At 72.7% G+C, this 57,671-nt stretch carries 43 protein-coding genes and 1 pseudogene (2 of these 44 cut by a window edge); 16 read left to right on the forward strand and 28 right to left on the reverse strand.

Features of this window, described 5'->3' with window-relative positions; translation table 11 throughout:
* Both HHX40_RS00785 and HHX40_RS00790 read right to left on the reverse strand, forming a co-directional pair.
* Nucleotides 1-939, reverse strand: partial view of an ArsR/SmtB family transcription factor gene (locus tag HHX40_RS00785; protein ID WP_182879047.1) — the 5' portion only. It extends 30 nt beyond the left edge of the window; 939 of the gene's 969 nt are visible here — the first part of the coding sequence; it begins with the start codon at nucleotides 937-939; its stop codon lies off the left edge, out of view.
* Between the two features lie 307 nt (nucleotides 940-1,246).
* Nucleotides 1,247-1,735, reverse strand: coding sequence for a hypothetical protein (locus HHX40_RS00790; RefSeq protein ID WP_182879048.1), 489 nt, complete (start codon nucleotides 1,733-1,735; stop codon nucleotides 1,247-1,249).
* 98 nt (nucleotides 1,736-1,833) lie between these two features.
* On the opposite strand from HHX40_RS00790, the gene murA reads away from it, so the two are divergent.
* The 4 genes from murA (at nucleotide 1,834) to HHX40_RS37500 (ending at nucleotide 8,981) form a co-directional block, all read left to right on the forward strand.
* Nucleotides 1,834-3,138: a UDP-N-acetylglucosamine 1-carboxyvinyltransferase gene (gene murA / locus HHX40_RS00795; RefSeq protein WP_111697408.1), complete on the forward strand. Its 1,305-nt coding sequence runs from the start codon at nucleotides 1,834-1,836 to the stop codon at nucleotides 3,136-3,138.
* 52 nt (nucleotides 3,139-3,190) lie between these two features.
* The gene (locus tag HHX40_RS00800) at nucleotides 3,191-5,860 is read left to right on the forward strand and encodes a transglycosylase domain-containing protein (RefSeq protein WP_310737885.1); all 2,670 of its coding nucleotides are present in this window, start codon (nucleotides 3,191-3,193) and stop codon (nucleotides 5,858-5,860) included.
* Between the two features lie 141 nt (nucleotides 5,861-6,001).
* Entirely contained in the window at nucleotides 6,002-6,442 is a 441-nt protein-coding gene (locus HHX40_RS00805; RefSeq protein WP_182879049.1) for a hypothetical protein, read from the forward strand.
* A gap of 4 nt (nucleotides 6,443-6,446) precedes the next feature.
* Nucleotides 6,447-8,981: a tetratricopeptide repeat protein gene (locus tag HHX40_RS37500; protein WP_182879050.1), complete on the forward strand. Its 2,535-nt coding sequence runs from the start codon at nucleotides 6,447-6,449 to the stop codon at nucleotides 8,979-8,981.
* A 278-nt stretch (nucleotides 8,982-9,259) separates the two neighbouring features.
* Here the strand turns inward: HHX40_RS37500 and HHX40_RS37505 are convergent, their stop codons facing one another.
* Nucleotides 9,260-10,465, reverse strand: coding sequence for a chorismate mutase (locus HHX40_RS37505; protein ID WP_310737886.1), 1,206 nt, complete (start codon nucleotides 10,463-10,465; stop codon nucleotides 9,260-9,262).
* A 309-nt stretch (nucleotides 10,466-10,774) separates the two neighbouring features.
* On the opposite strand from HHX40_RS37505, the gene HHX40_RS00820 reads away from it, so the two are divergent.
* Nucleotides 10,775-13,357 carry a serine/threonine-protein kinase gene (locus HHX40_RS00820; RefSeq protein ID WP_182879051.1) on the forward strand — a complete coding sequence of 861 codons (2,583 nt, stop codon included), beginning with the start codon at nucleotides 10,775-10,777 and terminating at the stop codon, nucleotides 13,355-13,357.
* A gap of 260 nt (nucleotides 13,358-13,617) precedes the next feature.
* Here the strand turns inward: HHX40_RS00820 and HHX40_RS00825 are convergent, their stop codons facing one another.
* The 3 genes from HHX40_RS00825 to HHX40_RS00835 form a co-directional block, all read right to left on the reverse strand.
* Nucleotides 13,618-14,109, reverse strand: a complete 492-nt coding sequence (locus tag HHX40_RS00825) for a hypothetical protein (RefSeq protein ID WP_182879052.1) — start codon at nucleotides 14,107-14,109, stop codon at nucleotides 13,618-13,620.
* A gap of 198 nt (nucleotides 14,110-14,307) precedes the next feature.
* Entirely contained in the window at nucleotides 14,308-15,081 is a 774-nt protein-coding gene (locus HHX40_RS00830) for a MerR family transcriptional regulator (RefSeq protein WP_220498522.1), read from the reverse strand.
* 181 nt (nucleotides 15,082-15,262) lie between these two features.
* Nucleotides 15,263-15,823 (reverse strand): RICIN domain-containing protein, encoded by a 561-nt coding sequence (locus HHX40_RS00835; protein WP_182879054.1) that lies wholly within the window; start codon nucleotides 15,821-15,823, stop codon nucleotides 15,263-15,265.
* A gap of 321 nt (nucleotides 15,824-16,144) precedes the next feature.
* Between HHX40_RS00835 and HHX40_RS00840 the strand changes: the two genes are divergently transcribed.
* The 4 genes from HHX40_RS00840 (at nucleotide 16,145) to HHX40_RS00855 (ending at nucleotide 19,827) form a co-directional block, all read left to right on the forward strand.
* Nucleotides 16,145-16,636 (forward strand): hypothetical protein, encoded by a 492-nt coding sequence (locus HHX40_RS00840; protein ID WP_182879055.1) that lies wholly within the window; start codon nucleotides 16,145-16,147, stop codon nucleotides 16,634-16,636.
* Between the two features lie 5 nt (nucleotides 16,637-16,641).
* Nucleotides 16,642-17,562, forward strand: coding sequence for a hypothetical protein (locus HHX40_RS00845; protein ID WP_182879056.1), 921 nt, complete (start codon nucleotides 16,642-16,644; stop codon nucleotides 17,560-17,562).
* A gap of 33 nt (nucleotides 17,563-17,595) precedes the next feature.
* Nucleotides 17,596-18,942 (forward strand): hypothetical protein, encoded by a 1,347-nt coding sequence (locus HHX40_RS00850; RefSeq protein ID WP_182879057.1) that lies wholly within the window; start codon nucleotides 17,596-17,598, stop codon nucleotides 18,940-18,942.
* Between the two features lie 153 nt (nucleotides 18,943-19,095).
* Nucleotides 19,096-19,827, forward strand: a complete 732-nt coding sequence (locus HHX40_RS00855) for a GNAT family N-acetyltransferase (protein ID WP_182879058.1) — start codon at nucleotides 19,096-19,098, stop codon at nucleotides 19,825-19,827.
* A 29-nt stretch (nucleotides 19,828-19,856) separates the two neighbouring features.
* On the opposite strand, the gene rpsD is transcribed toward HHX40_RS00855, so the two are convergent.
* Nucleotides 19,857-20,471 (reverse strand): 30S ribosomal protein S4, encoded by a 615-nt coding sequence (rpsD, locus tag HHX40_RS00860; protein WP_182879059.1) that lies wholly within the window; start codon nucleotides 20,469-20,471, stop codon nucleotides 19,857-19,859.
* Nucleotides 20,472-20,538: 67 nt separating this feature from the next.
* Here rpsD and HHX40_RS00865 point away from each other — a divergent pair, with 67 nt between their 5' ends.
* A complete protein-coding gene (locus HHX40_RS00865; protein ID WP_182879060.1) occupies nucleotides 20,539-21,258 on the forward strand; it encodes a DUF2470 domain-containing protein in 720 nt (239 codons plus the stop codon).
* A 1,464-nt stretch (nucleotides 21,259-22,722) separates the two neighbouring features.
* Here the strand turns inward: HHX40_RS00865 and HHX40_RS38075 are convergent.
* Entirely contained in the window at nucleotides 22,723-23,067 is a 345-nt protein-coding gene (locus HHX40_RS38075) for a hypothetical protein (RefSeq protein ID WP_396787656.1), read from the reverse strand.
* Between HHX40_RS38075 and HHX40_RS38080 the strand changes: the two are divergent.
* The 3 genes and pseudogenes from HHX40_RS38080 to HHX40_RS00880 form a co-directional block, all read left to right on the forward strand.
* Nucleotides 23,000-23,287: pseudogene (locus HHX40_RS38080) on the forward strand (cellulose binding domain-containing protein); the annotation flags it as partial. The gene HHX40_RS38075 and the pseudogene HHX40_RS38080 sit on opposite strands and share 68 nt — an antisense overlap.
* 135 nt (nucleotides 23,288-23,422) lie before the next feature.
* Nucleotides 23,423-24,574, forward strand: a complete 1,152-nt coding sequence (locus HHX40_RS00875; RefSeq protein ID WP_182879062.1) for a sensor histidine kinase — start codon at nucleotides 23,423-23,425, stop codon at nucleotides 24,572-24,574.
* Nucleotides 24,571-25,209 carry a response regulator gene (locus tag HHX40_RS00880; protein WP_138462318.1) on the forward strand — a complete coding sequence of 213 codons (639 nt, stop codon included), beginning with the start codon at nucleotides 24,571-24,573 and terminating at the stop codon, nucleotides 25,207-25,209. Before HHX40_RS00875 ends, HHX40_RS00880 begins: the two co-directional genes overlap by 4 nt.
* Before the next feature lie 27 nt (nucleotides 25,210-25,236).
* On the opposite strand, the gene HHX40_RS00885 is transcribed toward HHX40_RS00880, so the two are convergent.
* Together HHX40_RS00885 and HHX40_RS00890 are read right to left on the reverse strand one after the other, a co-directional pair.
* Entirely contained in the window at nucleotides 25,237-26,667 is a 1,431-nt protein-coding gene (locus tag HHX40_RS00885; protein ID WP_182879063.1) for a M1 family metallopeptidase, read from the reverse strand.
* Between the two features lie 114 nt (nucleotides 26,668-26,781).
* A complete protein-coding gene (locus tag HHX40_RS00890; RefSeq protein ID WP_220498523.1) occupies nucleotides 26,782-29,634 on the reverse strand; it encodes a M14 family zinc carboxypeptidase in 2,853 nt (950 codons plus the stop codon).
* A 385-nt stretch (nucleotides 29,635-30,019) separates the two neighbouring features.
* On the opposite strand from HHX40_RS00890, the gene HHX40_RS00895 reads away from it, so the two are divergent.
* Together HHX40_RS00895 and HHX40_RS35550 are read left to right on the forward strand one after the other, a co-directional pair.
* Nucleotides 30,020-31,957, forward strand: a complete 1,938-nt coding sequence (locus tag HHX40_RS00895) for a serine/threonine-protein kinase (RefSeq protein ID WP_182879064.1) — start codon at nucleotides 30,020-30,022, stop codon at nucleotides 31,955-31,957.
* A 91-nt stretch (nucleotides 31,958-32,048) separates the two neighbouring features.
* Nucleotides 32,049-33,722 carry a serine/threonine-protein kinase gene (locus HHX40_RS35550; RefSeq protein ID WP_220498524.1) on the forward strand — a complete coding sequence of 558 codons (1,674 nt, stop codon included), beginning with the start codon at nucleotides 32,049-32,051 and terminating at the stop codon, nucleotides 33,720-33,722.
* Nucleotides 33,723-33,736: 14 nt separating this feature from the next.
* Here HHX40_RS35550 and HHX40_RS00905 read toward each other — a convergent pair whose 3' ends face one another.
* Genes HHX40_RS00905 through HHX40_RS00915 form a run of 3 tightly spaced genes read right to left on the reverse strand, consistent with a single transcriptional unit; the run spans nucleotide 33,737 to nucleotide 35,737 of the window.
* Complete coding sequence (locus tag HHX40_RS00905) at nucleotides 33,737-34,666, reverse strand: RluA family pseudouridine synthase (protein ID WP_117410369.1); 930 nt, start codon at nucleotides 34,664-34,666, stop codon at nucleotides 33,737-33,739.
* On the reverse strand, nucleotides 34,659-35,369 hold the full coding sequence (lspA, locus tag HHX40_RS00910; protein ID WP_310737887.1) for a signal peptidase II: 711 nt from the start codon (nucleotides 35,367-35,369) through the stop codon (nucleotides 34,659-34,661). The genes HHX40_RS00905 and lspA overlap by 8 nt, the downstream gene beginning before the upstream one ends.
* A complete protein-coding gene (locus HHX40_RS00915) occupies nucleotides 35,342-35,737 on the reverse strand; it encodes a TraR/DksA family transcriptional regulator (RefSeq protein ID WP_117410371.1) in 396 nt (131 codons plus the stop codon). The genes lspA and HHX40_RS00915 overlap by 28 nt, the downstream gene beginning before the upstream one ends.
* Nucleotides 35,738-36,274: 537 nt before the next feature.
* Here HHX40_RS00915 and ileS point away from each other — a divergent pair.
* Complete coding sequence (gene ileS / locus HHX40_RS00920) at nucleotides 36,275-39,448, forward strand: isoleucine--tRNA ligase (RefSeq protein ID WP_182879066.1); 3,174 nt, start codon at nucleotides 36,275-36,277, stop codon at nucleotides 39,446-39,448.
* Between the two features lie 72 nt (nucleotides 39,449-39,520).
* Here ileS and HHX40_RS00925 read toward each other — a convergent pair whose 3' ends face one another.
* The 15 genes from HHX40_RS00925 to HHX40_RS00995 form a co-directional block, all read right to left on the reverse strand.
* Nucleotides 39,521-42,046: a hypothetical protein gene (locus HHX40_RS00925; RefSeq protein ID WP_182879067.1), complete on the reverse strand. Its 2,526-nt coding sequence runs from the start codon at nucleotides 42,044-42,046 to the stop codon at nucleotides 39,521-39,523.
* A 45-nt stretch (nucleotides 42,047-42,091) separates the two neighbouring features.
* A complete protein-coding gene (locus HHX40_RS00930) occupies nucleotides 42,092-42,955 on the reverse strand; it encodes a DivIVA domain-containing protein (protein ID WP_117410375.1) in 864 nt (287 codons plus the stop codon).
* Nucleotides 42,956-43,004: 49 nt separating this feature from the next.
* Nucleotides 43,005-43,295, reverse strand: coding sequence for a YggT family protein (locus HHX40_RS00935; protein WP_117410376.1), 291 nt, complete (start codon nucleotides 43,293-43,295; stop codon nucleotides 43,005-43,007).
* A gap of 83 nt (nucleotides 43,296-43,378) precedes the next feature.
* The gene (locus HHX40_RS00940) at nucleotides 43,379-43,906 is read right to left on the reverse strand and encodes a cell division protein SepF (RefSeq protein WP_117410377.1); all 528 of its coding nucleotides are present in this window, start codon (nucleotides 43,904-43,906) and stop codon (nucleotides 43,379-43,381) included.
* Between the two features lie 135 nt (nucleotides 43,907-44,041).
* The gene (locus HHX40_RS00945) at nucleotides 44,042-44,719 is read right to left on the reverse strand and encodes a YggS family pyridoxal phosphate-dependent enzyme (protein ID WP_220498602.1); all 678 of its coding nucleotides are present in this window, start codon (nucleotides 44,717-44,719) and stop codon (nucleotides 44,042-44,044) included.
* 189 nt (nucleotides 44,720-44,908) lie between these two features.
* On the reverse strand, nucleotides 44,909-46,369 hold the full coding sequence (gene ftsZ, locus HHX40_RS00950; protein ID WP_182879069.1) for a cell division protein FtsZ: 1,461 nt from the start codon (nucleotides 46,367-46,369) through the stop codon (nucleotides 44,909-44,911).
* Nucleotides 46,370-46,619: 250 nt separating this feature from the next.
* Nucleotides 46,620-47,291 (reverse strand): cell division protein FtsQ/DivIB, encoded by a 672-nt coding sequence (locus HHX40_RS00955; RefSeq protein ID WP_111701212.1) that lies wholly within the window; start codon nucleotides 47,289-47,291, stop codon nucleotides 46,620-46,622.
* Nucleotides 47,288-48,712 (reverse strand): UDP-N-acetylmuramate--L-alanine ligase, encoded by a 1,425-nt coding sequence (murC, locus tag HHX40_RS00960; protein WP_111701211.1) that lies wholly within the window; start codon nucleotides 48,710-48,712, stop codon nucleotides 47,288-47,290. The genes HHX40_RS00955 and murC overlap by 4 nt, the downstream gene beginning before the upstream one ends.
* On the reverse strand, nucleotides 48,709-49,788 hold the full coding sequence (gene murG / locus HHX40_RS00965) for an undecaprenyldiphospho-muramoylpentapeptide beta-N-acetylglucosaminyltransferase (RefSeq protein WP_111701210.1): 1,080 nt from the start codon (nucleotides 49,786-49,788) through the stop codon (nucleotides 48,709-48,711). Before murG ends, murC begins: the two co-directional genes overlap by 4 nt.
* A 1-nt stretch (nucleotide 49,789) precedes the next feature.
* Complete coding sequence (gene ftsW / locus HHX40_RS00970; protein WP_182879462.1) at nucleotides 49,790-51,109, reverse strand: putative lipid II flippase FtsW; 1,320 nt, start codon at nucleotides 51,107-51,109, stop codon at nucleotides 49,790-49,792.
* 185 nt (nucleotides 51,110-51,294) lie between these two features.
* A complete protein-coding gene (murD, locus tag HHX40_RS00975) occupies nucleotides 51,295-52,671 on the reverse strand; it encodes a UDP-N-acetylmuramoyl-L-alanine--D-glutamate ligase (protein WP_182879070.1) in 1,377 nt (458 codons plus the stop codon).
* Nucleotides 52,653-53,729, reverse strand: a complete 1,077-nt coding sequence (gene mraY, locus HHX40_RS00980) for a phospho-N-acetylmuramoyl-pentapeptide-transferase (RefSeq protein WP_111701208.1) — start codon at nucleotides 53,727-53,729, stop codon at nucleotides 52,653-52,655. Before mraY ends, murD begins: the two co-directional genes overlap by 19 nt.
* Nucleotides 53,726-55,093, reverse strand: a complete 1,368-nt coding sequence (murF, locus tag HHX40_RS00985) for a UDP-N-acetylmuramoyl-tripeptide--D-alanyl-D-alanine ligase (protein ID WP_182879071.1) — start codon at nucleotides 55,091-55,093, stop codon at nucleotides 53,726-53,728. Before murF ends, mraY begins: the two co-directional genes overlap by 4 nt.
* Nucleotides 55,094-55,234: 141 nt before the next feature.
* A complete protein-coding gene (locus HHX40_RS00990) occupies nucleotides 55,235-56,857 on the reverse strand; it encodes a UDP-N-acetylmuramoyl-L-alanyl-D-glutamate--2,6-diaminopimelate ligase (protein WP_182879463.1) in 1,623 nt (540 codons plus the stop codon).
* Between the two features lie 113 nt (nucleotides 56,858-56,970).
* Nucleotides 56,971-57,671 carry the 3' portion of a penicillin-binding protein 2 gene (locus HHX40_RS00995; protein ID WP_310737888.1) on the reverse strand. 1,030 nt of this gene lie beyond the right edge of the window, so 701 of the gene's 1,731 nt are visible here — the last part of the coding sequence; the start codon falls outside the window, past its right edge; it ends in the stop codon at nucleotides 56,971-56,973.

A 57,671-nucleotide genomic window follows, 5' to 3' on the forward strand; every position in this document is an offset into this window, starting at 1 on the left:
GGCCGCTCCCAACGGGGTCAGCGCGTGCAGGACGGCTCCGCCGGACCGGGTCGTGGCGACCAGCCCGGCGTTGCGCAGGACCGTGGCGTGCTGGCTGGCGGAGGCGAGCGACACCCCCACCCGCTCCGCCAGGGCGGTCGTCGTCGCCGGATCGCGCAGCGCGGCCAGAACCGCCGCCCGGGTACGCCCGAGCAGCGGGCCGAGAGCATCGGCGAAGCCGGCCCTGTAGTCCTGGCACAGCGGGTAGACCAGCACGGTGGGCTGGTCGGGACGCCAGGTCAGCAGGACCTTCGGAGCGAAGTACGAGGGGACCAGCAGCAGCCCGCGGCCGCACAGCGGGACGTGATAGTCGAGCGACGAGGGAATCTCCAGCACGGGAGGCCGCCAGTGCCACCCGGGGCTGATCGTGGCGAGCAGCGCGTCGATGCCGCCGCGAAGCAGGGTCTCGGCGCGCAGGGAGCGGTCCGCGGTGACACCGGCCTGGACCAGCGGCCACATGGGAGCCAGCGACGAGCCGAAGTAGTTGTGCAGGTCGGCGGCGAGCGTCCGCCGCGCCGCGGCGTCCCCGGAGGCCAGCTCCCGCAGCCAGCGGCTCGGCCGCGGAGACGCGGGCAGCTCGCTGATGTCGGCGGCGAGCAGGTTCGCCGGCACCTGGCCGACGAGTTCGACGCCGGTGGCGAAGTCACGCGCCTCCGGCTGGAGCAGGAAATCCGGGAGGAAGCCGTCGGGCGGGACCACCTCCAGGAGCACCCCCGCCCGCGCCGCCAGGCTGCCGTTCACCACGTGGCGCAGCCGCCGCAGACCGGGGCTCGACCGTGTCCCGGCGCCCGGCCCGGTACGCAACCGGCGCACGCTGAGGGCCGTTTCCAGCACCGCGTCAGGAGCGGCGGCCACGGTGATCTGGCGCAGGTCGGCGTCGGTGAACTCCAGTTTCAGCATGACACTGATCACGATACTGCCGTTGAATCCGCCGGTTGCGAGCCTCTGCGGCCCGGCCCCTTTCAGGCAGGCCTGAAACCGGTTGTGGTGCAGGTCCGGCGCACGACAGGCTTGTGCCGGAGGGCGGTCGCGACCCCCTGACTCCGGTCCGGCACGGGTAACGGAGGCACCCGTGCCGGACCGGCTCCTCACCGCACGAAAGACCGAAGCGAAAGAGCAGGGCGAGAGAGCAGGGCGAGAGAGCAGGGCGAGAGAGCAGGGCGAGAGAGCGGGTCCGCCGGTGTGAAGCCGTCCGGTGCCGGTGGCGTCAGGCTTCGCGCTGACGGTAGCTCACGGCGAACTCGACGACCCAGAAGACCGCGGTGGACAGCAGGGGCCAGGCGAACAGCACGCCGTACGCCGTGACTCCCAGGGACGTCGTGGTGGTGAAGCCGCCGGGTCCCGCCGCCTGGACGGTTCCCTTCGCGGACGTGCCGACCATCAGGGCGACGTACCCGGCGAGCAGGCCGCCGGCGGCGAGCCCGACGAGCACCTCGACCGGCGGGTGGCGGCGCGACAGCACGTACCCCACGATGCCGGAGGCCAGGCCGAACGCGCCGGTGACCACGGCGAACCAGCCGTCGGCCTCGATGAGCGACTGCGTCTCCGGGTCGAGGGGCTGCCGTGTCCCCTCGATGAGCACGTAACGCGTGCCGGGGGCGAGCACCGACCACACGTACCCCGCGACGACACCCAGGAGGGCCAGCACCAGGACGGTCACCACGACTGTCGCCAGATTGCCCCTCACATGCCGCACCGTCCCGATAGTACTCACATAGCGATCGAATTCGGTCCCGTACTCTTGCAGCACCGAGTGCGGGGGACGCACGGCACGGTCTGGGCGAAGGAGGCCGAGTGAGCGAAGAGGTATGGCAGATCGACCCGTCGGGCCCGCTGCGGGGCGACGTGGAGGTCCGGGGATCGAAGAACGCGGTCTCCAAGCACATGGTGGCGGCGATGCTCGGGACCGGTCCGAGCACCCTGCAGAACGCGCCGGAGGTCGGCGAGGTGGGGCTGACCGCCGCCATGCTCGAAGCCCTCGGCATCCATGTGGACATCACCCCCGGTGAGATCACCATCGAGCGGGGCAGCGACATACGGCCGCGGGTCCCGGAGGAGTACACCGGCCTCAACCGCATCCCGATCCTGATGCTCGGCCCGCTGCTGCACCTGGCGGGCGAGGCGTTCGTGCCGCTTGTCGGCGGCGATCCGATCGGCAGGCGGCCGGTGAACTTCCACGTCGAGGCGCTGCGGTCGATGGGTGCGGAGATCGAGGTCGGCGACAACGGCATCTCGGCCAAGGCGGCGCGGCTGCGCGGCAGCCGCATCTCGCTCCCCTATCCCAGCGTGGGCGCGACCGAGACGATCCTCATGACCGCCGTCCTCGCCGAGGGCAAGACCGTCATCAAGGGCGCCGCCATGGAGCCCGAGGTGGTCGAACTCGCGCTGTTCCTCCAGCGCATGGGCGCGATGATCGAGCTCAGCCCCGACCGGCGCATCGTCATCGAGGGCGTCGAGCGCCTGCACGGCGCCTCCACCTGGCTGGCCGGCGACCGCATCGAGGCGTTCTCGTACCTCGTGGCGGGGCTGGTGACGGGCGGCGAGGTGCGGGTGCACGGCTGTCACCAGGACCGGCTGGTCACGGCCATCACGACGCTCGCCCGGATGGGCGCGCGGTTCGAGATAACCGACGACTGGCTGTGCGCGTCCGCCCCGGACGGCCTGCGCGCGGCGGCGGTGCAGACCGACACCCATCCCGGTTTCATGACGGACTGGCAGACCCCGCTCATGGTGCTGTTCACCCGCGCCGAGGGCATGTCGGTGCTGCACGAGACGGTCTTCGAGAACCGGCTGGTGTACGTGCCCGCGCTGCAGAAGATGGGGTGCGAGATCGAGGTGTTCGCCCAGTGCCTCGGCGGACCGGCCTGCCGTTACCACGACACCAACGCCAAGCACTCGGCGGTCGTGCGGGGCATCTCCAGCCTGCGCGGGGCCGACGTCACGCTCCCCGACATCCGCGCCGGGTTCTCCGCGGTGCTGGCCGCCGCCGTCGCCGAGGGCACCTCGACCCTGCGCGGCGTCAACCACATCGAACGCGGATACCACAGGCCGTTCGAACAGTTCACCTCCCTCGGGTTGAAGATCAACAGGCTGACGTAAAGCTTTCCGCCTCCCGGGTTTGGGGAAACGCCGGAGGTCGCACTGATATCCCGTGACCTCTCGTCTCCTCGGCCACGTCAGTCTCGGCCGCGCCGTCCTCTCGCTGAGCCTGTGCGGCGCGGCCGGGGGCGGACTGGTCGCCGGGCTGGTCATGCCCTTCGTGGGCGGGGCCGGTCTGGCGGCCAAGCGTGCCGCGTCCGCGTTCATCGAGCTGCCCGCGCCGCTGCGTGAGGAGCCGCTGCCCGAGATGACGCGGCTGCTCGACCGCGACGGCCGGCAGATCGCGCAGTTCTACTACCAGAACCGGCAGTCGGTGCCGCTGAGCATGGTCGCCCCGGTCATGCGGCAGGCCATCGTGGCCATCGAGGACTCCCGGTTCTACGAGCACGGCGGCCTGGACCTCAAGGGCACGCTGCGGGCTCTCGTCACCAACACCCAGGCGGGCGGCATCCGGCAGGGCGGCTCGTCCATCAGCCAGCAGCTCGTCAAGAACATCATGCTCAACCAGGCCGAGACGGAGCAGGAGCGGGCGCAGGCCCTCGTACGCACCTTCCGCCGCAAACTGGACGAGCTGCGGTACGCGCTGGCGCTGGAACGCAAGTACACCAAGGACCAGATCCTGGAGCGCTACCTCAACATCGCGTACTTCGGCGCGGGCGCCTTCGGGGTCCAGGCGGCGGCCCGGCGGTTCTTCGGGGTCGACGCCGCCGACCTCACGCTGACGCAGGCGGCGACGCTGGCCGGCGCCGTGCGCACGCCGTACGACACTGACCCCTCCCTGGGCGACGACCACAGAGACCGGCTGCGCGCCCGGCGCGACCTCGTCCTGAGCCGGATGGCCGAGCTCGGGCTGGTCGGCCGGGACCGGGCCCGCGACGCGGCGGCCACGCCGCTGGCGCTGCACCTGCGTCCCGAGCCCGGCGGCTGCGCGGGCAGCGCCTACCCCTTCTTCTGCGTGTACGTCGAGCGGGAGGTGCTGACGAACCCGGCGTTCGGCTACACCAGGGCCGACCGGGAACGACGCCTCCAGCGGGGCGGCCTCACGATCTGGACGACCATCGACCCGGCCGCGCAGCGGGCCGCGGACCGGGCCGTCACCGCGCGGGTCAGCCCACGCGACAACCAGGTGGCGTCGGAGACGATGATCGAGCCGGGCACCGGGCGCATCCGCGCCATGGCGGTGAGCAAGCGGTACGGGCGCAACCCGCACGACCGCGACCTCGGGCGCAACACCACCTACAACCTCGCGGCCGACGTCGCGCACGGCGGCGGGCTCGGCCTCCAGGCGGGTTCGACGTTCAAGGTGTTCACGCTGGCCACCGCGCTGAAGCAGGGGATGCGGTTCGGTGACGGCTTCACCATCCCCGGCTCGTACGTCCCCTCGTACGGCTACCGCGACTGCTCGGGCAGGGCGGTGAACGACCCCCGCACGGTCATCCACAACGCCGGTGGCGAGGGCGGCGGCGGGCCGTACAGCCTGGAGATGGGCACCTGGCAGTCGGTCAACATCTTCTACATGCGACTGGAGCGCGAGGTGGGGCTGTGCGACGTGGTCACGACGGCCCGATCGCTCGGCATCCGGCGGGCGGACGGCACGCCGCTCCGCGAGGTGCCGACCTTCACGCTGGGCGCCAACGAGATGGACCCCACGACCGTGGCGGCGGCGTACGCGGCGCTGGCCGCCCGTGGCCTCTACTGCAGGCCGATGGCCATCGCGGCGGTCGTGGAGCACGACGGCACCCGGACCGAGGTGCCGCCCGCCTGCGTGACCGCGCTGGAGCCGGCCGTCGCCGACGCGGTGAGCCATGTGCTCACGGGGGTGTTCAGCAAGGGCACGATGCGCGGCCAGTCCATCGGCCGCCCGGCCGCGGGCAAGACGGGCACGAACAACGGCTACACCTCGGCCTGGTTCGCGGGCTACACGCCCGGCCTGGCCGCCGCCGTCAGCGTCGGCGACATCCGCGGCTCCTACCGCTACCCGCTCACCGGCGTCACCATCGGCGGCCGGTACTACGGCGCCGTGCAGGGCGCCTCGCTGCCCGGCCCGATCTGGGTGGACTCCATGCGCGCCGCCCTGCGGGGCACCCCGGCGTACGACTTCACCCCGCCGGACATGTCCCGGTTCGGCGGCGGCTTCACGCCGGGTCTGAAGGAGGCGCTGGAGAAGCAACGCAAGAAGCAGAAGGAGAAAAAGAAGCGGGAGGCCGAACACCGGCGGCACGACGACGACGCGGCGTCCCAAGCGGGCGGTACGGCCTCCGGCGGCGCGGGGAGCCGGGCGACCCCCGCGCCCGTAAACGGCGGCCACCCTCTCGCCGCCGGACCCGGAAGGCTCCCCTTCGCCGCCGGAGGCGGCCGGATTCCCTTGGCCGCGGGAGGAGGCCGGGCCGTCCCCGCCGTCACCACGATGCGCTTCCCGACGGCCGGCCACGATTTCTCCCACACCTTCGCCTGGGTCTTCGGCCCTGACGTCGCCCGGACCTTCGCCCGCGTTCTGGGCCACAACCCGCCGGTCGCCTCCGTGGCCCGTACGCCCGGCCGCACGGGTTCGCGCGGCGCACCGGCGGCCACCGGCAGGACGAGTGGCAGTGCGGAAGCCAGGACGGGAGCCAGGCGGGACGGCAGGAGGGACGGCAGAGCGCGGGGCAGGACGAGTGGCAGGGCGAGTGGCGCCCGCCTCCACGCCGCGTCTCCGCGAAGCGTCCGGCGAAGCAGGCACTGAACGCTCAGTGGCACCCATGAAGCACGCACGAAGCAGCCACGAAGCAACCACCACGGCAGCCACCACAGCAACCACCACAGCAGGCGGCGGAAAGCCGACGAGCCATCGACCCGAACGCTCCGGCCCGACGATGATGGAAGCATGCGCGGACGTGTTCTCACATGGGCCGGCGGGATCGCCGCGCTCGTCGCCGGTGCGGCGCTCGCCGTGTACCTCTCCTCGGTCGGCCTGGACGACGCCGACAAACTCGCGAGCGTGATCGGGCTCTTCGTCGGTCTCGTCAGCCTGGCCGTCGGAGTCTGGGGGCTGCTGCTGACCCGCCGGGAGCATGCGCGCACCCCGGCGAGCGGCAAGGGGGCTCCGGGGAACGACGCCGCGAACAGAGCTGCCGCCGCAACCGGGACCCGCACTGGGACCGGCACCGAGACAGGCACCGAGACAGGCACAGTGAGCAGCGGAGTTCACAACGAGATCAGTGGCGGCACGTTCCACGGCCCGGTCGTCCAAGGGCACACGATCACCGGACCGGCCGTCTCCGGTCCAGGCCCGGCCGCTCCCCGCGAGCGCGAGCGAAAGGACTGAACGCGTGGCGGCCACCCGCAACACGATCAGTGGCGGCCTATTCCTCAACACGGTGATCCAGGGCCACACCATCACGGTTCAGCTTCCGCCAGAGGTGACCCCGGCGCTGTCCGGCGCGCCCTTGCCGACACAGGGGTTCACGGGCAGGGACACCGAGCTGGCCGCGCTACTCGACGTGCTCGGCCCGCCCGAGAGCCCCAACTCCGCAGAGGCCAGTACCGGGGACACCAGTACCGGGGACGCCAGTACCGGGGACGCGAGTTCCGGAGAGGGCGCTGCAGGTACGGGTGACGAGCAGCTCCGTCCGCGCATCGCCCTCGTCACGGGCCTCGGCGGCGCCGGCAAGACGGAGCTCGCCCTGCAGGCCGCGCACCTCGCGCGAGAGCGCGGCTGGTTTCCCGGCGGCGTGCTGTTCACCGACCTCCACGGCTACAGCGACCCCTACGACCACGACCACAACGCCGACCACGACCAGAGCGCCGACCACGGCCGCGACCACGGCGACCAGTGTGGGGCGCGGCCGGGCCGGGTGCTTGGAGGGCTGCTGCGGGCGCTGGGCCTGGATCCCGGACGCATCCCTCCGGACATCCAGGACCGGGCCCGGCTGTTCGCGACGGTGCTGGACGCGTACGCCGGGGAGGGCCGCCCGATCCTGCTGGTCCTCGACAACGCCTCCTCGGCCGAGCAGGTGCGGCCGCTGCTGCCCGGCACCGGGAAGGTGTTGGTCACCTCCCGGCACACGCTGGACGTGGGGGCGCGGGTCCTCGACCTCGGCATGCTCGCGCCCGGCGCGGCCGTGGATCTCCTGGCCCGGCGGCTCCGCCTGGCCCGGGGCGACGCCGACACCCGGGTCGCCCGCGAGCCCGCCGAGGCGGCGGACGTCGCCCGTCTGTGCGCCGGGCTTCCGCTGGCTCTGCGCATCGTCGCCGCGTTGCTCACCGCCGACCCGGCCCGTCCTCTGCACGCGATGGCGGAGGACCTGAAGGAGGAGGCCACCCGGCTCGACGAGCTCACGTACGAGGACCGTGCGGTGCGCGCCGCCTTCGAGCTGTCCTACCGCCGGCTCGGCGCACAGGAGGCCAAGGTGTTCCGGCTGATGACCGCCTGCCCCGGCCCCGACTTGTCCACCGAGACAGCCGCCGTCGCCGCCGGCCTCGACGAGAGACCGGCCCGCCGCCTGCTGGAGTCCCTGCACCGCGCGCATCTCGTCGAGCGCGGCGACGCGTACGGCCGGTGGCGCATGCACGACCTCGTCCGCCTGTACGCCGGGGAGCGGGCACGCGACCGGGCCGGGCCCGACCGGCGGGACGAGGCGTTCGACCGGCTCCTGGGCCATTACTGCGCGCGGGCACCCGCCGCCGTGGCGTGGCTGACCCAGCCGGAGGAGCGTGCCCGGCAGAATTCGTCGTTCGTCTCGCGGGAGGAGGCGGTGGCGTGGCTGGACGCCGAGGCGCGGGTTCTCGTCGCGGCCGTCACCGCCGCCGCCGGGCACGGCGACTGGAAGCGGTCGCACGCGCTCGCGGTGAGCCTTCCCGCCTACTTCGAGTTCCGCCGGCTCACGGACGAGTGGCTCGCCATGGCGCCGGTCGCCCTGGACGCGGCCAGACGGCTGGGGCCACGCGCCGTGCTCGCGGTCGAGGCGGACCTGGGCAACGCCTATCGCCTCGCGGGGCGCTACGAGGACTCGGTCGCCCACCTGAAGACGGCCCTCGACCTGGCCGTCGACGAGCGGGCCAAAGGTCGGATCCTGCACAACCTCGGGCTGACGTACCTGCGGATGGGGTTACTGGTGAAGGCAGAGGACTGCCATCGCCGCGACCTGCGTATCTGCACCCTCGCGGGCGACCTGCGCGGCAGGGCGCACGCGGCCGTCGCACTGGGCGACACGCTGCGCGCGAGGCGGCGTCACGCGGAGGCGGCGAAGGTGCTGACCGAGGCCGTCACGCTGCTCCAGATTCTCGGCACCCGCGGACTGGGCCATCCCGCCGTCCTCATGCACGCGCGGACCAACCTCGCGCTCACCTACCTCGCGGGCCGTCCGAAGAGCACGCCGACGTACATCCTGTGGCAGTTGTGCGCCGCCCTGGCCACCGCCCGCGACCTCGACGACCGTCCCGCGCAGGCCATCATCTTCCTGAACCTCAGCACGGCGTACGCGAACAGGTGCGTGGTCTGCCACGGGCCGTCGGCCGTCGAGTGGGGCCGGCGGGCGGTCGCGCTCGCCGGAGAACTTAGCGACACCGAAACGCGGGCCAGGGCACTGTCGGCGCTCGGCCGTGCCGCCGGGGGCGAGGAGGGCAGGCACAGCATGGCCGAGGCGCTGGCCCTCTTCGAGAAGCTCGGCGCCAAGCGGGAGCTCCAGGCCGCACGGCGTGTGCTCTCCGACGCCGCACTTCCGCCGCCGGGCGACCATGCCTGCACGGAGGGCGAGGCCGACGTCCTGGTGCGCGACTGGCTGGACGACCTCCCCCACGCCGTGCTGCGCGGCGACGACGGACGGCTCGGCGAGTTTCTCATCCCCGGCTGCAACGTCGGCTGAACCCTCGCCGACTCGCGAGCCGGTTCCCTGGCATGTTCCCTGCCTGGTTCTCTGCCGGTTCCCTGGCCGCGTCCTCGGCTGAGGCGGCTGCGGGGCGAGGCAGACCGGGCCGGGCACGTGCGGGGCGTACATGTAGTGAGGGCTGCGGCACGAGGCGCTGTGCACGCCTCGCTGCCGAGGATCGGCTTCACCGCCTGGGACGGGGCCGCCGTCACCGACCGCGTAGCGGACCCGGGCGCGAGCAGCCTGACCCGGGCGCAGCAGCGGGGCCCGGGCGCTCAGCCACGGTCCCGGTCCCGGCCCCGCTCCTCTTCGGCGGCGTGCAGGCCCGCCTCGATCACCGCGTTCATGATCGGTGCGAGCCGCCGTACGCCGAGGCGGGGGGCGCGCCGCGCCATGCCCGCGACCAGGCGGCGCTCGCGCTCCATGTCCCGTCCCCGGAAGCCGCCGACGGGCTTGAGCCGCTGGATCCGCGCGGCCAGCAGGGCCCGTCGTTCGAGGAGGACGGCGAGAGCCGCGTCCACCCGGTCGATCTCTCCCCGGGCCTCGGTCAGGGTCCGCGGGGACTGCGGCCGGACGAGGGCCGCCAGGAGGGTCGCCGCCTCGCCGGCCGCCGCGCGTGCTTCGGGCGGCGCGGCGGGGTCGAGCAGCAGGCCGTCCGCCCCCGCCGCGACGGCCGCGCCCGCGAGGCCGCCGTCACGGCCCAGCGCCGCGAGCACCGGCCGTCCCGTCCGCTCCCGCGCGGCGCGCATGAGCGCGAGGTCGGGCGCTGAGTGAAGGGCTGAATCAGGAGCCGCGTGGGCGACTGAGTCGGGAGCGAGGCCGAGTGCGAGGGCGGCGCCGGAGTTGGAATCGGAGGCAGAATCAGAGGCAGGGCCGGAGTCGGGGGCGGGTGCGAGATCGGACGGCGAAAGCTGGAACGGTGGCAGGTGAGACACGGTGCCGGCCGGTTCCGTCCCGCCCCCGCTCTCGCAGAGCACGATCGCCTCGTTGCCCTCGGCCGCGCAGTGGTCGGCGGCGGCCAGCCACTCCTCCAGCGTCACCGCACGCCCCCGCTGATCGTTCCCCCGCTGGATGATCACGGGCAGCCCGAGCCGGGCCGCGGCGCGGACGAGGCCGGGTTCGCGTACCCAGGCCGGTCCGAGCACCACCGCGTCGGCGTGCCGGGCCACGGCGGGCAGGTCGGCGGCCGAGGAGGGCTCCACCAGCAGCGGCCCGGCCCAGCGCGCCCTCGCCTCACCAACCGCCCTCTCAGCCATCTCCGCAGCCGTCCCCCCGGCCATCTCCGCATCCGCCTCCGTTGCCGCCTCCGCGACCGCCTTGCCGGCGGGCCGGACAGACCGGGCCTCCGGTGAGTCACCGGCGGCGGGCAGACGCAGCCACCGGGCGTCCTCCCCGCCGATCACCACCACGGGGAGCCCGGGACCGATCACCAGGTCGCCGATCCGTACGGCGTCGCGGTCGAGCTGGGCTGCCTTCGACATGCGGGCTCCTCGCAGGCCGGGAAATTCTGATCAGAAAAAGCTCTGGCCAGGTGGTTCTGACAACGAAAAAGGCAGAGACGCTGGCGTCCCTGCCTCAAGCCGGCTCCGGATGGTCGCTAGCTCACGAGCGCGACCGGCCCTCCCGGAACCGGCCTCGTAAACGAGCTGTACCTACCCATATCTAGGACCTTAGCAGCGAGGAACCACGACTCGAACCGATTTGTCTCGGATCTCGGGATGGCGAGTGCTAGGGGCGGTTGATCCCTTTGCCATCCGTGGGACGATTCATGGGTCCAGGAAGGGGTTCGGGTGGCGCGTGCGGAGAGCCGGCTCGTCGGAGGCCGGTACCAGTTGATGGAGCCGATCGGCCGGGGTGGCATGGGAGTGGTCTGGCGGGCCCACGACCAGTTGCTCGACCGCCCTGTCGCGGTCAAGGAGGTCCGCTACGACAGCGCCATGGGCGACGAGCTCAGCGACCTCAACCGCCGCACCATGCGCGAGGCGCGCGCCGCGGGGCGTCTGACCCACCCCAACGTGGTGGTCGTCCACGACGTGATCGAGGAGGACGACCGGCCCTGGATCATCATGCAGCTCGTGCAGTCCCGCTCGCTGGGGCAGGTGATCAGGGAGGACGGCCCGCTGTCCCCCGAGCGCACCGTCGAGTTCGGGCTGCAGATCCTCGACGCGCTGCGCGCCGCCCACCGCCAGGGCGTTCTGCACCGTGACGTGAAGCCGGAGAACGTGCTGCTCACCGATGACGGCCGGGTCGTCCTGACCGACTTCGGCATCGCCCGGCTCGAAGCCGACAACACGATGACCCGCACCGGCCTCGTCGGCACCCCCGCCTTCATCGCGCCCGAACGGCTCCGCGGCGAGGCCGCGCAGCGCGAGTCGGACCTGTGGTCGCTCGGCGCCACGCTCTACACCGCGGTGGAGGGCAGGCCCCCGCACGACCGGGGCATGGCGATGGCCACCATGCACGCCGTGCTGAACGAGGACCCCGCCCCGGCCCGCCGGGCGGGCGCGCTGGGCCCGGTGCTGATGCGCATGCTCGCCAAGGAGCCCGCCGACCGGCCCGGTTACGACGAACTCGCCCGCCAGCTCAAGCGGGCGGCGCGGGACCTCGCTCCGCCGCCGGCCCGGCCCGACGCGCCCGCCGAGCCCGTCTCCCCCGCCGCGCCGGTCTCCGCCCCCGGTTCCGCCTCCGAGCCCGGTTCCTCCTCGGCGCCCGGTTCCTCCTCCGCCCCCGCGGACGCCGCCTCTCCTGCCGCGCCGGGCTCCTCCGCCGCGCCTGCTTCGCCGCGGCCTGCGACGCCGGAGGCCTCCGAGCCCGCGAAGCCCCGGACGTCCGCGGCCGGGTCCGAGCCGGGCAGAGCGTCCCGGGGTGTGACGCCGTACCCTCCGGCCGCGTCCGCGCGGCGCGACGACCATTCCCCGGCGCCCAGCCGGAACGGCGACGGGCCGGAGGCCGGGCCCGGCCGGAGCGACGACGGCGCGGGACGTTCCGCGGCCGGCGACGCCGCGCGCCCGGGCGAGACCACCTCGCCCATCCCGGTCGTCCAGGACGACGGCTCCCCCGGCTCGGCCGAGCCCGCCGGGGGCAAGGAAGGTTCGGGCGAAGGAGCCTCGGACGAGCCGGGGCAGGCCGACGTGATGCCGGAGACCGGCGTGCAGGCCGCCCCGCCCACCCGTACGAAGCCCTCGGCGAGCCCGGCGACCGGCGGCCGAGACGAGGCCGGAAAGGGCGGCGGGGCCGCCGCGGGCCGGGGACGGCCCGAAGCGGAGGCCCGCGACGGCAGCACCAGGATCTCCCCCGCCGTCGGCGGGACCTCCAACCGGCGGCCCACCGGAAAGCCCGGCGGGGACGCCACGACCGACGCCTCGAAGAGGACCGCGTCCGGCGCGGCCGCGGCCACCGCAGGGAACGGCGCGAGCGACCGGCTTCGTACGGGCCCCATGGCGGGCACCGCAGCGGGCAACATGTCGGGCAACATGTCGGGGAACACGGCGGACACCACGGCGGCCTCCAGGCGCGCGGGCGCCACGGCCGGCGGCGGCGCGGCCGGCGGCGCCTTCGGCGGGGCGCAGGAGTCACCCGCGGTGTTCGCCCAGGAAGAGCCCGTCTGGCACGACACCACCACGACGTCCGGGACGTTGCGCGCACCCGGCGGCCTGCTGAAGGCCGCGCTGATGCTCGTCGGCCTGGTGGTCATCGTGGGTGTCGCGGGCTACCTCGGCGTACGGGCGGGCAGGAGCGACTCGGAGGGCGACCGCTCCTCCGGGTCGGCCGCCGCCCCCGCCGAAACGGGGAAGGGTACCAAGGAGCCCTCCGCCTCGGCGCCCCCCTCGGCCGCGCCGTCCTCCGCCGAGCCGTCCGCGTCCCCCTCGGAGGAGGCGACGGCCACGCCGTCTCCCGAGCCCTCCAAGAGCTCCGACACCCCCGGGCCGGGGGACGTCCCGGACGGCTGGCACAAGTACAAGCACTCGAGCGGCTTCTCGCTCGCGCTGCCGAAGGGGTGGCACGTCGACGGCAGCGGCAACGGCGAGGTACGGTTCCGCGGCGACTCGCACACCTATCTGGAGGTTCACCACACCTCCACTCCCGAGTCGGACGCCCTGAAGGTCTGGCGGCGCGACGTGCCGGGGATGAGCCGGAACTTCCCCGGCTACAAACTCATCGCGATCCGAGAGGTCAAGGACTTCTGGAAGACCGCGGCCGACTGGGAGTTCACCTTCGGCGACAGCCGGTTCCGGTCACGCGTGATCGACCGCGGGTTCGTCACCGACAAGAACAACGGCTACGCGCTGCTCTTCAAGACCCAGGACGAGGGCTGGAAAAAGAAGAAGAAGACGTTCGAAACCATCGCCGCCACCTTCAAACCGAAGAAGTGACCGCCGGGCGCCTCCGCCCGGAAGCCGGGCGGAGGCAGGGCGGTGGCAGGGCGGAGGCAGGGCGGAGGCAGGGCGGAGGCAGGGCGATGACCGGGGTGTTCGGCGCCCGGCCACCGGCCGCCCTCGTCCACGGGAGGAGCGCGCCAGGCTGCCGTGGAGCGTGACGGCCGCGAAACGCACGATCGTGCCGGGCCCGCTCCAGGCGGGCGAACGCCTCCGGTCCGAGCCAAACGCCCCGAAGGTCTGGCGAAATGATGCGATCAGGGCTGGCCGACGTAGTCGACCACGACGGTCGCCGTACGGGCGGTCCAGCTGGTGGGCACGGGCGTGAACGTCACCTTCCCGGTGCCGTAGCACGGCAGCGTCGCGGTGACCGGGATCTCGGCCTTGACCCCGTAGTAACCCAGCGTGAGCGCCCTCGAAACGGTCGACGGGTCGCCCAGGTCCACCGCGATCGTGGTGCCGCCGCTGCCGGTGTAGCCGGCGCTCGCCGCCGACGACGAGATCGCGACTGGTCGCACCTCCACGGTCTGCCCGGCGAAGGGATGACCGGTCTGTCCTGGATATACCGGCCCGAAGCACGCCATCTTGATGGTCGCGTGGCCGGTCTCTCCGTTGACGAAACCGTAGAAGTACTGGTGGGGGCGGACGGGAGCGGGATCGACGACCCCGGCCGAGGCGGGGAGCGCGGTGGCCGCCACGAGGGCGGCGGCGGCCAGGGGGACGAGGCGCGCTGCGGTGGTGCGGAACACGGGACCTCCGGCTGACATCAGGGACGGGGGCGTGCGACCCGCACGGTAGGCCGGTCCCTACGGCGGGTCAACGCTCCCGCTCCCCCGCCGAGCCGAACGCTCGGGCGACGTGGCGGAACCGGTGAAAGGTTCACCCCGCCCCGAGGGCCGCCTCCGGGATCCGGCGCGGCCGGCCCCGCGCCCGCTTCGGTGACGTGCTCAGCCCGCCTGGCGGGCCTGCTCCAGGTAGGCGACCAGACCGGCCATCCGCTCGGCCGGCCAGGGCAGGCTCCCTCCGATCTCCGCGCTGTTGTCCCGCCACATCCTGCGGGCCGCCGCCGCGGTCTCCGCGCCCGCGGGACCCTCCGGGTGGAACCGGCCCGCCAGCGCGTCCCAGCGGCGGACGAGGTCCCGGGCCCGCGGGTCGTCCGCGGGGATGCCGTCCTCCAAGTGCCGCAGGCCCTCCTCCACGAGGCCGGCCCACTCGCGTCTGGCGGCCTCGACGCCCTCGGGGCCCAGCGCTTCCCTGCGCTCCGCGAGCCGGCCGCGCTGCTCCTCGGTGAAATAGGTCTCGAACACTGACATGACCTCCAACGTCGTCATCAATCGATCCGGATCGGGGCCGTACGGGTCGCCGGCCTGCCGGAGCAGGTCACCGATGCGCCGCCGCAGCACGCCGATCCGCTCGGCGTGCTCGTCGAGCCTGCGCAACTGCTCCGCCAGCAGGGCGCGCAGCGACTCCGGGTCGTCCGCCGAGTCCGCGAGGACGTCCGCGACCTCCTCCAGCGACAGCCCGAGCCCGCGCAGCGCCCGTACGCGGTAGAGCCTGCGCAGGTCGCGTTCGGTGTACCGGCGATGCCCGGACGGCGTGCGCTCGCTCGCGACGAGCAGTCCTATCTCGTCGTAGTGGTACAGCGCGCGCACGGTCGTCCCGGTCGCCCGCGCCAGTTCTCCGATGGACCACCGTCGTCCGGCGTCGTCCTTCCCGCTCACGCCGGAAACGCTACGACCTCCCCCGACGGGAGGTTCAAGGCGAGAGGCCCGGTGATGCGGCCCGGATCGCGACGGGTCCCGGCCTTTCGCGAGCTGCGGACCGCCCCCGAAGCTCGCGGGCGCGGGCATGCCTGCCGTCTGGTGTACGCCCTGGTGGATCGAAGAGGCGCCGTCCGAGATGTCACCACACGACGGCGTCGGGGCGGGTGAAGTGCCACAGCCTGTCGCTGGAGTTCTGGTCCTGGTCGAGGTAGATGTGGTCCCAGGTGCCGGAGGCCTCGTAGGTCTGCAGGGTTATCGCGAGCGAGGTGTTGGTACGCGGCCGCAGGCTGCCCCATTCGGTGTTGACGTTGGTCTCGGACACCTCGTCCCGGCGCGACCAGTCCTGGAGGGGCGAGCCGTCGCACGTCTTGACGACCAGCGTGTCTCCCGCGTTCGGGGCACCGGAGGCGGGCTGAAGACACTTGCCGGCCACCTCGTTCCTGATCACCAGGAAACCGTCGTCCTTCTCGACGATGGTCCAGCGGGCCGACCTGTGCTGGATGGTAGGGGCGCGCAGGGTGACAGCCCGGGTCCCTTCCGCGACCGCGTCGCCCGACAGTGACATGCGGCTGCCGTCCATCTTGTTGATGATCCGCATGTTGAAGCTGGTGGTGTCCGCGTGGGCGGCAGCCGGAAACACGACGAGGACGGCTGACGCGATGGTCGAGGTCATCAGCGCGGAGCACCTGATTTTCGGCATGGGCGTGTCTCCCTGTCTCTCAGTGAAGGCGCATGGACGGATCCTGTGGGCGGATCACTGAAGGCAGTCAATATCGGCCTCGGCTCGGATCGCGGTCTCAGGCCACAAAGGCGCGTGAAAGGCGTGATCAAGGTCCGGCGATCAGGGCGTGACGGCGTCCCCGGATAGGGGCGTCACCCGGCGTGTTGATCTTACTTACCGGGAGTGCGTGACTACGTTCTGCAGCTGTGCGTCTGTTCGACGCCTGAGTCATCCGTTCCGAATCGCCGGAAGAAGGACATGCACATTTTTCGCCTGGCTGGCGCTTTCGCCACGCTCGCAGTGGCTTCGACGTTCGTCGCCTCCGCTGCCTTCGCCCCCGCTCACGCCGGGGTGACGACCGCCGCCCGAGCCGCCGTACTGGAGCCGGATCCACCGGACGACAAGCCCTGCCCCAACGGGGAGCCGAAGCCCTGCGGCGCCTCCGGGCAGGACCGGGAGGGCGTCGACTCCGGGCGCGAGGACGCCAGGAAGGAGGCCGACGAGGCCAAGAAGGACATCGCCGCCGCCAAGGACAAGGCCGACCAGTGCCCTCCTGGATCCGCGCAGGGCAAGCAGTGCATGCGCGACCTCATCGGCGACGACGCCGAGCAGCGAGAGGGCATGGCCGACGTCCGGAAGGAGCTCGACGCCTTCAAGCCCGCACCGACCGACAACGCCGCGTCGGCGCTGAACTCCACCTGTGACGCGTTCGCCGCGGAGCTCCCCGCCGCGTTCAAAGCCGCCGACGGTTCACCCTCGCTGACCGGCCTGTGCGAGTTGATGAACAAGTGAGCCTCATGACATCTCTGGCCCGGCGGACGCCGGTGCTGTCCGCCGTCGCCCTGATCACGTTCCTTCCGATGGCGGCGTCCGCCGGCTCGGAGCCGACCCTGCCGACCGCGCGGGCGTTCGACGGTGACAGGCCGCTGCCGTCGGTGCGTCCGGTGACCGAGTACTGCGCCGCGCACCCCGGGGCGTGCCGGTTCGCCGTGAACAAGGCCGGGTCCGGGGACTTCTACAGCGCCGTCAAGTCTCTGGGCAACGCCGCGATCAACTGCACCGACGACAACATCACCGTGGCGCGCCAGATCACCCTGCGTACCGGCAGCAGCGACAACCTCGGCGGCGAGATCACCGGGAAGATCGCGGTGGAGGGCCAGCTCAACGCCTCCGGCGAGGTCTCCGCCGCGGTGAACGCCGAAGGCAGCGGCAGCTTCGACACGCCGAACAAGCAGCAGGGCCCCAGCGCGACCTTCGGCGCCAAGGCCGGTGCGAACGGCAGCGGCAAGGTGGGCGGCTCCCTGGGGCTCAAGGGCGCCTTCGAGGGCGCGTTCAAGCTCGCCTACCAGCACACCTGGACCAGCGAGCAGACCGAGTCGACCACCTACACCACCGTCGTCCGGCCCGGGGACGCCCTGGTCTTCGGCGCCAGCGCCGCCATGCAGCGCGTCGCCGGGACGATCACCGTGCCGAACGGCCTGCACATCCACAACGTCGTCGTCACCGGACCGTCGTCCGTCAACACCAGCACCTTCGTCGCCGAGACCTTCGTCGTGGGCGGAAACACCTGCGAGCAGGTGCATCCGCACGCCACGACCGCCGCGGACGACAACGTCAACCCGCCCCCCCGCCGCGTCGACGCGATGACGCCTCTTTCCGCCCTGCCGCCGGGGGCTCGGCTCAGAGAGCGGACCGTGCTTCCGTTCCGGCCGTCCTGACCGTTCCGCCAGCCCTCATCTATGGAGATCGACATGAATGTCATGCAGACCCGTGCCGGGATCGGCACGGTCCGGGCCGCCGGCCTCGCCGCGGCCCTCTGCCTCGGCCTGCCCGCGGCCGTCCAGCCCGCGTACGCCGACGCGCCAGGCGGTTCCGGCAGCGCGGGCAGCAGGCCGGTCGCGGTCGTCAACGGCGACTTCGTCCTCCCCGCCCTTCCCGGCGGCAGCGTGAACTGGGGACCGGTGCAAGGCTGGTCGGTGGGTTCGACCGCCGGATCCGGCACCGCCGCCGGGGTCGGGCGTTACGCGGGAGCGGACTCCGGACATCCGGACGGCAAGACCGCCGTCATGCTGCGCTTCCCGGCCGCCGCCTACGGCTTCAAACAGCGGCTGCGCGGGGTGCGCGCGGGCGCCCAGGTGACCGTCACCTTCGACGACAGCCCGGGAATCGCCGCCGCCTGCACACCGGCGTCGGTCGCCCAGGGCCAGTCGTACACGGTCGAGGGCGCCGGGGGCGAGGTCGGCGAGCGGACCACCGCCCCCGACCCGGACAAGAAGCTCAACACCCTCGGCAAGGGGGTGTGGCGCACCGGGCAGACCTACACCTTCACCGCCTCCGAGCACGAGCCGCTGCTCACCTTCACCTCGAAGGTGCCCGCCCCCGCCAACGCGGGCGGCAACTGCGGCCCGCTGATCGCCGACGTACGGGCGGTCCAGGTGCCGCCGCCGGTCGACAAGACCATTCCCAAGACCGGCCTGCCGCCCTCTCAGGCCTTCTACGGCAACGACGCGAGGCCGGTGGCCGAAGCGGTGAACTACTGCAGCGGTGCTCCGGGCAGGTGCGTCTTCAAGCCGGAGAGAGAGTATTCGTACGCGTACTACGAGCCGGCCCAGGTCAACGGTGACACCTACATCAACTGCACCCGCAACGCGCTGACCCGCACGCGCCCGGTCGCCTTCACCGGGCGCTCCTACGGGGACCTGCCCGCCACCGCGGGCCTTCCCGGCACCACGGGCACGCCGAGCAACATGGCCCATCAGTTCGCCGCCGGGACCGCGACCAATCCCGCCTGGGCCGCCAGGAGCGACCACACGGTGACCGAGGTTCTCCAGCCTTCGGAGGCCGCGTGGATCGAGACCCAGGCCGGCCGCCGGCGCACCGACGGCTGGTTCACATCCGATCCCGCTCCCGCGGACCCGAACACCGAGTGGCGCCTCTACACCGTGCTGGACTACCCGGCCACCGAACTGTCCGACCGCGTCTACCAGCGCACCGGCCCGATGACGGCGTCGGAGAAGCAGCGCTGCCAGGCCGACCGCCCCACGGCCTCCACGCCCGTCGGCATGAACAGCCCCGCGGGCACCAACCGCTCGTCCTGAGCGTCACGGCGTAGCCGGCGCGCGTCGGCTACGCCGCCGAAGCCCTCGCCCTCCACCGGGCGCGTGAACCGCTCCCGGCGTCAGGTCAGGGGCCGTGCCTGGCTAGACTGCGGCTGCACGCAGGTCGCGGCCCGGCACGAAAGGCTCAAGGCGATGCTCGACCGCGACACCGTCGCACTCGACGACCCGGTCGCCGAGTCGCTCCGCGGCCGTCACGCGCACCTGGCCCGCCGGCTCGGCCGGGCGGCCGGTTACCTGCCGGAAGTCGCCAGCTTCTCCACGGTGTCCGCCGACCCTGACCCGGCGGAGTGGGACGACCTCGCGCGCCTGCTCGGCCGCGGTGGGTTCGCCGACCTGTTCAGCTGCCCGGCGACCCCGCCTGCCGACTGGGAGCCGATCTTCGCTCTCGACGGCCTCCAGATGGTCTTTCTCGCGCCCGGTGCGACCGGCCGCGCCGGGCGCGCCGACGTCACCCACGTCGCCCACGTCGAGCCGGGTTGGGAGCTGGTCGAGCTGGGCGCCGACGACGTGCCGGAGATGCTCGATCTCACCGCGCGGACCCGGCCGGGGCCGTTCTGGCCCCGGACTCTCGAACTCGGCACCTATCTGGGCATCCGCGAGAACGGCGCCCTGGTCGCCATGGCGGGCGAACGGCTCCGTCCGCCCGGTTGGACCGAGATCAGCGCCGTCTGCACCGCCCCCGAGGCTCGTGGGCGGGGACATGCCTCCCGTCTGGTGGACGCCCTGGTCACCTACATCACCGCCCGGAACGATCGACCGTTCCTCCACGTGGCCGAGGCCAACACGTCCGCGATCGCGCTCTACGAGCGGCTCGGCTTCGCGTTCCGGAAGCGCGTGACGTTCCGCGGCTTCCGGACCCCGTGATCCCGTAGCCGATCGCCGGGGCCGGGGCGTCAGCGGGAGTAGTGCTCGACCACGAGCTGCTCGTCCACCGGAACCACGATCTCCTCGCGCGCGGGGCGCCGCAGCAGGGTGAAGCGCAGCCCGCGGTGGTCGACGTCCAGATAGGGAGCGGTCCGCTCGTCGGCGTACGTGCCCTCGGCGGCGGCGACGAACGGCTGCATCCTGGCCGACCGGTCCCGTACGGTCACCGACTGGCCCGGCTTCACCTGGTAGCTGGGGATGTCCACCTTGCGGCCGTCGACCGCGATGTGCCCGTGGTTCACGTACTGCCGGGCGGCGTAGATGGACGGCGCGAGCCCGGCCCGCAGGACGAGGGAGGCGAGCCGGGTCTCCAGGAGCGCCACCAGTTCCTCTCCGGACCGGCCGGGACGGCGGACGGCGAGGTCCCAGTAGCGGCGGAGCTGACGTTCGGACACGTCGTAGTACCAGCGGAGCTTCTGCTTCTCCAGCAGCCGCATGCCGTAGTCGCCGGTGTTCCGGCGGTTGGTCTTGCGGCCGTGCTCGCCGGGCGGGTAGGGCCGGGCCTCGAAGTACTTCACCGCCTTCCGGGTGAGCGGAACGCCCGCCCGTCGCGACAGCCGCACCTTCGGTCCCGTGTAACGCATGACACCCTCTTTCCAAGTTAGGCAACCCTTACTAAGGTGAGCCTAACCTATCTTGAAGGAGCCACCCATGCGGCATCCCGTCACCGCTCCCCCGATCCCCGAGCGCGTCCGCACCCTCGCGGCCCTGTCGGCGCCGACGCATGTCTCGGTCGCCGGGTCGGAGGTGCCCACGGCCGCCGCCCGCGGCGGCGTGGACGGCAGGGGCCGGCCGGTCCTGCTGGTGAAGCCGGGCGAGGTCCTGTACGGCGCGCCGGCCGAGACCCTGGTGACGGTCGACCTCTCCGCGACCAGGGAGGTCGGCGGGGTCGAGCGGCACCGCGCCCTGCTCAAGGTGCGGGGCTGGACGCAGCCCGTTCCCGAGGCGCAGGCCCGCACCGCCGCCGTCGCCATCGCGGAGTCCTGCCCCGACGAGGACCTGTTCGCGGCCGTCGAGGGCGGCGCTCCCGCGCTGCTGCGCGTCGACGTCTGCCACGTGATCTATCTGACCGGCGGCGAGTCGGGCGTCCTCGACGCCGAGACGTACCTCGCCTCGGCCCCCGACCCGTTGCTCCCGCCCGCCGAGCGCATGGTGCGTCACGTCAACGAGTCCCACTCGGAGCCGCTCAAGGAGGCGGCGGAGAGACTGACGGGGGAGGCGGCCCATGACGAGGTGTGGCTGTGGGAGCTGGACCGCTACGGCGCCACTCTGCGCCTGGGGCCCGGCCACCTCGTCCGGGTCCCCTGGCCGGCGCCCGTCGCGACGCCCGAGGCGCTCGAACAGGCCCTGGCCTGTCTGCTGTCGCGATGAGATCACCGGGCAGACACCGGTACGGCCCGGTGAAAGTTGCATCTCCATACGAAATCGACCGCAGGTCAGCGGGTTGCAGGGGGCCTTCTCGTTGACCGTGCGGGGCGGCGGGGAACAGGATGCGGCTCGATCTGCGCCCGGCACGGGCGACAGCGCGATCGCTCGAAGGAGCTCCCCAATGCACGCCTCGCTCACAGGCCGGCGGCGCGTCGGACTGGCCCTGCTGACGTCCGCGGCGCTCGCCGCCGCGTCGGTCACGGCCGTCACCGTCGCACCCGCGTCGGCCGCGACCTCCGCCACCGTGACGGTGAACACCGGCACGAGTCTGGGCACGATCCCCGCCGCCGGGCACGGGGTCAACGTCGCCGTCTACGACGGGAACATGAACAGCGCCCCCATCGCGGGCCTGCTGCGCGACGCCGGTTTCACCGCCGTCCGCTATCCCGGCGGGTCGTACGGCGACATCTACCACTGGAAGACCAACACCGCCGACGGCGGCTACGTGGCGCCGAACACCGACTTCGACACCTACATGGGCACGGTGCGCTCGGCCGGCGCGCAGCCGGTGATCATCGCGAACTACGGCACGGGCACCGCCCAGGAGGCCGCCGACTGGGTGCGGTACGCCAACGTCACCAAGGGGTACGGCGTCAAGTACTGGGAGATCGGCAACGAGGTCTACGGCAACGGCCACTACGGCTCGGGCTGGGAGCAGGACAACCACTCCGACAAGAGCCCCAAGGCGTACGCGAACAACGTGCTGCAGTACATCTCGGCGATGAAGGCCGTCGACTCCTCCATCAAGGTCGGCGTGGTGCTCACCACCCCGGGCGGCTGGCCGGACGGCATCGTCGGCTCCGGCGACAGCGCGGACTGGAACAACACGGTCATGTCGATCGTGAAGGACAAGGCCGACTTCGTCATCGTCCACTGGTACCCGGGCGCGACCTCGGCCGCCGACAGCCTCGGCAAGGTCTCGCAGATCTCGACGATCACCGGCACGGTCCGCTCCCTGATCTCCAAGTACGCCGGGAGCAGGGCGTCGAGCATCGGCATCTCGGTCACCGAGCTGAACCCCAGCTATCAGCTCACCACCGCGACCGCGGCGCTGTTCGCCACCGACAGCTACCTGACGTGGTTCGAGAACGGCGCGATGAACCTCGACTGGTGGAACCTGCACAACGGGACCAGCCAGGGCCCGGCCACCGGCGACGACGGAACCCCCGACTACCACGACGAGGGCATCCTGTCCTCCGGCGCCTCCGGTGAGCCCGCGGCGAACACGCCGTTCCCGCCGTACTACGGCCTGGCCATGGTCGGCAGGGCCGGATCGCCCGGCGACACCCTGGTCAAGGCGTCCTCGTCCAGCTCGCTGCTCTCCGCGCACGCGGTGAAGACCTCGAGCGGCGTCAACGTGGTGCTGATCAACAAGGACCTGAACAACTCCACGACGGTGTCGCTGTCCTACTCGGGCTTCTCCCCCGGCAACGCGGCGACCGTGGTGCAGTGGCGCAAGGGCGCCACCTCGATCAGCACGAGCGGCGCGTCGTCGGCCACCTCGATCACGCTCCCGCCGTACTCGGTCACCGTGCTCAAGGCGAGCGGCGGCGGCACGTCGTCGCCGTCCCCGTCGCCGTCCCCGTCGCCGTCCCCGTCAACCTCGCCGTCCCCGTCTCCGTCGGTCTCGCCGTCCGTCTCGCCGTCGGCCTCCCCCAACCCGGGCCAAGGCTGCACGGCGACGTACACGGTGACCAACTCCTGGCCCGGCGGGTTCCAGGCCGAGGTGACGGTGAAGAACACCCGGACCACCCCGATCTCCGGCTGGACCGCCGGCTGGACGTACCGCAACGGCCAGACGATCAGCTCCTCCTGGAACGCCACGGTGTCCCAGTCGGGAGCCGCGGTCACCGCGAAGAACGTGAACTACAACGGCTCCCTGGCGGCCGGCGCTTCCACGTCGTTCGGCTTCACCGGCAACGCGACCGGCGCGAACGACGTGCCCTCGCCGGTCACCTGCTCCGCGAGTTAGACCCTCTCGCCGTGCCCCGCCCGTACGAACGCGGGCGGGGCACGGGTGCGGGAAGGCGGCGGCATGACTCCGGTCATGGTCGTCATGGTCCCGATGGCGGGTTGCATCCGCACCGTGGCGATCTAGGGTCGGAGCATGGCGGGTTTCGACTGGCTTCGGGACGCCGACCGCCCGTTCCTGTTCAACCTCGTGTTCTGGGCGGTGACGGCGGTCATGGCGGCCGGCCTCGTGCAGGCGGTGCTGCTCGGCGTCGGCAGCGTGCTGGAGTACGTGCTCTTCGCCGCCAACCTCGGGCTGGTCGTGGCGCTGTGGCCCATGCTGCCCTGGGACCGGGCGGAGGGCCGCCGCTGGGCGGCCCCGCTGTTCCTCGTGGCGACCACCATGCTGGGCATCAGCGGCGCCTACAGCACCCAGCTCCCCCTGATCCTCATCGCCGTCGCCAATCTGGCCTTCATCTACAGCATGCGGGCCGCGACGGTCATCCTGTCCTGCCTCGCGGTGGTGATGTTCGCCGCGGTCCCCCTGATCTTCCACAAGACCGTGCTCGACGGCCTGCAGGAGATGGGCCTCGGCGCGGTGCTCGCGGCGTTCGTGCTGGGCATGACGTCCTCCACGCTGGCGGCGCGGCGCAGCCGGGAGGAGGCGCGGGGGCTCCTCGAACGGATCAGGGAGCTGGCCGTCGCCGAGGAGCGGGCGAGGATGGCGTCGGAGATGCACGACTCCGTCGGCCATCACCTCACCGTCATCAAGATGGGCCTGGAGAACGCCGAACGCTTCCGGGAGCGCCGCCCCGACGCCGCCTGGGAGGAGGTCCGCCAGGCCAAGGAGCTCACGGTCGAGGCGCTGGCCGACGCCCGGCGCTGGGTGCGCGCGCTGCGCCCGCTCGCGCTGGACGGCAGGGTGGGCAGCGCCGCGCTCGAACGGCTCGCGGCGTCGTTCGACGGCACCGGCATCAGCGTGCGGTTCGAGGTGCGGGGCGAGGAACGGCTCCTGACGCCCGACGTCGAGCTCGTCCTCTACCGGGTGCTGCAGGAGGGGCTCACCAACGCGCTGCGGCACGCCGGGGCCGAGAACGTGCGGGGCACGCTCACCTTCGGCCACGACCGGGTCGTGCTCGTGGTCAGCGACGACGGGAAGGGCCGGGACGATCGGTCGTCCGGCGGTTTCGGGCTGACCTCGCTGGCGGACCGGGCCAGGGCGCTCGGCGGCACGCTGACCGGCGCCAACGCGACGCGCGGCGGGTTCGAGCTGCGCGCCGAGCTGCCACTCACGGAGGTCGTGGCGTGACGCGGGTCAGGGTGGTGCTGGTCGACGACCAGGCGCTCATGCGGCAGGGGCTGCGCAAGCTGCTGGAGGTCGAGGACGGCGTCGAGGTCGTGGGCGAGGCGGCCGACGGGTACGAGGCGCTGCACGTCGTCGGCGAGTGCCGCCCGCACGTCGCGCTGGTGGACATGCGGATGCCGGGCATGAACGGCGTGGAGCTGATCGCCCGGCTGGCCGCCGAGCATCCGCAGGTGGCCGTCATCGTGCTCAGCACCTTCGACGAGGACGAGTACATCTTCGGCGCGCTGCGCGGCGGCGCGACCGGTTACCTGCTCAAGGACTGCTCGCCCGAGGAGCTGGTCGCGGCCGTCCACCGGGTGAGCCGCGGGGAGACGGTGCTGGGCAGCCCGGTGGCCGCCCGGCTGGTCGCCGAGCTGCGGCAGCTTCCGCTGCAGGGCTCGGCCGGCTTCCCCGGTCGGGAGCTGCTGTCGGAGCGCGAGCTGGAGGTGGCGCGGATGGTGGCCGCCGGAGCGGCCAACCGGGAGATCGCCGCGCGCCTGTCGATCAGCGAGGGCACGGTGAAGAACCACGTCTCCAGCGTGCTGCGCAAGCTGGGCCTGCGCGACCGGATCCAGCTCGCCCTGCGGCTTCGATCATGATCCGGCCGCGCGTCCGCTTGGAGGGCCCTACCAGGAGGTGGGCTTGCCCTTCTGGTGGAGCCACACGTCGAAGAACGCCTTCAGGTCCAGGCCCGAGACCTTCTCCGCCGCGCCGACGAAGTCGGCGGTGCTCACGGTGCCGTACCGGTGCTCGGTGGCCCAGTCCTTGACGAGCCTGAAGAAGGCGGTGTCGCCGATCTTGCCGCGGAGCGCGTGCAGCGTCATCGCGCCCCGGTTGTACGGCACGTTGCCGAACATGTCCTCCGGGCCGGGATCGGCCGTGACGATCTGCCAGAACGACGAGGTCGCCGCGCGCCCGTAGTTGCTGGAGCTGTTGAACGTCTGCTGCGCCGTGGCGCCGCCGCTGTGCTCGGTCCACAGCCAGGTCGCGTACGTCGCGAAGCCCTCGTTCAGCCAGATGTCGGACCATCTGCCGAGGGACACGCTGTCGCCGTACCACTGGTGGGCGAGTTCGTGCGCCATCGTGCCCACGCTGGGCGCGCTGGAGAAGATCGGCTTGGTCTGGCTCTCCAGGGCGTACCCGACGTCCGGCGCACGGTCGATGATCGCGCCCGCCGTGTCGAAGGGGTACGGCCCGAAGACGGACGAGAAGTACTCCAGGATGTCGGGGATCCGGGCGACGGCGCCCGCCGACTGCGTCACCAGGCGCGGGTCCACCGCCGTGTAGACGGGGACGCCGCCGGGAGTCGTCGTCTCGGCGACGACGAAGTTCCCCAGGGTCACCGTGGCGAGGTAGGTCGCCATCGGCTCCGGCGACTCCCAGACGAACGTGGTCTTCGCGTTCTCGGTCGTCTTGGACGTCAGGCGGCCGTTGCCGACGACCGTGACGCCCTCGGGGACCGTCGCGCGGAAGGTGAACGTCGCCTTGTCCTTCGGGCTGTCGTTGGACGGCAGCCACGCCGGGGCGCCCTGCGGCTCGCCCGGCACGAACACGCCGTCGTCCGTCGGCACCCAGCCCTCGATCGACTCGTCCGGGTCGGTGATGACCGGCGGGGTCCCCTTGTACGCCACCGTGACGGTGAAGGTCTCCCCCGTCTTGAGCTTCGGCCGCGGGGTGATCACGAGTTCCTGCCCGTCCCGGCGGAACGCGGCCGGGTGCTTGCCGACCTTCAGGGACGTGATCTCCGGACCGCGGAAGTCGAGGTCGAACCGATCGAGGTCCTGGGTGGCGACGGCGGTGATCACCGTCGTGGCGTCCATGATCTTGGTGGCGGGGTCGTACGCGAAGGTGACGTCGTAGTGCCGCACGTCGAACCCGCCGTTGCCCTGGTCGGGGAAGTACGGGTCGCCGAGCGAGGGGGCGCCGGCGGTGTAGCGGGGCTCCCCGGGGTTTCCGGGCGCCGCGAGGGAGGCGGTCGCCTGGGTCGCGGTGAGCAGCGCGGCCGCGAGCGCCGCGCCGCCGAACCGCGCCGCCCGGCGGGTACGAGGCGATGTCATAGGGCTCCTCGTCATGGGGCTCCTTTCGATGGTTCCGGCAGCGCCGGGCGGCCGGAGACCGGCCGCCCGGCGGAAGGACGCGTGTGACGCCGCAGGGGGATTGTGCGGGATGGATCAGGCGACGACGGAGCGGAGCGGGATGCCCGCCGCGCCGAGGTCCCGGACCAGGTCGCGGACGAAGGGGTGTTCGTCGGCCGCCAGCCCGTCCGGGTTCGGGATCGTGACGTACGCCGAGTCTCCCGCCGTCGCCGTGCTCGCCGCGCCGGTGTACCGGGCCACCACGGCCTGGGTCCGGGCGAGGTCGGCGGCGGCCACCTCGATCACGATCGGACGCCACTCGCCGCCCAGGTTGGGCGGTTCCTCCGCCTTCGCCGCGGCGGCGCGCAGCGACTCCGCCGGCGACTGGGCCTGCCCCGGCGTCGGCGCCGCGAGCGCGCGCTGCTGTGCGGCGGGCGCCCCGGCCGGGTAGAGCAGCGCGTTCGCGAGGAGGTGGATGCTGTTCTCGTTGTACGCCCGGAACAGCGGGTTGTAGGCGAACAGCACGGCGTGCCCGGCGCCGTTCGGCTCGTCCACGAGCGAGGCCGTGCCCTTGAGCGTCTCGGCTCCCACGGTGTAGCCGTTGGACCAGAACGTGTCGCCGGACGGATAGGTGAGCACGTTCACGCCGGTCTGGCTCGGGTTCAGGATCGGGTCGCCGTTGTTGAACTGGAAGTCCTCGGCGGGACGGCCGAGCGCGACCGGGCTGCCCGCGCTCACGTCGACCCGGAAGTGCGAGCCGATGACCTGGTAGCCGGTCGGCTTGGCCTTCTCGGTGGTGGAGGTGAGGCCCGCCGCCCGGGCGACCCGGGTGCCCTCGTTGCGCAGCCCGACGTACGTGCCGCCCGCGGCCACCCACTGCCGGAGGTTGGCCAGGCCCTGCGCGGTCAGCCCGCCGTTGGAGCTGCTGCCGTCCGGCACGAGCAGGACGGTCCGCCCGGTGAAGGCCGGGGTGTTGCCGTTGACGTCGGCGGTGGTGACCGGCGTCAGGTCCAGGCCCCAGCGGGCCCCGAGCACGTACCGCGCCTCGCCGTACGAACCGGAGGTCGTCGAGACGCCGGTGCCGGCGAACAGGCCGACGTCGGGCGTGCGCAGCGCGGGGCCGGAGACCTGCCCGGGCCGGCCCTCCACGGTCACGCCGAGCGATTCGGCCAGCTCGTCCAGCTCGTCGCGGCCGATCGCGGTGAGAGGCAGGCCGACGAGCCCGCTCCTGGTGTCGCGCGTCAGCGGGATTCCCTTGGCGAGCAGCCGGAAGGTCAGCTCCGACGCGGCGGCCGAGTCCATCGGGTAGGTGTAGGACCCGCCGCGCTGCGCCCCGAAGGCCACGCCGCCGTCGATGTCCCTGACGAGGTCGGCCTTCGGCGACACCACGTCACCGGTGGTGATGGTGTCCACCCCCGCGAGCAGCGGGTTGCTCCACGAGGAGACGTCGTAGAAGTACGGGAACGGGACGTACGGGTCCTCGCCCATCACCGCCTGGATCCAGTGCTTCTGCGGCTGGTCCATCGGGATCCAGTAGGCGCCCTCGGGCACGGTCACGTCGCGCGCCGTGCGCCCGCCGAACACGTGGGCGGTCGGCACCTGAACGGGCTTCTTCACCCGGTAGACCTCGACGTCCATGCGGCGGAGCCGCTGGACGAGCCTGCGTACGTCGCCGAGCTGCCGGCCGGGCAGCAGGAAGTACGACCGGATGGTGATGTCGGGCACCGGGAACCGGACCGTGTTGGCGGGCTGGACGACCTCGTTCGGCTCCAGGGCGCCGGCGGCGCCCTCGGCGAGCGCGGTCCGCCAGATCGAGAAGTAGCCGTCCAGGACCTCGCGCCGGTTGTCGGCGGCCCAACCGGTCGTCGCCCACTGGGTGTTGAACTGCTGCTGCACCCGGTCCTCGACGGCCGACGTGCTGCCCTTCTCGAACGTCATGCCGGCGGCGCCGAAGCCGGCGGCCGGGACGCTGTCGCCGTACCCCATGTAGAACAGGTCGTACGTCGCGTAGTTGAAGTAGCACTCGGTGGTGACCGCGCCGCCGCACGCGCCGTTGTAGCCGAAGCCCGCGGCGTTCGCCGCGCCGATGCGGTTGATCCAGTTCACCGGCTGGTCGGCGATCTCGTGGTGGATCGGGTCGGCGTTGGGCGGGAAGAAGTACTGCCGCCCGCCCATCTCGTGCGCGTCGACGAAGACCTGCGGCGGGTACGCCCGCAGCATGTCGATCTTGGCGTCGGTCTCCGGCTGGGTGCGGGCGAACCAGTCCCGGTTGAGGTCGAACCCGTAGTCGTTCTGCCTGCGGTTCGCGTCGCGGCCGTCCGGGTTCTGGGTCGGCACGATGACCGTGAGCAGGTTGTCGTTGCGCTTGGCCACGTCGCAGGACAGGCCGGCGGCCAGTTCGTACAGGGTCTTGAGCGCCGCGTCGGCGCCGCTCTTCTCACCGCCGTGCACGTTGCCCGCGATCCAGACGATGGCGGGCGCCTCCTCGGCGATCCGGGTGGCCTTGTCCGCCCGCAGCGTCCTCGGGTCGCGCAGCGAACGGATCTGGTCGGTGATCTTCTTCAGCTGTCCCGGGACCACGTGGCGGGCGTCGGACACGATGGCGTAGGGCAGGCCCTGGCCGGACACGCTGCGCGCCATCGTGCCGGTGACCACCCGGTCCGAGGCGCGGCCGACGGCCTCCACGTACCTGGTGATCTCTTCGGTCGTGAGCACCCGGGGCTGTCCCTTGCCCAGCGGGAAGCCGAAGAACTGCTCGGGGGTGGGCACCTGGTCCAAGTACGCGCTGGAATCGCCGCACGGAGCGGGGGTCTTCTTCCCGGCGGCCACGGCCGGATCGGCCTGCGCGGGTGGGACCGGCGTCAACGCGAGCGCGGCCGACACCAGGACCGCGGCGCCGAGCGCCATGCCGTAGGGGGATCTTCCGCACGTGGTCGTGCGCAACCGCATTTCGCCTCCAGGCGGGGGACGGGTCGTCTCGGGGGAGGTCCGTCCGGGAAACGACAAAGTCACTGCGGACAGTATTGGAGGGGAATAAACCGGACAAGACTGGCGAGATGTGTCGAAAATGTCACGAGACAATGAGAGAAAGTGTGAGATAAGGCGTTCTCGCAGGTCAGCACAATCCAAGCGAACCGAATTCACCTTTTATAACGCGCCATAACGACTGGGCATCGGGTTCGCGCGCCGGAGGGCGGGCGGCGGTGGCGAGCCGTGCGCGCGTCCCCGCCCCTGTCCGGTCTTCCGAAGTGCCCGCCGTCGCCGGAATTTTCGGCACGGCGGACGGCCGGGCGCCCGCCTGTGGGACCATTCAGGGGGTTTCGAGGAGGGGCGGGTGGACGAAGAGCGTCGGGTGGCGGGCAGATATCGCCTGCTCGAACCGATCGGCCGCGGGGGCATGGGCGTCGTCTGGCGTGCCCATGACGACCTGCTCGACCGTACGGTGGCCGTGAAAGAGGTGCTCTACCATCCCACCTCGGAAGAGGACCGGGACACGTTCAACCGCCGGACGATCCGCGAGGCGCGGGCGGCGGGCCGCATCGACCATCCCAACGTCGTCGTCGTGCACGACGTCATCGAGGAGGACGGCCGGCCCTGGATCGTGATGCAACTCGTCCAGTCGCGCTCCCTCGGCCAGGCGCTGCGCGACCAGGGCCCGCTCCCGCCCGGCCGGGTGGCCGCCATCGGCCTGCAGGTCCTCGACGCGCTGTGCACCGCGCACGCCGCCGGAGTGCTGCACCGGGACGTGAAGCCGGAGAACGTGCTGCTCAGCGGGGAGACCCGGGTCGTGCTCACCGACTTCGGCATCGCGACCATGCCGGAGGAGACCGCGCTGACCATGACCGGCGGCATCACCGGCACTCCCGCCTTCCTGCCGCCCGAGCGGCTCAACGGCTATCCCGCGACCCCCGAGTCCGACCTGTGGTCCCTCGGCGCGACGCTGTACGCCGCGGTGGAGGGCAGGACGCCGTTCGACCGCAACTCGGCGGTGGCCACGATGGCGGCCGTGCTGCACGACGATCCCGCGCCGCCCCTGCGGGCGGGGGCCCTCACGCCCGTGCTCGAAGGCCTGCTGCGCAAGGACCCGGCCCACCGCATCTCCCCGGCCGAGACCGCCGCCCTGCTCAACGCCGCCATCGCGGCCGGCCCGGGACCGGCGGCCGCCGCGCCCCCGCCCGGCTCCTGGCAGCCGAACCCGTCCGGGCCGCAGCAGCCGCCGAGCGGTTCATGGCAGCCTGCGCCCTCCGGATCGCCGCCGCCCGGTGGCGGCCACTGGCAGACAAGCGCGCCCACTCCGGGACAGTCATCCGGCGGTTCCTGGCAGACGAGCCCGCCCCCGCCGGGACAGTCATCCGGTGCGCACTGGCAGCAGACGCCGCCGGGGGCCCAGCCGTACGGCGGCTCCTGGCAGAGCGTGCCGCAGGGTCCGGGGCAGCCTCCGGGGCAGCACGGCCCCGGCGCGTACGGCGCGGCCGCAACACACCCCCCGCACTCCCTCCCCCCTGCTCCGGGACAGTCCGGCGCACGGCGCGGCCCGGCGGGCAAGGTGGCCCTGCTGGTCCTGCTCCCGGTGCTGATCGTGGGCGTCGTGGCGGGCGGGTGGTACGGCTATCAGACGCTCGTCGCGGGGCAGGTCGGCCGGGACTCCGCGTCGGCCTCCGAGAACGACACCGGCACCACTGGGGACTCCACGGGCGACTCCACGTCGGACGGCACCGGCGAGCCGAGTCCCTACACCGGGCCGACCTCCGGATCTCCGTCGCCCGAGCAGTCCGAGGAGCCGTCAGAGGAGCCGTCCAAAGAGCCGTCTCCGCGGCCGGCCGCCACGCTGCCCGCCGGCTGGCGGACCCACCGCGACCCGCTGGGCTTCACGATCGGCCTGCCCTCCGGCTGGACCCCGTACGGCAGGGAGGCCACGCGGGTGCGCTTCCACGCCCCGAACGGCCGGGACTACCTGCAGGTGGACCTGACCCCCTGGGAGACCGACGACCCGGTCAGCGCCGTGCGCACAGTCGAGGAGGCCTCGACCGAGAAGGGATACCTGCGCGGCTACGAGCGCATCGGCATCACACCGGGCACCTACCTGGGTGTGCCCTCCGCCGACTGGGAGTTCACCCACACGGTCAGCAGCGGCAAGGTGCGGGTGCTCGACCGCGCCTTCCGGCTCGCCGACGGCCGGTGCGTCGCCCTCTACTGGCAGGTGAGCGACGCCCGCTGGACTTCCGGGTTGTCATACTTCAAGGCCTTCGCCCGCACCTTCCAGCCCGGATGACGATCCAGCCGACGCGTACCGGCCAAAGCCTTTTGTCCCAGAAAGGTAACGATGTCGCATGCGTTCCCCCAACCGGGGTAGCGCGACAACCATGGCTGATGCGCAGACCTCCGAACGTGTCGTGGCAGGACGCTATCGCCTGATCGAGCCGCTGGGGCGGGGCGGCATGGGCACCGTGTGGCGCGCGGTCGACCAGGTGCTCGAACGCGAGGTCGCCGTCAAGGAACTGCACCAGTCCGCCGAGATGACCGGGACGGAACGGGACGTCTTCACGATCCGGACCTTCCGGGAGGCCAGGACGGCCGGACGGCTCAGTCATCCGAACGTGGCGGCGGTGTACGACGCCTTCGAGGAGGGCGGCTACCCCTGGATCGTGCTGGAACTGGTGCCGTCCCGGACGCTGGGGTCGGTCATTCGCGACGAGGGACCGCTCCCGCCGCGCCGGGTGGCGGAGATCGGCGCGCAGGTGCTGGCCGGGCTGCGGGTCGCGCACGCGAACGGGGTGCTGCACCGAGACGTGAAGCCCGACAACGTCCTGCTCGCCGAGGACGGCCGGGTCGTGCTGACCGACTTCGGCATCGCGGCGATGGAGGACGACTCCCCCGTCACCCGCACCGGCATGCTCGTGGGGACACCGGCGTTCATCGCCCCCGAACGGGCGGCGGGACGGCAGGCGCAGCGGGCGTCCGACCTCTGGTCCCTCGGGGTGACGTTGTTCCTGGCGGTGGAGGGACACTCGCCGTTCAACCGGGGTCACGCGCTCGCGACGCTGGCCGCGGTGATGTACGAGGAGGCCGGCCCCATGCACAGGGCCGGGCCGCTGGCCCCGGTCATCGCGGGGCTCCTGGTCAAGGACCCCGATGTCAGGATGACGGCCGACCTGGCGATGCAGCACCTGCACGCGGTGGCCACCGGGCGGGTGTCCGACCCGGTGGTGCCGCGTCCCCGGCAGCCGCCGCGTCTCGCCCGGTTCGTGCCGCTGTTCCACCAGGGCGAGGCGACCGCTCCGGCCCCCGTTCCCCTGTCCGGGCCCACGCCCCTGCCCGCGTCCGTACCGGCATCCGTGCCCGCGCCGGGCGCCGGTCGCACTCCCACCCCCGCGCCGGTCACCGCGCCGGCTCCGGCGAGCCCGCGCCGCAGGCCCTGGGCGGTGGCGGTCGGAACGGGCGCGCTCGTCGCCCTGGTCGGTGTCGCCGCGGGCGCGGCGGCGTTCGCGACCGCCCGGACCGCGGCCGACCCCCGGGGGACCGCCGTCGTCAGCGTGCCCACCGTGACCGTCTTCGCGACCAAGACCGCCAAGCCCGTGCCCGACAAGGACAGGGTCCTGGAGGCCGCCGACGGCGCCGGAAGCGGCGCCTCCGGCCGTACGGCGGCCAGGCCGGTCGCGAACTCCAGGGCCGGATCCTACGGCGGCGACGGGCGGCGGGCGCAGGAGAGCCGCGGCAGGAGTACGGAGAGGTCCGCGCCGAAGGCGAAGAACCAGGCGGAGCCCGGCGGTAAGGCCAAGGCCCCAAAAGGCAAGCCCGCCGCGGCGGGTCCCGGCACGCGGAAGCCCGCCAAGGGCCAGAACTCCGGCGCGGCCCAGTCGCCCACCGGCAAGGGAAACCAGGGCAAGGGAAACTCGGGAAACTCGGGAAATCCGGGAAACCAGGGCACGGGCAAGCAGGGAAAGGGAAAGGGCACCGGTGACCCGGCCGGGGCGGGCGACGCCACCGGAGACTTCCCGGACGGCTACACCCAGCCGGAGATCGACTGGAACGCCTGAGCGACGCGGGCCGCTCAGCCCTCGTCGCCGAGGATCTCCAGCGCGCGGCCCAGGTCGTCGGGATAGTCGCTGGTGAACGTCATCCACTCCCCCGTCGCCGGGTGCTCGAACGACAGCGAGACCGCGTGCAGCCACTGCCGCCGCACGCCCAGGCGGGCGGCCAGGGTGGGATCGGCGCCGTAGAGCAGGTCGCCGACGCACGGATGCCTGAGCGCGGCCATGTGGACCCGGATCTGATGGGTCCGGCCCGTCTCCAGCTTGATGTCGAGCAGCGACGCCGCCCGGAACGCCTCGATCGTGTCGTAGTGCGTGACCGAGTCCTTGCCGCCGGCCACCACCGCGAAGCGTCCGTCACCTGAGGGGTGCCGGTCGATGGGGGCGTCCACCGTGCCCCGCAGCGGGTCCATGTGCCCCTGGACGAGCGCGTGGTAGCGCTTGTCGACCGTGCGTTCCTTGAAGGCCCGCTTGAGGTGCGTGTAGGCCCGCTCGCTCTTGGCGACGACCATGACGCCGGTGGTGTTGGCGTCCAGCCGGTGGACGATGCCCTGCCGCTCGGCCGCGCCGCTGGTGGAGACGCGATGGCCGCCGCCGAGCAGTCCGCCGATCACGGTCGGGCCGGTCCAGCCGACCGTGGGGTGCGCCGCCACCCCGATCGGCTTGCTCACCACGACGACGTCGTCGTCCTCGTACAGGATCGTCATGCCGGGCACGGGCTCGGCCACGGGCATCGGGGCGGCGGGTGGCGGCGGGATCGTGACGTCCAGCCAGGCGCCGGCGTGGACGCGGTCGGACTTCGCCGGGACCGCGCCGTCGACCAGCACCTCCCCGGCGGCGATCAACTCGGCCGCGCGGGTGCGGGAGAAGCCGAACAACCGGGCCAGGGCCGCGTCGAGGCGCTCGCCCTCCAGCCCGTCGGGAACCGGCAGACTACGGCGGTCACCCATCGGCCCGCTCCCTCGACCGGTCCCCCGCCTGCTCCCGGGTCTGCTCCCGGGTCTGCTCCAGGGTCTGCTCAGGGACCTCGCCCCGGGCCTCCGCACGGCTCTCGTGCCCGGCCGGTTCCGCCGCCTGCTCCGCGCCGGAACCGGAGGTCTCCTCCTCCGTCTGGCGGGTGCCGTCGATCTGGTAGCCGCGCCAGGCCAGGAACACCGCGAGCACGCCGCCACAGACGATCGCGGAGTCCGCGACGTTGAACACCGGGAACCGGGTGACGGGGAACGCCTGGATGAAGTCGACCACGTGCCCCTGGAACGGCGCCGGCGACCGGAAGATCCGGTCGGTCAGGTTGCCGACGGCCCCGCCGAGCAGCAGCCCGAGCGTGATCGCCCAGGGCAGGCTGCGCAGCTGCCGGGCCGTACGGACGATCGCGACGACGACGGTCAGCGCGATCACCGTGAACACGATCGTCATGCCGGTGCCGATGCTGAAGGCGGCGCCGGCGTTGCGGATCACGGTCAGGACGAGCGCGCCGGGAACGACGGTCAGGGGCTCCTCGTGCTCCAGGAACTTCACCACGAGGAACTTGCTGACCTGGTCGAGCGCGTAGATCACCGTGGCCACGACGACGAGGAGGGCGATCCTCCGCGCCCGGTTGCCGGGCCTCGCCGGGCCGGCGCCGCTCAGCGGCGCTCCTCCCGCTGCTTGCACGCTACGCACAGCGTCGCCCTCGGGAACGCCCGCAGGCGCTCCTTGCCGATCGGCTTGTGGCACGATTCGCACTCTCCGTATGTCCCTGCGTCGACGCGGGCGATCGCCCGCTCGTTCTGCGCGAGCAGGTCGCGCGCATTCAGGGTAAGGGCGATCTCGCGCTCACGCTCATAGGTCTTGGCGCCGGCGTCGGCCGGATCGTCTCCCGCGCCCTGGCTCACGTCCCCCGAGGCGAGCTGCTCCTCCGCCCTGGCGATGTCGGCGCGCAGCTCCCCGATCTCGTGCCGCAGCCGCTCGCGGACACCGGCGAGCTCCTCGTCGGACCAGACGTCGTCGCTGATGGCGGTTCTCGCCGTGCGGGTCGTCATTGCGGGCCTCCCCTTCGCGCAGGAGCACTTCGGCCAGGTCCGGGAAGCATAGGTCGCCGATAACGGATCGGCAACGGGCTCGCCGAGGCTTTTACCCCATCCGTACCAGGATGGCGCGTTCGGCCAGCTCCTCCCCGTCGCCCCATTTTTGTTCCTCCCACGTATTCCCGCCCCGGGCCGGATCTCACCCGGGTGTCGCCCGCCGTCGCCGGGGCGCCGTCCGCATATCGGGAAGCCCCTGCGGCCGGTCCGCGTTATCCTCGTAGTCTGCAAGGCGTTGATGGGGACGAGTACCTCCGCATCCGCCCGCTCAGCGACCCGGGGACGGTGTGAGCCCGGGGCGGGCCGCGGTGGGAAGATCACCCCGGAGCCGCCGGAAGAAAGGCCATCGGCCCAGTAGAACCGGCAGCGGCAACGAAACGAGAGGGCGTCCGGCAGCGGGCGTCAAGAAGGGTGGTACCGCGGAGCCGTCCCCGGCTTCGTCCCTTCACGCGTGAACCAGCTCTGTCAGCCACCGCGTGGAGGTCACACCCGACGATGTCTTCCCACTACTTCCGCTCACTTCCCGCGCAGGTCGACCTGCCGGCCCTCGAACGAGAGGTCCTCGAACGCTGGCGGGACGGGAAGATCTTCGAGCGTTCGCTGGAACAGAACGCCGCCGGACCTTCCTGGGTGTTCTACGAGGGCCCGCCCACGGCCAACGGCATGCCGGGCGTCCACCACGTCGAGGCCCGGGTCTTCAAGGACGTCTTCCCCCGCTACAAGTCGATGCGCGGCTACCACGTGCCCCGTAAGGCCGGCTGGGACTGCCACGGGCTGCCCGTCGAGGTCGCCGTGGAGAAGGAACTCGGCCTGTCCGGCAAGCCGGAGATCGAGGCGTACGGCATCGCCGAGTTCAACGAACGCTGCCGCGAGTCGGTGCTCCGGCACGTGGACGCGTTCGAGGAGATGACCGAGCGCATGGGCTACTGGGTCGACATGTCCCAGGCCTACCGCACCATGGACCCCCAGTACGTCGAGGCCGTGTGGTGGTCGCTCAAGGTCGTCTGGGACAAGAACCTGCTGTTCCGCGACCACCGGATCACGCCCTACTGCCCCCGCTGCGGCACGGGCCTGTCCGACCACGAGCTCGGCCAGCCCGGCGGCTACGAGACCGTCTCCAGCCCGTCGGTGTACGTCCGGATGCCCGTCGTCTCCGGCCCCCTGGCCGACCTGGGCGCCACTCTGCTGATCTGGACCACCACCCCCTGGACCCTGGTGTCCAACACCGCCGTCGCCGTGCACCCCGACGTGACGTACGTCGCGGCCCGGCGCGGTGACGAGGTGCTCGTGGTGGCCGAGCCGCTGCTGCGGCGGGTCCTCGGCGAGGACGCCGAGGTGCTGGCCAGCTATCAGGGCTCGGAACTGGAGCACACCGCCTACCGGCGCCCCTTCGACCTGGTGGACATCGAGAACGCCCACTACGTCGTGCTCGGCACGTACGTCACGGTCGAGGACGGCACCGGCCTGGTCCACCAGGCGCCGGCCTTCGGCGCCGACGACATGGCCGTCTGCAAGCGGTACGGCCTGCCGGTCGTCAACCCGATCGGCCCCGACGGGCGCTTCGCGCCGGACGTGCCGTTCGTGGGCGGGCTGTTCTTCAAGGACGCCGACGAGCCGCTGACGGAGAACCTGCGCGAGCGCGGCCTGCTGTTCCGCGGCGAGCACTTCGAGCACAGCTACCCGCACTGCTGGCGCTGCCACACCCCGCTGCTCTACTACGCGCTCCCCTCCTGGTACATCAGGACCACCGCGGTCAAGGACCGGCTCCTCGCCGAGAACGAGCGCACGAACTGGTTCCCCGAGACGATCAAGCACGGCCGGTACGGCGAGTGGCTTCGCAACAACGTCGACTGGGCGCTGTCGCGGTCCCGCTACTGGGGCACGCCGCTGCCGCTGTGGGTCTGCTCGCAGGACGAGGACCACGTCACGTGCGTCGGCTCGCTGAAGGAGCTGGGCGAGCTGGCGGGCCGCGACCTCACCGCCCTCGACCCGCACCGCCCGTTCGTCGACGACGTGTCCTTCCCCTGCCCGACATGTCAGGCGGAGGCGCGCCGGGTGCCGGACGTGATCGACGTCTGGTACGACTCGGGCGCCATGCCGTTCGCCCAGTGGGGCGCGCCGCTGGTCAACGAGGACGTCTTCGAGAAGTCCTACCCGGGTCAGTTCATCTGCGAGGCGATCGACCAGACCCGCGGCTGGTTCTACTCGATGATGGCCGTCGGCACGCTGGTCTTCGACCGCTCGTCGTACGAGAACGTGCTGTGCCTCGGGCTGATCCTCGCCGAGGACGGCCGCAAGATGAGCAAGCACCTCGGCAACGTGCTGCGGCCGATGCCGCTGATGGACCAGCACGGCGCCGACTCCCTGCGCTGGTACATGGCCACGTCCGGCTCCCCCTGGGCGCCCCGGCGGATCGGCCACGCCGCGCTGGAGGAGATCGTCCGCAAAGTCCTGCTGACCTACTGGAACACCGCGTCGTTCTTCACCCTCTACGCCAACGCCGAGTCGTGGTCGCCCGCCCGGGTGGCCGACGCGCCGGCGTACGCCGACCGGCCGCTGATCGACCGGTGGGCGCTGGCGGAGCTGCACCGTACGGTGACCGAGGTCACCGCCTCGCTGGAGGAGTTCGACACGGCCCGCGCCGGGCGGCGGCTCACCGAGTTCCTGGACGACCTGTCCAACTGGTACGTCCGCCGCTCGCGCCGCCGCTTCTGGACGGGCGAGGCCGCGGCCTTCGCGACGCTGTACGAGTGCCTGGAGACGGTCACCCGGCTCATGGCCCCGCTCGTGCCGTTCCTCACGGACTACCTGTGGGACGCGCTGCGCGGCCCGGACGCCCCGGCCTCGGTGCACCTGGCGTCCTGGCCGGAGGCGAACGCGGCGCTGCTCGACCCCGAGCTGTCGGAGCGGATGGCGCTGGTGCGCCGGCTCGTGGAGCTGGGCCGGTCGGCCCGCGCCTCCTCCTCGGTCAAGACCCGCCAGCCGCTCGGGCGGGCACTGGTCGGGGCCCCGGGCTGGGCCACGCTCCCCGGCGAGCTGCGCGAGCTGATCGCCGACGAGCTGAACGTCCAGCGGCTGGAGGACCTGTCCGGCTTCTCCGCCGACCTGGTGACGTTCACGGTCAAGCCGAACTTCCGCAGCCTCGGCAAGCGGTTCGGCTCGCAGACCAAGCTCGTGGCCTCCGCCGTGTCGGCGGCCGAACCGGCGGAGCTGGCCCGTGCGCTGCGCTCGGGCGGATCGGCCGTGGTCGAGGCCGGAGAGCTGGGCACGGTGGAGCTCGGCCCGGACGACGTGATCGTCACCGAGCAGCCCCGGACGGGCTGGGCCGTGGAGACCGGGGCGGTCGACACCGGCACCGGCGAGACCGTGGCGCTCGACCTGACGATCACCGACGAGCTGCGCCGGGCGGGCCTGGTGCGCGACGTGATCCGGCTCGTCCAGGAGGCCCGCAAGTCCACCAGCCTGTCCATCACCGACCGCATCGACCTGTGGTGGTCGGCGGACGGCGAGCTCGCCGGGGCGCTGCGTGAGAGCGGGGCGGCCGTCGCCGAGGAGGTGCTGGCGGCGAGCATGACCGAGATCACCGCGGACGGGGACGGTCCGGACGAGGACCTGCCGGCCCACGAGGACGCCGACCTCGGCCTGTCCTTCCGCCTGCGCAGGGCCTGACAAGCGGCGCCTGCACGACAGACGGCGAGGGGCCGGTCGGACTCATCCGACCGGCCCCATCGTCCGTGAGGATCAGCCGCCCTGGCAGACCGAACAGGGGGTGAGGCCGGACGACTCGGCCTCGGCCCGCGTCATGGTCTCCACACCGCTGTCGTCCATCCCGCTGACCAGGGGGCATTCGGCGCTGTGGAAGCGCCGCGTGCCGACCATCACCCGCACCCGAGCGCCCCCGGCCTCGTCCCCGTCCGGGCCCGCGGCCGGCTTTACCGGGCGACCGGCGCCGTCGGCGTCGTCGTCGGCGCTGTCGGCACCGTCAGCATTTCCGGCACGGTCGGCACTGCTGGCACGGTCGGCACTGCTGGCACGGTCGGCGCTGTCGGTTCTGCCGGCACGGTCGGCCCGCGCACCTGCCGTGCCCTTTTCTGCCGCGCCACCGCTCTTGCCCGCACCGCCACGTGTGTCACGGGTGCCGGTGCCGCCGTCGGCCGCTGCCGAGGTGGCACCCGCGTCGCTTTCAGGCGCGGCGTCCGCCGGATTCGAGGTGGTGGGACCGGCGGAGGCCTCGAACCCGGCGCGCCCGGATTCGGTGGTCTCCGCCGGCTCCACCGGCTTCTTGCCCGGTGCCTTGGCCGCGCCCGGCTGGGCGGAACGGGAGGAAGCGCTCTCCCCCGGGTCCTCGTTTTCGGCGGCACCGGCCGGGGCCGGGTCCCAGGGCCGCACCCTGCCTGGCCTGAACCAGTCGTGTTCCGCCGTGTCGGTGATCGACTCGTCCGTCTCGTCGTCGGCCCGGCCGGGTTCGTCCCCGGTGCCGGAGGGCGACCAGGACCGTGCGGACCAGGACGACACCGAAGACGCCGACGACCCGGACGACGACCCGGACGACGACGCGGCCACTCCGGACGACCCGGACGTGGACGATCCCGGCGACGGGGTACCGGAGGCCGGGCTCCCGGAGGGCGGGCTCGCGGAGGGCGGGCTCGCGGCGCCGGACGGCTTCGACACGCTCCGGCCGAACCAGTCCACCGGCGTGTGGCCCTCGCCCTCGTTCTCGGTCACGCCTGACGACGTCTCACGCTTTCCTTCGCGCTTCTCGCCCCGCTCCTCCGGCCCTGCTGCCGTCGAACCGGACGCGGACGACCCGGACGCGGGCGATGAGCTGGTCGAAGAACCGGTGCCAGACGAGGCGGAACCGGACTTCCCAGTCCCAGAAGCCGCAGCCCCAGAAGACCCGGTACCAGAAGACACGCTGCCGGAAGACGCAGTGCCGGAAGACGCGGTGCCAGAGGACGCGCTGCCGGATGCCGTGATGCCGGAGGAGACGGCGCCGGAGGAAACGGCGCTGGATGTCGCAGCCCCGGGTGTCGCAGCCTGGGAAGCCGTGGTGCCGGACGGGCGGGCGGGCCCGGACGGGCGTGATCCCTGCACGCCGGTCTCGGGGAGCCCGGAAACGGGCGGCTTGGGGTCGGCTGCTGCGGAACGGGGAGGCTCCGGGTCGGTTGCGGCGGAGGCCCCTGCGGGGCGGCGGGTCGTCTGGGGTCCGGCTTCGCCGCGCGGAACGCCGGCGCTGATCGTGGCGTCGCCGGCCGCGCTGTCGCCGGCGGTGTGGCTGCTGGGGGCGTCGGCGCGGAGAGTGGGGTCACCGGCCGCACTGCTACCGGCCGCCGTACCACGGGGGGCGTCAGCCCGGAGAACCGTGTCACCGGACGCGCTGTCACCGACTGTCACACCGCGCGGGGTGTCGGCGCGGGGAGCGCCGCCGGCCGCACTGCCGCCGGCCGCCGTACCACGGGGGGCGTCAGCCCGGAGAGTCGTGTCATCGGCCGCGCTGTCACCGGGGGGTGTCTCACCCCGGGCCGCGCTCTCGTCGGCGGCTTCGCCGGAGGCTGCGTCACCGGGGCCTGTGTCACCGGGAGCCGTGTCGCCGCCGGTGGCGCTGTCGCCGGGTGCGGGCTCCTCGGGCTCCGCCGCACGGGCGAAGGTCTCGGGGAGGCAGGTGGTGCAGGGGGTGAAGCCCTCCTCGCGGGCCTCCTCGTAGGTGAGCTCCTCGGTCTCGCGCCCCACGAGCTGGCGGCAGGTGGCCAGGTGGAAGCGTCTGCGTCCGGGGATCACCAGGACGATCGCGTCGGGGGCGAGGCCGCGGCCCGCGGTGGCCGGCGTCCGGGAGACCGGCGCCGTCCGCTGGGAGGGCTGCGGTGGGAAGGGCTGCGCGGGGAAGGCCTGGGAGGGGAAGGGCTGTGCGGGAAAAGACTGGGGCGGCACAGCCCCGTGATGCGTGACCGGCGGTGCCGCCACCATGGGCGTCGCCACCGGGTGCGCCGGTGCCCCTGCGAGGGTCCCGCCGTACGCCCCGCTCATCGCGCCGACGGGCGCGAGCTGGGGCGTGGTCGAACCCTGGGGGGTGGGAGCGGTCCCCTCGGCGGCACGCCCGCCGGACGGGAACAGCTCGTGGCGCCTCAGCAGTGCCCCGATCAGCAGACAGACCGCCGACAGCACGCTGACGACGATCGACCACATCACTAGAGGGGGCGTCCCCAGCACGACGCCCGCGATGAGCAGGACGATGGCGGCGAGGACCAGTGCGGCACTGATGAGGATCACGGGGGTTCTCCGAGCTACCGGGTCCCTGTGAGGACCCGCCACTGCTTACCGGCGGTCGTTGTGGGGGCCGTCGGGACCGGGGAAGGCGCCGGAGTGCTGGGGAGGCTCCTGGGCGAACGGGTTGGGCGCGCCTGTCACCTGCTGCGGACCCGGCGCGGCGGCGTGGGCCATGGCCGGACCGCCACCGAGGATCGGGAAGGGCCCGCTGCCCTCGGCGGAGACGTTCAGCTTGTTGAGCTGGTCCTCCAGGAACAGCTTCAGGCGGCTGCGGTACTCGCGCTCGATGATCCGCAGGTCCTCCACCTTGCGCTCGATCTCGTCGCGGGTCTGCACCAGCGTGCCCATGGCCTGGCGGTGCCGCTCCTGGGCGTCGCGCTCCAGCGTCTCGGCCCGGGCGCGGGCGTCGCCGATGATCTGCTCGGCCTGACGGCGGGCCTTGCCGAGGATGTCGTCGGCCTCACGCCGCGCGCGGGTCACCGTCTCGTCCGCCTCGCGGCGGGCGTCGGCGATCGCCTGGTCGGCCGTCTGCTGCGCGAGGGCGAGCACGCGGGCCGCGGTGTCCATGTTGTCCTCGGCGGGCGGCAGGCCCATGCCGACGGGCACCGGCTCGGGGCGTGCCGGCTCCGGAGGCTTGATCGGCTCCGGCTGGGGGGCCATCATCTCGGGCTTGGGCTCGGCCACCGGAGCGGACGCCATCTGCATGGAGCCCGGCATGCCCATGCCGCCGGGGACCTTGCCCCTGAGGCACTCGGCCAGCTTCGCGCGGAGTTCCTCGTTCTCCTGGATGAGACGGTCAAGCTCGGCCTCGACCTCGTCGAGGAACGCGTCGACCTCCTCCTCGTCGTACCCCGGCCTCAGCCGGGTGGTACTGAACTGCTTGTTCCGCACATCAGCGGGCGTCAACGGCATTTGGGTCTCCTTGGCGCGCTTGGAGTCTGTCCGGTAGAGCGTTACCCGATCAACGTGGAAGCGCGTTCACGACTTGGATCAAGACCAAAACCACAATGAACAGCACTGTGAAGCTCAGGTCAAAGGCCACCGTACCCAACCTGAGGGGCGGAATGAAACGGCGGAGGAACTTGAGGGGTGGGTCGGTCGCCGTATAGGTGACCTCAGCCAGCACCAGGACGACCCCCGTGGGCCGCCAGGAGCGGGCGAACGCCTGCACCGTATCTATGATCATTCTGCCGATCAGCAGAACCAGGTAGAGGGTCAGGGCGATGACCAAGATCTCGCTAATGATCCCCACGGTCGAGCCCCGCCTCCCCTCGGTTCCGCCGCCTCCGGGCCACAGGGGCACCGCTAAGCCGGTCACTGTTCATGTATGGAACTCTAGCTCTGGTTGAAGAAGCCGCGTTCCGCGATTCTGGCCTTGTCCTCGGCGGTCACCTCAACGTTGGCGGGGGACAACAGGAACACCTTGTTGGTAACACGTTCGATGCTGCCGTGTAGGCCAAAGACGAGACCTGCCGCGAAATCGACAAGGCGCTTGGCGTCGCTGTCGACCATCTCTGTCAGATTCATGATGACCGGCGTGCCCTCGCGGAAGTGCTCGCCGATCGTGCGCGCCTCGTTGTACGTGCGCGGATGCAGGGTGGTGATCCGCGCCAGATCGGTCGTACGGCGCTCCAGCACGGTGGTGGGGGGACGCGGAGCCGGGACGGACGTCTCGGTGTCCTCGTCGCGCTCCGGAGCCCCGGCATGCGCACCGGAGGTCGCGGCGAAGCCGCGCCGCGACGACTCGTAGTCCTCGTCGCCGTAGTCCTCGTCGGTGCCGTACTCCGCCGTGTACCTGTCTTCGTAGCGGTCGTCCTCCACGAGACCGAGGTAGACCGCCATCTTGCGCATCGCGCCGGCCATCGCTCGTCGTCCTCCGCGTTTCTGGTGCCTACAAGGTCCCTGGGGAAGGCCAGGGCGGTAGCCGTACCCCCCTTGGAGCTCACCGCTGATCGACCTCTACCTGGAGCGCGGACACCATGGTCCACTTGGGGGACATTACCTGACGAAGGGCTTTCTGCGGCCGAGCAACGCCGTACCGACTCTCAGGTGTGTCGCGCCGTTCGCGATGGCTTGGGGGATGTCTCCGCTCATTCCGGCCGATATCACTTCCGCGCCGGGGTGTTCCTCGCGGAGGCGTCCGGCGACGGCCCGCAGCCGGGCGAACGCCGGCGCCGGGTCCTCCCCCAGCGGGGCGACCGCCATGACCCCCCGCAGCCGCAGCCCTTCGGTCTTCGCGACGAGCGCCCCGAGGGAGGGCACCTCCTCCGGCCGCGCGCCGCCCCTCCCGGCGCCCTCGTCGAGGGAGACCTGGATGAGACAGTCCACCTCGCGCCCGGCCCGTACGGCCTCGCGGCCGAGCGCCTCCACCAGGCGGGGACGGTCGACCGAGTGGACCATGTGGGCGTACGCGACGACGGAGCGGACCTTGTTCGTCTGTAACTGGCCGATGAAGTGCCAGGTGAGATCGAGGTCGGCGCAGGCGGCGGCCTTGTCCGCCGCCTCCTGGTCGCGGTTCTCCCCCACGTGCGAGACGCCCAGCCCGGCGAGCAGGCGCACGTCGGAGGCCGGGTAGGTCTTGGTCACCGCGATGAGGGTGACCTCCGCCCGCGACCGGCCGGCCGCCCGGCACGCCTCCTCGACGCGCCGCTCGACCTCCGCCAGGGCGGCGGCCAGCTCCTCGCGCCGGTCCGCCTGCCGGTCGTCCCCGTGATCGTCCCGGTGGTCGTCCGGGTGGTCCGGGTGGTCGTCCCGCGGGTCACGCACGGGTCACGCCCGCGGGCGTCCGCCCCGCCGCACCCCTCGGCCCGGCCCCCGTCTCGGCCCCTACTGGGGCTCCGGCCTCGGCCACGCCGCGCCGGAAGATCACTTGAGGAAGTCCGGCACGTCGAGCTCCTCCTCCTGCTCCTCGAACACCACCGGACGCCGGGGACCCGGCTGGGAGGGGCGGGAGGTGATCGGGGCCGGCGGCTCGGGAGTGGGCCTCGGGATCGACACCGGGCCGGTGACCCCCTGGTCGCGCCCGCCGTCGGCGGCGTCCCTGGGGAACGGCGTGACCCCCTCGGCCTGCGGCGCGGCCTGCTGGGCGGGCTGACCCACCGGCTGGGCCGGCTGCGGCACGGCGCTCGCCTGCGGCTGGGCCGTGGTGGGCACGGTGGCGGCCTGCGCCGTGGCCGGCTGCATGGTGGCGGGCGGCGGCGTGGGCGCCGGGGTGGCCGCGGACGGCGTCACGGCGCCGACCGGCCGTACGGAGGGCTGGGCCGGCTCCGGGCGCGGCTCCGGCCTGACCGGTGCCGGGGTCGCGGGGCGCGCGGCCTGGGCCGGCGCCGGGCGGGCCTGCTGCGGGCGCGCCAGCGGAGCGGCCACCGGCTTGACCGGGGCCGGCTCGTCGAACCCGGCCGCGATGACCGTCACCCGCACCTCGTCGCCGAGCGCGTCGTCGATGACCGTGCCGAAGATGATGTTGGCGTCGACCGCGGCGGCGTTGCTGACGAGCTGGGCCGCCTCGTTGATCTCGAAGAGGCCGAGGTCGGAGCCGCCGGCGATGGACAGCAGCACGCCGTGGGCGCCGTCGATGCTCGCCTCCAGCAGCGGGCTGGAGACGGCCATCTCGGCGGCGGCGACCGACCGGTCGTCGCCCCGCGCGTGGCCGATGCCCATGAGTGCCGAACCCGCGCCGGACATGACCGACTTGACGTCGGCGAAGTCCAGGTTGATCAGACCGGGCGTGGTGATGAGGTCGGTGATGCCCTGCACACCGGACAGCAGCACCTGGTCGGCGGCCTTGAACGCGTCGAGCACGCTCACCTGGCGGTCGGAGATCGACAGCAGCCGGTCGTTCGGAATGACGATCAGCGTGTCGACCTCCTCGCGGAGGGTCTCGATGCCGGCCTCGGCCTGCATGGCCCGGCGCTTGCCCTCGAAGCTGAAGGGCCGGGTGACCACTCCTATGGTGAGCGCGCCGAGCGAGCGGGCGATGCTGGCCACGACCGGCGCTCCGCCGGTGCCGGTGCCGCCTCCCTCGCCGGCGGTCACGAAGACCATGTCGGCCCCCTTGAGGACCTCCTCGATCTCCTCCCGGTGGTCCTCGGCCGCCTTGCGGCCCACCTCCGGGTTGGCGCCCGCGCCGAGGCCTCGCGTGAGCTCGCGCCCCACGTCGAGTTTCACGTCGGCGTCACTCATCAGCAGCGCCTGGGCGTCAGTGTTGATGGCGATGAACTCGACGCCCTTGAGTCCCTCCTCGATCATCCGGTTGACGGCGTTCACTCCGCCGCCGCCGATGCCGACGACCTTGATGACCGCGAGGTAGTTCTGCGGTGCTGCCACGACGAGGGGCCTTTCCGCTCGTTTGCGTTTCATGCGGGCAGGGCCCGCCGTCTTCTCTTGAACTCTCACCCTCAAGTTGAGATTTAGAGTTATGTCAACCTGAGGATTGATACGGACAGTAGGGTTGCGCGTCCCCCAGGGTCAACTAACCGCGCCGCAAGGCAGTCCGGCGTGTCGCGCGCTGTCCTATTCGCACGATGCCCCGGTCCAGGGCGGCTTCGGCCGGTTCGAGCACGGTCAGTGAGATTTGTCACCTGACCGTCACCACTTCGGGCGAACTGACGTCGTAGTTCTTCCCCGGCTTGGCCAGCGCGGCGAGCAACACCCGCCCCTTGCGGGCCGAGTCCCGCGCGTCTCCCCAGGTGACGGAGCGGCCGTCGGTGAGCTTGAGGGTGATCGACCGGGGCGAGGGGGCGCGCAGCTCCCGCAGCCGGCCGAGGAGGTCGCCCGGCAGCGCCCGGAGCACGGTGAGGCCCGCCCGGGTGGCGGGATCGTCGGCTGCGGCCCGCTCCACCCGCAGCACCGGAAGCTGCGGCGGGGCGACCGTCACCTGCTGGAGGACGACCCCGTACCGGTCGATCACCGCCGTCGCGACGCCCAGGGGGACCGCCGCCGCGGGCACGCGCTCGACCACGCTGATCCGCAGCGTGCCGGGCCAGACGCGGCCGACCGTTGCGGACTCGACGGCGCGCAGCGCCCGCACCCGCCCCTCGACCCCGGCGAGGTCCACGGTGGCGAGCGGGGTGCCCGTCCGCACTCCCGCCGCCTGGCGCAGCTCCTCGGCCGGGACGCGGCCGTTGCCGGTGATCTCGACCTCCCGCACGCCGAGGACGGGCGAGAAGAACACGACCCAGGTGGCGACGCCCACGACCCCGCCGGTCAGCAGGGTGGCGAGCGCCGAGCGCCGGACGGCCCGCCTCACCGGGCGGACAGCTCCGCGACGATTCGCGGGCCGAGCTCGGTGACGTCCCCCGCGCCCATCGTGAGGACGATGTCCCCGGCGTGTGCCCGGCCGGCGACGAGGGCGGGCACGGCCGCGCGGTCGGGGGCGTAGACCACCCGCTCGGCCGGCAACGGCACCTTCCCGGCGACGAGCGCCCCGGAGACCCCGGGCTCGGGGTCCTCCCGCGCGCCGTACACGTCGAGCACCACGACCTCGTCGGCCAGGCCGAGCGCGGCGCCGAACTCGTCGGCGAAGAACCGGGTGCGCGAGTAGAGGTGCGGCTGGAAGACCGCGATGACCCGGCCGTCGCCGCCGACCACGTCGCGGGCGGCGCGCAGGTCGGCGGTCAGCTCGGTCGGGTGGTGGGCGTAGCTGTCGAAGACCGTCACGCCGCCGGCCTCGCCCTTGGACTCGAACCGCCTCTTCGCGCCGGTGAAGGCGGCCAGGCCCTCCTTGACGTCGTCGAAGCGCAGGCCGAGGTGCAGCGCCACGGCGATCACCGCGGTGGCGTTGACCGCGTTGTGCCGGCCGGGCACGGCCAGGCGCACCTCGCCGCGTCCCGGCCCGCCGGGCGCCCCCGGGCCGAGCTCCACCCGGAACTCCACGCCGAGGCCGCGCGGGGCCACGTCGGTCGTGCGCAGGTCCACCCCGGCGCTCTCGCCGTACGTGACGACGGTGAGGCCGCGCTCACGCGCGATCGGCACGAGGGCGGCGGCACCGGGGTCGTCGGCGCAGACGACCAGCAGCGACCCGACGTGCTCGACGAAGCGGGCGAACCCGTCGTGGACGGCCTGGGGGTCTCCGTAGTTGTCGAGGTGGTCGGCCTCGACGTTGGTGACCACGGCGATCCGCGGCGCGAGCATGAGGAAGGAGCCGTCGCTCTCGTCGGCCTCGGCCACGAACACCTCGCCCGTGCCGTCGTCGGCGCCGAGACCGGTCGTGACGAGCTGGCCGCCGACGCAGTACGACGGGTCCTCGCCGCACTTCTGCAGCGCCACGGTCAGCATCGAGGTGGTCGTGGTCTTGCCGTGGGTGCCGGCGACGGCGATGCCGGTGCGGCCGGACATCACCGAGGCCAGCGCCGCGGCGCGCGGGATCACCCGGAGGTTCTGGCGCAGCGCCTCCCCCAGCTCGGGGTTGGAGTCGCGGATCGCGGTGGAGACGACGACCGTGTCGACGTCCTTGATGTGGGAGGCGGCGTGGCCGACGTGGACGGTGGCCCCCATCTCGCGCAGTTCGGTCAGCTGCGCGGACGGGCGCGCGTCGCTGCCCGACACCGGTACGCCCCGCTTGAGCAGGATGCGGGCGATGCCGGACATCCCGGCGCCGCCGATGCCGATGAAGTGCACCCGCCCCAGGTCGGCCGCCGGCACGGGGTCCACGAGCTTGACGAGACTCATCGGGAAGCGATCTCCAGCACCTTGCGGGCGAGCGTCGTGTCGGCGTCCTTGCGGCCCATCCGGGAGGCCGCCTCGGACATCGCGACCACGCGCTCGGGGTCGTTCAGGATCGGCAGCAGCGTCTGGACGATCCAGGCCGCCGACAGGTCCGCGTCGTCGACCATCAGGCCGCCCCCGGCCCGGACGATCGGCTCGGCGTTGAGGCGCTGCTCGCCGTTGCCGTGCGGCAGCGGTACGAACGCCGCGGGCAGCCCCACGGCGGTCAGCTCGGCGCAGGTCATGGCGCCCGCGCGGGACAGCACGAGGTCGGCCGCGGCGTAGGCGAGGTCCATCCGGTCGACGTACGGCAGGATCACGTACTGCGGGTCGCCGGGCGGGGGCTCGATCTCGACGGTGTTCTTCGGCCCGACCACGTGCAGCACCTGGACACCCGCGGCGCGCAGGTAGGGCGCGGCCTCCAGCGCCGCCTGGTTGACCGAGCGGGCGCCCTGCGACCCGCCGAACACCAGCAGCGTCACCCGGTCGGACTCCAGCCCGAAGTACGACCGCGCCTTGTCCCCCATCGACAGGCGGTCCATCGTGCTGATCTCCCGGCGCAGCGGGATGCCGACGTACTCCGCGTTGGGGAGGACGGCGTCCGGGTGGCCGGTGAAGACGTGGTCGGTGAGGCGGGCGCCGAGCCGGTTGGCCAGGCCGGGCCGCGGGTTGGCCTCGTGGACCACGATGGGCACGCCGCGCCGCCGGGCGCCGAGGTAGGCGGGGGTGGCGACGTAGCCGCCGAAGCCGACCAGGATGTCCGCGCCGACCTTGTCGAGGATGCCGGCGGCGCTGCCGATGGCCCCGGCGAGCCGGCCGGGCACGGTGAGGAGCTTGGGGCTGAGCGAGCGGGGCAGCGGCACGGCGGGCACGAGCTCCAGCTCGTAGCCGCGCGCGGGCACCAGGCGGGTCTCGAGTCCGCGCTCGGTGCCGAGGCAGGTGATGCCGATCCTCGGGTCGAGCCGGCGAAGCGCGTCGGCCAGCGCGAGCGCCGGCTCGATGTGGCCGGCCGTCCCGCCGCCGGCGAGGACCACCCTCATGTCACTCCCTGCTCTCTCGCGGATGTTCCCGCGGACGTTCTCGCGAATGCTCCCGCGTCGTTCCCACTCGTGCCGTACGCGGCCGTGCCGTCCGCCGGACGGCCTCGCGCGGGGACGCGGGCCGGCGCCAGGCTCGGGCGTTCAGGCCAAGCCAGCTTAGAGCCCGCGCGACCGGTCCGGGGCCACGGGCCGCCAGCGCCTCGGCCGCGCCCGGCTCCCGTTTGGCGAACGACAGCAGCATGCCGAGCGCCGCGAGCGTCGGCAGCAGCGCCGATCCGCCGTACGACACGAGCGGCAGCGGGATGCCGGTGACCGGGAAGGCCCCGATGACCGCACCGATGTTGACGACGGCCTGCCCGGCGATCCAGGCGGTGGCGGCGGCGGACGCGAGCCGGACGAAGGGGTCCCTGGTCCGCATGGCGATGCGCAGGCCCGCGTAGCCGAGCAGGCCGAACAGCGCGACCACCACGAGCGTCCCCAGCAGCCCGAGCTCCTCGCCGATGATGGAGAAGATGAAGTCGCTCTCGGCGTGGGGCAGATAGTTCCACTTCTGCCGGCTGGCGCCCAGCCCGATGCCGAACCAGCCGCCCGACCCGATCGCCATCAGCCCCTGCACGGACTGGAACCCCTCGTGCTGCGCGGTCTCCCACGGATTCAGGAAGCCGGTCAGGCGGCGGAGCCGGTAGGGCTCGGCGATGATCATAGTGGCGGTCGCCAGCGCGAGCAGCCCGAGGATGCCGCCGAAGAGCCGCACGGGCGCGCCGACCACCCACAGCAGCGCCAGGAAGATCATCATGAGCACGAGCGTCGTGCCGAGGTCGCGCCCGAGCATGACCAGGACGGCCAAGAGGGCCACGCCCGGCATCAGGGGGATCAGCAGCTGACGCCACTCGATGCGGCCCGCGCGCGCCCGCGTCGCGAGCAGGTCGGCCCCCCACAGCACCAGGGCCAGCTTCGCCGGCTCCGACGGCTGCACCGAGAACGGGCCGATGACGATCCACCGCTGGGCGCCCAGCAGTTCCTGGCCGAGGAAGATGACCATCAGCAGGCCGAGGATCGACAGGCCCATCAGCGGATAGCCGGCGAGGCGGAAGAACCGCTGCGGCAGCCGGGAGCACACCCACATGAGCGGGAGCCCGATCGCCACCGAGGTGACCTGCTTCAGGAACCAGTAGAACGGGTTCCCGGTCCGCTGCAGCGCCTCGATGCTCGACGCCGACAGCACCATCATCAGCCCGAGGGCGAGCAGCAGCGCGCTGCAGCCCAGCACGAGGTGGTAGGACGTCAGCGGGCGGCCGAGCAGCTCGCGCAGCGCCGCGATCTGGGTGCCGGCCCAGCCGCCCGGTGCCTGCTCGCCCGGCGTTCGCTCGCCCGCTGTTCGCTCGCTCTGTGTTCGCTGACCTCGGGCCCGCTCGCTCTGTGCCCGCTCCCCCCGGGTCCGGCCCGCCGGGGCGCCGGCCGGGCTGCCGGTCTGGCCCGGCACCCGGTCGCTCGCCGTCCGGTCGCTCACGGTGCCGCCAGGCGGTGCACGGCTGCGGCGAAGGCCTCCCCACGCGCTCCGTAGCCGGCGTACATGTCCAGTGACGCTCCGGCGGGGGCGAGCAGCACGGTGTCACCCGGAGAGGCGAGCCGGGCGGCTTCGGCGACGACGCGGTCCATGACCCCAGTGTCTTGCCCCGGCACGTCCACGACGGGGACATTCGCGGCGTGTCGCGCCAATGCCCGGCGGATCAGCTCGCGGTCGGCCCCCAGCAGCACCGCGCCGCGCAGCCGGGGCGCGGCCTGCCGTACGAGGTCGTTCACGTCGGCGCCCTTGAGCTGGCCGCCCGCGATCCACACGATCGAGGGGTAGGCGGCCAGCGACGCGGCCGCCGCGTGCGGGTTGGTGGCCTTGGAATCGTCCACGTAGACGACGTCCCCCACCGTCGCGACGTGCGCGATGCGGTGCGGGTCGGGCGTGAACTCGCGCAGGCCCCGCCGTACGGCCTCGGGCGGCACGCCGTGGGCGCGGGCCAGGGCCGCGGCGGCGAGCGCGTTGGAGACGTTGTGCGGCGCGAAGGGGCACACGTCCTCCAGCGAGGCCAGCTCCTCCGCCGAGGACGCCGGGTCGGCCACGAAGGCCCGGTCGACCAGCAGGTCCTCCACGATCCCGAGCTGCCCGGGCCGCGGCACGGCGAGTGTGAAGCCCACCTGGGAGGCGTACGGCTCGGCCAGGCGCGACGACCACGCGTCGTCGGCGTTGAACACGACGGTCCCGGCGGCGGTGAAGACCCGAGCCTTGGCGGCGGCGTACTCCTCCATCGAGCCGTGCCAGTCGATGTGGTCGGGCGCGACGTTGAGCACGGCCCCCGCGAGCGGCGCGAGGCTCGACGACCAGTGGAGCTGGAAGCTCGACAGCTCCACGGCCAGCACGTCGTACGGGCCGTCCACGGCCTCCACGATCGGCACGCCGACGTTGCCCACGGCGAGGGCCCGGTGCCCGGCGGCGGACAGGATGGAGGCGAGCATGCGGACGGCGGTGGTCTTGCCGTTGGTGCCGGTCAGCGCCAGCCAGGGGGCGGCGTGCTCCCCGCGCAGCCGCCAGGCCAGCTCGACCTCCCCGATCACCTCGGCGCCCGCCTTCCCGGCCGCGACGAGGAGCGGATGAGCAGGCCGCCAGCCGGGCGAGGTGACCACGAGCGAGACGCCCTCGGGCAGGGCGGGCTCGCCGAACCGCACCTCCACCCCGAGGGCTTCGAGGTCGGCGGCCGCGGCGCGCTGCCGCTCGCCGTCCACCGCCTCGAGGACGGTCACCCGCTCGCCGCGGCGGGCCAGGGCCCGGGCCGCGGCCGCGCCCGACACGCCGAGACCGGCGACGACCACACTCACTGCTTCGGCATCCATTCGAGGTAGAACAGGCCGAGACCGGCGGCCACGCACAGCGCGGCGATCAGCCAGAAGCGGACCACGATCGTGGTCTCGGCCCAGCCGGACAGCTCGAAGTGGTGCTGGAGCGGAGCCATCCGGAAGACCCGTTTGCGGGTCATCTTGAAGAACCCGACCTGGATGATCACCGACATCGTGATGAGCGCGAACAGGCCGCCCAGGATGACCAGCAGGAGCTGGGTCCGGGTGGTGAAGGCCAGACCGGCGATCACGCCGCCGAGGGCCAGCGAGCCGGTGTCGCCCATGAAGATCTTGGCGGGCGGGGCGTTCCACCACAGGAAGCCCAGACAGGCCCCCAGCACCGCCGCCGCGACCACCGCCAGGTCGAGCGGATCTCGCACCCAGTAGCAGTTGGGGCCGAAGCCGACCGTCGTGCAGCTGTTGCGCAGCTGCCAGTTGCCGATCAGCACGTACGCCGCGAGGACCAGGCAGGTGGCGCCGGAGGCCAGGCCGTCGAGCCCGTCGGTCAGGTTCACCGCGTTGGAGAAGCCCACGATGAAGAACAGGACCCAGACGACGAACCCGATGAGCCCGATGGACGGCCCGATGTCCCGCAGGAACGACACCCGCGTGTCGGCCGGGGTCACGGCGTAGGCGTTGGGGAACCGCAGCACGAGCACCGCGAAGACCGCGCCGACGACGAGCTGGCCGGCGGCCTTGGCGCCACTGCGCAGGCCCAGGCTCCGCTGCTTGTAGATCTTGATGAAGTCGTCGAGGAAGCCGACCGCCCCGAGGCCGGTCATCAGGAACAGCACCAGCAGGCCCGAGGCCGTCGGAGGGTCGCTGACCGCCGAGAAGACGGTCACCCCGTGGGCCAGGAAGTAGCCGATCAGCGCGGCGATCACGATCACCGTGCCGCCCATTGTGGGAGTGCCCTTCTTGTCGTAGTGACCCGACGGGCCCTCCTCCCGGATGTTCTGGCCGTACCCGCGCCGGGCGAACAGCCGGATGGCCAGCGGCGTGCCGACCATGGACAGCAGCAGCGAGATCGCCCCCGCGATGAGGATGTTCCTCACCGGGCGTCACCTCCGAGGATCGCCTCGGCGACCCGCTCGAGCCCGGCCGCACGCGGCCCCTTCACCAGCACCGCGTCCCCGGGCGCGAGCCGGTCCGACAGCTCCCGGGCCGCCGCGGCGGCGTCGGGCGCGTGGATCGCGCCGGGGGCGCCCCTGAGCACCGGCCCGGCGTCCTCCCCCACGACGATCACCGCTTCCAGCCCCGCGCCGGCGGCCAGCCGCCCGAGGTCCTCGTTCAGCGCCGGGCCGTCCTCGCCCAGCTCGCGCAGCGCGGCGATCACCGCGAACCGCCGCCGCCCGGCGCCGATGACCCCGAGGCTGCCGAAGGCGGCCCGCATGGAGTCGGGGTTGGCGTTGTACGCGTCGTTGATCACGGTCACGCCGTCGGGCCGGTCGGTGACCTCCATCCGCCAGCGGCTGCGCGGCTCGGCCGCCGACAGCTCCTCGGCGATGGCCGCCACCGGCAGGCCCAGCTCGTAGGCGGCGGCCGCGGCGGCCAGGGCGTTCTCGACGGCGTGCGCGCCGTACAGGCGCAGCCGCACCGGGGCGGCGCCGGACGGCGTGCGCAGCGTGAACGAGGCGCGGCCGGCCGCGTCGAGCGTCTCGTCCTCCGCCCGCACGTGCGCGCGGGCCGCGCGGCCGAACCAGGTCACCCTAGCCTCCGTACGGCCGGCCATCTCGCTGACCAGCGGATCGTCGGCGTTGAGCACCGCGGTCCCGTCGGCGGGCAGCGCCTCGACGAGCTCGCCCTTGGCCCGGGCGATCGCCTCCTTGCCGCCGAACACGCCGAGATGGGCGGTGCCGACGTTCAGCACCACGCCGATGCGCGGCGGGGCGATCTCCGCCAGGTAGGCGATGTGGCCGATGTTGCGCGCGCTCAGTTCGAGCACGAGGAACCGGGTGCCCTCGTCGGCCTTGAGCACGGTCAGCGGATGGCCGATCTCGTTGTTGTACGAGCCGACAGGCGCGACCGTCGGGCCCATCCGCGCGGCGAGCCCGGCCAGCAGGTCCTTGGTCGTGGTCTTGCCCGCGGAGCCGGTCACGCCCACCACGGTCGTGCCGGGCAGCTCCCTCACCACGGCGTTCGCCAGGGCGGCCAGGGCGGCCTGGGGGTCCCCCACGATCACGGCCGGCGCGTCGACCGGCCGGGTGGCGAGGACGGCGGCGGCGCCCGCCTCGTGGGCCTGCCGGGCGAAGTCGTGCCCGTCGGCCCGCTCCCCCTTGATCGCCACGAAGAGCGAGCCGGGCACGACCGCCCGCGAGTCGATCACGACCGGTCCTCGGACCACGGCCGCGGGGTCGGCCAGGCCGTTCAGGGCTCCCGACGTGATCTCGGCGACCCGGGCCAGCGGCAACGGGATCATGTGTCTGTCCTGCTCTCTTTCGCGTCGCTTGTCGGGCCCCCGTGAAGCGGTGGAGCACCGTCACCCGGAGCGCTGTCAACCGGAGCCATGTGAACCGGAGCCATGTGACCCGGGACGCCTGGGGCGCTCCGTAACACCGCCTCACGCACCGGCGGTCTCCCCTGCGGCCCGCCGTGCCCGGTTCCGCTCCGCGATGGCCGCGGCGGCCACCTCACGGTCGTCGAAGGGGATGACCTCGCCCCCGACATACTGCCCCAGCTCGTGTCCCTTGCCCGCCACAACTACCACATCTCCGGGCGAAGCACCGCCGACGGCCAGGCGGATGGCGGCCGCCCGATCCGGCTCCACGACGACGTGCGCCCTCTCCTGCGGAGGTACCCGCAGCGCGCCCTCCAGCATCGCGGCGAGGATCGCGAGCGGGTCCTCCGTACGAGGATTGTCGCTGGTCAGGATCGCCACGTCGGCGAGGCGGGCGGCGGCCTCGCCCATCATCGGGCGCTTGCCGCGGTCGCGGTCGCCGCCGCAGCCCAGCACGACGACCAGGCGCCCAGCGGGCCCGTCGTCCGGTGTGCCGTCCGGCCCCTTGTCCGGGCCGTCGTCCAGCACCGCCCGCAGCGAGTTGAGCACCGACTCCACCGCGCCCGGCTTGTGCGCGTAGTCGACGATCACCTGCACGTCCCCCGGCACGTCGCCGTCGCCCGGCACCCGCTCCATCCGGCCGGGGACGCCGGTGAACTCGCCGACGCCGGTCACCGCGGCCTGCAGCGGGACGCCCGTCTCCACCAGCGCGACCAGCGCGCCGAGCGTGTTGGCCACGTTGAACGGGCCGGGCAGCGCCACCGCCACGTCGGCCTCGACCCCTCCGGGGCCGACGAGGCGGAACCGGCTGCCGCCGGAGCCGAGGCGGACGTCCTCGGCGCGCCAGTCGGCCTCCGGCGCTCCCGTGGCGGAGAACGTGGTGATCGGGATCTTGGCCGTGCCGGCCAGCTCGCGGCCGTGGGCGTCGTCGGCGTTCACCACCCCGAGACGGCTGAACTCGGGGGTGAACAGGCGCGCCTTCGCCGCGAAGTAGTCGTCCAGGTCCCGGTGGAAGTCCAGGTGGTCCTGCGACAGGTTCGTGAAGATCGACACCTCGTAGAAGAGGCCGTCCACCCGGCCGAGGGCCAGGGCGTGGCTGGAGACCTCCATGGCCGCGGCGCTCACGCCCTGCTCGCGCATCAGCGCGAACAGGGCCTGCAGGTCGGTCGCCTCGGGAGTGGTCAGATCGGGCGTGAACCGCACGTCCCCGGCGCGGATCTCCACGCCGCCGACGAGGCCGGTGCGGTGGCCCGCCGCCCGCAGTCCCGCCTCCAGCAGGAAGGTGGAGGTGGACTTGCCGCTGGTGCCGGTCACGCCGATGAGCGTGATGCCGGACGCGGGCCTGCCGTACACCCAGGAGGCCACCTGCCCGAGCACCGCCCGCGGGTCGGGCACGACGAGCACCGGCAGACCGGTGGCCGCGGCCGCGTCACGGCCCTCGGGGTCGGTGAGGATCGCCGCCGCGCCCGCCGCGAGGGCGGCTCCGGCGAACTCCGCGCCGTGCCGGGAGGCGCCGGCCACCGCCACGTACAGGTCGCCGCGCCGCACCCGGCGCGAGTCGAGGGTGACGCCGGTGACGGCGCCGCGGACCACCCGCGCTCCGGGGGAGGGCACGGCCGACGACGACGGGCCGAGCAGGGACGCGAGCGCGGACAGCGGGCGGGCCTGGGCGGCCTCTGGACGCATGGACGACGCGGAACGCACGGCGAGAGCGTACCCCTCTCCGCCGCTCTCCTCCGCCACCCGGCCGTCCGTCACCGGGGCCCGCGTGGTCTCCACCCCGGCCGGTTGGGTCCCGGTCACTCCGCGGGGCGAAGGACCATCGCGGGCGCCTTCGTGCCGGTCGGGGGGATCTTCCTGCTCTTCAACGCGAAAGTCATGACGTCCTTGAACACCGGGGCGGCGACGGCGCCGCCGTAGTGGTCCTTCTTCGGGTCCTGGATGACGGCCAGGGCCATCAGCCGGGGCTGGTCGGCGGGGGCGAAGCCCACGAACGTCGCGGTGTATCCGCAGTATCCCGCGCACTTCTCGTCGTACCGCATCGCTGTGCCGGTCTTGCCCGCGACACGGTAGCCCTCGATCGAGGCCTCCTCTCCCGTGCCCTCGTGGCCGACCGCGGCCTCCAGCATGAGCGCGATGGATCGGGCGGTCGTCTCGCCGATCACCCGCGTGCCCTTGGCGGCCGGAGCGGCGACGAACGCGCCGTGCGCGTCGGTGGTGCCCGCCACGATCGAGGGGGTCACCCGCACTCCTCCGTTGGCGATCGTCTGGTAGACGCTGGCCATCTGCAGCGCGGTGACCGAGATGCCCTGGCCGTAGGCGATCGTACAGCGCTGGCTGCCCGACCACGTCTGCCACTGGGGCAGCAGGCCGTCCTGCTCGCCGGGGACGCCCGAGCCGCTGCGCGCGCCGAACCCGAAGGACCGGAACATGTCGTACAGCCGCTGGCTGGAGATCTTCTCCGCCGCCATGATGGTGCCCACGTTGCTCGACTCCGCGA

It is taken from the genome of Microbispora sp. H10949, assembly GCF_014161435.1.
Lineage (GTDB): Bacteria > Actinomycetota > Actinomycetes > Streptosporangiales > Streptosporangiaceae > Microbispora > Microbispora triticiradicis.

What these genes read in the sequence shown, in the direction of transcription:
- HHX40_RS00875 (WP_182879062.1), top strand. Translation starts at nt 23,423, where the DNA reads ATGGCGGGTTTCGACTGGCTTCGGGACGCCGACCGCCCGTTCCTGTTC.
- HHX40_RS00865 (WP_182879060.1), top strand. Translation starts at nt 20,539, where the DNA reads ATGCGGCATCCCGTCACCGCTCCCCCGATCCCCGAGCGCGTCCGCACC.
- ileS (WP_182879066.1), top strand. Translation starts at nt 36,275, where the DNA reads ATGTCTTCCCACTACTTCCGCTCACTTCCCGCGCAGGTCGACCTGCCG.
- HHX40_RS35550 (WP_220498524.1), top strand. Translation starts at nt 32,049, where the DNA reads ATGGCTGATGCGCAGACCTCCGAACGTGTCGTGGCAGGACGCTATCGC.
- rpsD (WP_182879059.1), bottom strand. Translation starts at nt 20,471, where the DNA reads ATGCGTTACACGGGACCGAAGGTGCGGCTGTCGCGACGGGCGGGCGTT.
- HHX40_RS00940 (WP_117410377.1), bottom strand. Translation starts at nt 43,906, where the DNA reads ATGGCCGGCGCGATGCGCAAGATGGCGGTCTACCTCGGTCTCGTGGAG.
- murF (WP_182879071.1), bottom strand. Translation starts at nt 55,093, where the DNA reads ATGATCCCGTTGCCGCTGGCCCGGGTCGCCGAGATCACGTCGGGAGCC.
- HHX40_RS00845 (WP_182879056.1), top strand. Translation starts at nt 16,642, where the DNA reads ATGACATCTCTGGCCCGGCGGACGCCGGTGCTGTCCGCCGTCGCCCTG.
- HHX40_RS00855 (WP_182879058.1), top strand. Translation starts at nt 19,096, where the DNA reads ATGCTCGACCGCGACACCGTCGCACTCGACGACCCGGTCGCCGAGTCG.
- murC (WP_111701211.1), bottom strand. Translation starts at nt 48,712, where the DNA reads ATGAGTCTCGTCAAGCTCGTGGACCCCGTGCCGGCGGCCGACCTGGGG.
- HHX40_RS00990 (WP_182879463.1), bottom strand. Translation starts at nt 56,857, where the DNA reads ATGCGTCCAGAGGCCGCCCAGGCCCGCCCGCTGTCCGCGCTCGCGTCC.
- HHX40_RS00885 (WP_182879063.1), bottom strand. Translation starts at nt 26,667, where the DNA reads ATGACATCGCCTCGTACCCGCCGGGCGGCGCGGTTCGGCGGCGCGGCG.
- HHX40_RS00805 (WP_182879049.1), top strand. Translation starts at nt 6,002, where the DNA reads ATGCGCGGACGTGTTCTCACATGGGCCGGCGGGATCGCCGCGCTCGTC.
- HHX40_RS37505 (WP_310737886.1), bottom strand. Translation starts at nt 10,465, where the DNA reads ATGTCGAAGGCAGCCCAGCTCGACCGCGACGCCGTACGGATCGGCGAC.
- murG (WP_111701210.1), bottom strand. Translation starts at nt 49,788, where the DNA reads ATGAGGGTGGTCCTCGCCGGCGGCGGGACGGCCGGCCACATCGAGCCG.
- HHX40_RS00835 (WP_182879054.1), bottom strand. Translation starts at nt 15,823, where the DNA reads ATGCCGAAAATCAGGTGCTCCGCGCTGATGACCTCGACCATCGCGTCA.
- HHX40_RS00915 (WP_117410371.1), bottom strand. Translation starts at nt 35,737, where the DNA reads ATGACGACCCGCACGGCGAGAACCGCCATCAGCGACGACGTCTGGTCC.
- murD (WP_182879070.1), bottom strand. Translation starts at nt 52,671, where the DNA reads ATGGATGCCGAAGCAGTGAGTGTGGTCGTCGCCGGTCTCGGCGTGTCG.
- HHX40_RS00930 (WP_117410375.1), bottom strand. Translation starts at nt 42,955, where the DNA reads ATGCCGTTGACGCCCGCTGATGTGCGGAACAAGCAGTTCAGTACCACC.
- HHX40_RS00850 (WP_182879057.1), top strand. Translation starts at nt 17,596, where the DNA reads ATGAATGTCATGCAGACCCGTGCCGGGATCGGCACGGTCCGGGCCGCC.
- HHX40_RS00890 (WP_220498523.1), bottom strand. Translation starts at nt 29,634, where the DNA reads ATGCGGTTGCGCACGACCACGTGCGGAAGATCCCCCTACGGCATGGCG.
- HHX40_RS00905 (WP_117410369.1), bottom strand. Translation starts at nt 34,666, where the DNA reads ATGGGTGACCGCCGTAGTCTGCCGGTTCCCGACGGGCTGGAGGGCGAG.